This window comes from Mycobacterium sp. NGS24 (assembly GCF_059813065.1).
This window is the reverse complement of sequence record NZ_JCALDW010000001.1, coordinates 631,963-676,920: the sequence shown is the minus strand read 5'-3', so window position 1 is coordinate 676,920 and position 44,958 is coordinate 631,963. Positions and strand designations below refer to the sequence as shown.

47 protein-coding genes (1 of these 47 only partly in view) are annotated in these 44,958 nt (G+C 65.8%); 22 read left to right on the top strand and 25 right to left on the bottom strand.

Annotation, left to right across the window (positions count from 1 at the left end; all coding sequences use genetic code 11):
- Positions 1–1,757, bottom strand: a 1,757-nt coding sequence (locus AC5Y6Y_RS03095; RefSeq protein WP_499929306.1) for a PPE domain-containing protein, incomplete at its 3' end; no start/stop codon positions are given.
- 676 nt (positions 1,758–2,433) lie between these two features.
- Between AC5Y6Y_RS03095 and AC5Y6Y_RS03090 the strand changes: the two genes are divergently transcribed.
- Both AC5Y6Y_RS03090 and AC5Y6Y_RS03085 read left to right on the top strand, forming a co-directional pair.
- On the top strand, positions 2,434–2,877 hold the full coding sequence (locus tag AC5Y6Y_RS03090; RefSeq protein ID WP_463824252.1) for a hypothetical protein: 444 nt from the start codon (positions 2,434–2,436) through the stop codon (positions 2,875–2,877).
- Positions 2,878–3,145: 268 nt separating this feature from the next.
- Positions 3,146–4,303, top strand: a complete 1,158-nt coding sequence (locus AC5Y6Y_RS03085; protein WP_499918785.1) for an LLM class flavin-dependent oxidoreductase — start codon at positions 3,146–3,148, stop codon at positions 4,301–4,303.
- Positions 4,304–4,380: 77 nt separating this feature from the next.
- On the opposite strand, the gene AC5Y6Y_RS03080 is transcribed toward AC5Y6Y_RS03085, so the two are convergent.
- Positions 4,381–4,845 carry an SRPBCC family protein gene (locus AC5Y6Y_RS03080; RefSeq protein WP_499918786.1) on the bottom strand — a complete coding sequence of 155 codons (465 nt, stop codon included), beginning with the start codon at positions 4,843–4,845 and terminating at the stop codon, positions 4,381–4,383.
- Positions 4,846–5,266: 421 nt separating this feature from the next.
- Between AC5Y6Y_RS03080 and AC5Y6Y_RS03075 the strand changes: the two genes are divergently transcribed.
- From AC5Y6Y_RS03075 to AC5Y6Y_RS03060, 4 genes are all read left to right on the top strand, one after another.
- Positions 5,267–6,388: a serine hydrolase domain-containing protein gene (locus AC5Y6Y_RS03075; RefSeq protein WP_499918787.1), complete on the top strand. Its 1,122-nt coding sequence runs from the start codon at positions 5,267–5,269 to the stop codon at positions 6,386–6,388.
- Positions 6,389–6,450: 62 nt separating this feature from the next.
- Complete coding sequence (lipD, locus tag AC5Y6Y_RS03070; RefSeq protein ID WP_499918789.1) at positions 6,451–7,728, top strand: lipase LipD; 1,278 nt, start codon at positions 6,451–6,453, stop codon at positions 7,726–7,728.
- A 47-nt stretch (positions 7,729–7,775) separates the two neighbouring features.
- Positions 7,776–9,629, top strand: coding sequence for a fatty acyl-AMP ligase (locus AC5Y6Y_RS03065; RefSeq protein WP_499918790.1), 1,854 nt, complete (start codon positions 7,776–7,778; stop codon positions 9,627–9,629).
- 4 nt (positions 9,630–9,633) lie between these two features.
- Positions 9,634–10,401, top strand: a complete 768-nt coding sequence (locus AC5Y6Y_RS03060; protein ID WP_499918791.1) for a YqjF family protein — start codon at positions 9,634–9,636, stop codon at positions 10,399–10,401.
- A gap of 9 nt (positions 10,402–10,410) precedes the next feature.
- On the opposite strand, the gene AC5Y6Y_RS03055 is transcribed toward AC5Y6Y_RS03060, so the two are convergent.
- Positions 10,411–11,178 (bottom strand): SDR family oxidoreductase, encoded by a 768-nt coding sequence (locus tag AC5Y6Y_RS03055; RefSeq protein WP_463824259.1) that lies wholly within the window; start codon positions 11,176–11,178, stop codon positions 10,411–10,413.
- Between the two features lie 19 nt (positions 11,179–11,197).
- Between AC5Y6Y_RS03055 and AC5Y6Y_RS03050 the strand changes: the two genes are divergently transcribed.
- Positions 11,198–11,674: a nuclear transport factor 2 family protein gene (locus AC5Y6Y_RS03050; protein ID WP_463824260.1), complete on the top strand. Its 477-nt coding sequence runs from the start codon at positions 11,198–11,200 to the stop codon at positions 11,672–11,674.
- Here AC5Y6Y_RS03050 and AC5Y6Y_RS03045 read toward each other — a convergent pair.
- Both AC5Y6Y_RS03045 and AC5Y6Y_RS03040 read right to left on the bottom strand, forming a co-directional pair.
- On the bottom strand, positions 11,671–12,408 hold the full coding sequence (locus AC5Y6Y_RS03045; RefSeq protein WP_499918793.1) for a DJ-1/PfpI family protein: 738 nt from the start codon (positions 12,406–12,408) through the stop codon (positions 11,671–11,673). The two genes, AC5Y6Y_RS03050 and AC5Y6Y_RS03045, sit on opposite strands and share 4 nt — an antisense overlap.
- Before the next feature lie 28 nt (positions 12,409–12,436).
- A complete protein-coding gene (locus AC5Y6Y_RS03040; protein WP_499918795.1) occupies positions 12,437–13,387 on the bottom strand; it encodes a GlxA family transcriptional regulator in 951 nt (316 codons plus the stop codon).
- A 109-nt stretch (positions 13,388–13,496) separates the two neighbouring features.
- Between AC5Y6Y_RS03040 and tpx the strand changes: the two genes are divergently transcribed.
- Positions 13,497–13,994, top strand: a complete 498-nt coding sequence (gene tpx / locus AC5Y6Y_RS03035; protein WP_463824263.1) for a thiol peroxidase — start codon at positions 13,497–13,499, stop codon at positions 13,992–13,994.
- Positions 13,995–14,000: 6 nt separating this feature from the next.
- Here the strand turns inward: tpx and AC5Y6Y_RS03030 are convergent, their stop codons facing one another.
- The 4 genes from AC5Y6Y_RS03030 to AC5Y6Y_RS03015 are packed head-to-tail and all read right to left on the bottom strand — an operon-like array spanning position 14,001 to position 16,331.
- Entirely contained in the window at positions 14,001–14,957 is a 957-nt protein-coding gene (locus AC5Y6Y_RS03030; protein WP_499918798.1) for an NAD(P)H-dependent flavin oxidoreductase, read from the bottom strand.
- On the bottom strand, positions 14,950–15,351 hold the full coding sequence (locus AC5Y6Y_RS03025) for an NYN domain-containing protein (protein WP_499918799.1): 402 nt from the start codon (positions 15,349–15,351) through the stop codon (positions 14,950–14,952). The genes AC5Y6Y_RS03030 and AC5Y6Y_RS03025 overlap by 8 nt, the downstream gene beginning before the upstream one ends.
- Before the next feature lie 19 nt (positions 15,352–15,370).
- Positions 15,371–15,631 carry a hypothetical protein gene (locus tag AC5Y6Y_RS03020; RefSeq protein ID WP_463824265.1) on the bottom strand — a complete coding sequence of 87 codons (261 nt, stop codon included), beginning with the start codon at positions 15,629–15,631 and terminating at the stop codon, positions 15,371–15,373.
- Between the two features lie 58 nt (positions 15,632–15,689).
- A complete protein-coding gene (locus AC5Y6Y_RS03015; RefSeq protein WP_499918801.1) occupies positions 15,690–16,331 on the bottom strand; it encodes a PE family protein in 642 nt (213 codons plus the stop codon).
- A 342-nt stretch (positions 16,332–16,673) separates the two neighbouring features.
- Here AC5Y6Y_RS03015 and AC5Y6Y_RS03010 point away from each other — a divergent pair, with 342 nt between their 5' ends.
- Positions 16,674–17,000: a PE family protein gene (locus tag AC5Y6Y_RS03010; protein WP_499918802.1), complete on the top strand. Its 327-nt coding sequence runs from the start codon at positions 16,674–16,676 to the stop codon at positions 16,998–17,000.
- 31 nt (positions 17,001–17,031) lie between these two features.
- Here AC5Y6Y_RS03010 and AC5Y6Y_RS03005 read toward each other — a convergent pair whose 3' ends face one another.
- Both AC5Y6Y_RS03005 and AC5Y6Y_RS03000 read right to left on the bottom strand, forming a co-directional pair.
- Positions 17,032–17,715: a response regulator gene (locus tag AC5Y6Y_RS03005; protein WP_499918804.1), complete on the bottom strand. Its 684-nt coding sequence runs from the start codon at positions 17,713–17,715 to the stop codon at positions 17,032–17,034.
- Positions 17,697–19,400 carry a sensor histidine kinase gene (locus tag AC5Y6Y_RS03000; protein ID WP_499918806.1) on the bottom strand — a complete coding sequence of 568 codons (1,704 nt, stop codon included), beginning with the start codon at positions 19,398–19,400 and terminating at the stop codon, positions 17,697–17,699. Before AC5Y6Y_RS03000 ends, AC5Y6Y_RS03005 begins: the two co-directional genes overlap by 19 nt.
- A gap of 137 nt (positions 19,401–19,537) precedes the next feature.
- Between AC5Y6Y_RS03000 and AC5Y6Y_RS02995 the strand changes: the two genes are divergently transcribed.
- Positions 19,538–20,443: an NAD-dependent epimerase/dehydratase family protein gene (locus AC5Y6Y_RS02995; protein WP_499918807.1), complete on the top strand. Its 906-nt coding sequence runs from the start codon at positions 19,538–19,540 to the stop codon at positions 20,441–20,443.
- 155 nt (positions 20,444–20,598) lie between these two features.
- Here the strand turns inward: AC5Y6Y_RS02995 and AC5Y6Y_RS02990 are convergent, their stop codons facing one another.
- The 3 genes from AC5Y6Y_RS02990 to AC5Y6Y_RS02980 are packed head-to-tail and all read right to left on the bottom strand — an operon-like array spanning position 20,599 to position 22,945.
- Entirely contained in the window at positions 20,599–21,018 is a 420-nt protein-coding gene (locus tag AC5Y6Y_RS02990; protein ID WP_463824271.1) for a nitroreductase family deazaflavin-dependent oxidoreductase, read from the bottom strand.
- A 14-nt stretch (positions 21,019–21,032) separates the two neighbouring features.
- On the bottom strand, positions 21,033–21,929 hold the full coding sequence (locus AC5Y6Y_RS02985) for a haloalkane dehalogenase (protein WP_499918808.1): 897 nt from the start codon (positions 21,927–21,929) through the stop codon (positions 21,033–21,035).
- Positions 21,930–21,940: 11 nt separating this feature from the next.
- Positions 21,941–22,945, bottom strand: a complete 1,005-nt coding sequence (locus AC5Y6Y_RS02980) for an NADP-dependent oxidoreductase (RefSeq protein WP_463824273.1) — start codon at positions 22,943–22,945, stop codon at positions 21,941–21,943.
- A 257-nt stretch (positions 22,946–23,202) separates the two neighbouring features.
- On the opposite strand from AC5Y6Y_RS02980, the gene AC5Y6Y_RS02975 reads away from it, so the two are divergent.
- Both AC5Y6Y_RS02975 and AC5Y6Y_RS02970 read left to right on the top strand, forming a co-directional pair.
- Positions 23,203–23,409 carry a hypothetical protein gene (locus AC5Y6Y_RS02975; protein ID WP_463824274.1) on the top strand — a complete coding sequence of 69 codons (207 nt, stop codon included), beginning with the start codon at positions 23,203–23,205 and terminating at the stop codon, positions 23,407–23,409.
- A gap of 154 nt (positions 23,410–23,563) precedes the next feature.
- The gene (locus tag AC5Y6Y_RS02970; RefSeq protein WP_499918810.1) at positions 23,564–24,613 is read left to right on the top strand and encodes a M48 family metallopeptidase; all 1,050 of its coding nucleotides are present in this window, start codon (positions 23,564–23,566) and stop codon (positions 24,611–24,613) included.
- A gap of 11 nt (positions 24,614–24,624) precedes the next feature.
- Here the strand turns inward: AC5Y6Y_RS02970 and AC5Y6Y_RS02965 are convergent, their stop codons facing one another.
- From AC5Y6Y_RS02965 to AC5Y6Y_RS02945, 5 genes are all read right to left on the bottom strand, one after another.
- Positions 24,625–25,428 carry a glycoside hydrolase family 16 protein gene (locus AC5Y6Y_RS02965; protein WP_499918811.1) on the bottom strand — a complete coding sequence of 268 codons (804 nt, stop codon included), beginning with the start codon at positions 25,426–25,428 and terminating at the stop codon, positions 24,625–24,627.
- A 63-nt stretch (positions 25,429–25,491) separates the two neighbouring features.
- The gene (locus tag AC5Y6Y_RS02960; protein ID WP_499918812.1) at positions 25,492–26,676 is read right to left on the bottom strand and encodes a PPE family protein; all 1,185 of its coding nucleotides are present in this window, start codon (positions 26,674–26,676) and stop codon (positions 25,492–25,494) included.
- Positions 26,677–26,700: 24 nt separating this feature from the next.
- Positions 26,701–27,891 carry a PPE family protein gene (locus AC5Y6Y_RS02955; protein WP_499918813.1) on the bottom strand — a complete coding sequence of 397 codons (1,191 nt, stop codon included), beginning with the start codon at positions 27,889–27,891 and terminating at the stop codon, positions 26,701–26,703.
- Positions 27,892–27,921: 30 nt separating this feature from the next.
- Positions 27,922–28,221 carry a PE family protein gene (locus AC5Y6Y_RS02950; RefSeq protein WP_463824279.1) on the bottom strand — a complete coding sequence of 100 codons (300 nt, stop codon included), beginning with the start codon at positions 28,219–28,221 and terminating at the stop codon, positions 27,922–27,924.
- A gap of 1,020 nt (positions 28,222–29,241) precedes the next feature.
- Positions 29,242–29,937 (bottom strand): cutinase family protein, encoded by a 696-nt coding sequence (locus AC5Y6Y_RS02945; RefSeq protein WP_499918815.1) that lies wholly within the window; start codon positions 29,935–29,937, stop codon positions 29,242–29,244.
- A gap of 222 nt (positions 29,938–30,159) precedes the next feature.
- On the opposite strand from AC5Y6Y_RS02945, the gene AC5Y6Y_RS02940 reads away from it, so the two are divergent.
- Positions 30,160–30,963 (top strand): enoyl-CoA hydratase-related protein, encoded by an 804-nt coding sequence (locus tag AC5Y6Y_RS02940; protein WP_499918817.1) that lies wholly within the window; start codon positions 30,160–30,162, stop codon positions 30,961–30,963.
- A 37-nt stretch (positions 30,964–31,000) separates the two neighbouring features.
- On the top strand, positions 31,001–31,783 hold the full coding sequence (locus tag AC5Y6Y_RS02935) for a DUF1906 domain-containing protein (RefSeq protein ID WP_463824282.1): 783 nt from the start codon (positions 31,001–31,003) through the stop codon (positions 31,781–31,783).
- 63 nt (positions 31,784–31,846) lie between these two features.
- Here the strand turns inward: AC5Y6Y_RS02935 and katG are convergent, their stop codons facing one another.
- Both katG and AC5Y6Y_RS02925 read right to left on the bottom strand, forming a co-directional pair.
- On the bottom strand, positions 31,847–34,084 hold the full coding sequence (gene katG, locus AC5Y6Y_RS02930; RefSeq protein WP_463824283.1) for a catalase/peroxidase HPI: 2,238 nt from the start codon (positions 34,082–34,084) through the stop codon (positions 31,847–31,849).
- A gap of 35 nt (positions 34,085–34,119) precedes the next feature.
- Entirely contained in the window at positions 34,120–34,554 is a 435-nt protein-coding gene (locus AC5Y6Y_RS02925; RefSeq protein ID WP_463824903.1) for a Fur family transcriptional regulator, read from the bottom strand.
- A 233-nt stretch (positions 34,555–34,787) separates the two neighbouring features.
- Between AC5Y6Y_RS02925 and AC5Y6Y_RS02920 the strand changes: the two genes are divergently transcribed.
- The 3 genes from AC5Y6Y_RS02920 (at position 34,788) to AC5Y6Y_RS02910 (ending at position 36,787) form a co-directional block, all read left to right on the top strand.
- Positions 34,788–35,651 carry a cyclopropane mycolic acid synthase family methyltransferase gene (locus tag AC5Y6Y_RS02920; protein ID WP_463824284.1) on the top strand — a complete coding sequence of 288 codons (864 nt, stop codon included), beginning with the start codon at positions 34,788–34,790 and terminating at the stop codon, positions 35,649–35,651.
- Between the two features lie 106 nt (positions 35,652–35,757).
- Complete coding sequence (locus AC5Y6Y_RS02915; protein WP_463824285.1) at positions 35,758–36,036, top strand: hypothetical protein; 279 nt, start codon at positions 35,758–35,760, stop codon at positions 36,034–36,036.
- A 94-nt stretch (positions 36,037–36,130) separates the two neighbouring features.
- Positions 36,131–36,787 (top strand): class I SAM-dependent methyltransferase, encoded by a 657-nt coding sequence (locus AC5Y6Y_RS02910; RefSeq protein ID WP_499918819.1) that lies wholly within the window; start codon positions 36,131–36,133, stop codon positions 36,785–36,787.
- Here AC5Y6Y_RS02910 and mmpH read toward each other — a convergent pair whose 3' ends face one another.
- From mmpH to manT, 3 genes are read right to left on the bottom strand one after another with little or no spacing between them, the layout of a single operon-like run.
- Entirely contained in the window at positions 36,788–37,858 is a 1,071-nt protein-coding gene (gene mmpH, locus AC5Y6Y_RS02905) for an MMP endo-(1,4)-3-O-methyl-alpha-D-mannosidase (protein ID WP_463824287.1), read from the bottom strand.
- Positions 37,845–38,603 (bottom strand): class I SAM-dependent methyltransferase, encoded by a 759-nt coding sequence (locus AC5Y6Y_RS02900; protein ID WP_499918820.1) that lies wholly within the window; start codon positions 38,601–38,603, stop codon positions 37,845–37,847. Before AC5Y6Y_RS02900 ends, mmpH begins: the two co-directional genes overlap by 14 nt.
- On the bottom strand, positions 38,597–39,853 hold the full coding sequence (gene manT / locus AC5Y6Y_RS02895) for an MMP alpha-(1->4)-mannosyltransferase (RefSeq protein WP_463824289.1): 1,257 nt from the start codon (positions 39,851–39,853) through the stop codon (positions 38,597–38,599). Before manT ends, AC5Y6Y_RS02900 begins: the two co-directional genes overlap by 7 nt.
- A 310-nt stretch (positions 39,854–40,163) precedes the next feature.
- Here manT and AC5Y6Y_RS02890 point away from each other — a divergent pair, with 310 nt between their 5' ends.
- The 3 genes from AC5Y6Y_RS02890 to AC5Y6Y_RS02880 all read left to right on the top strand — a co-directional run bounded on the left by AC5Y6Y_RS02890 (position 40,164) and on the right by AC5Y6Y_RS02880 (position 42,968).
- Positions 40,164–40,973 (top strand): 1-acyl-sn-glycerol-3-phosphate acyltransferase, encoded by an 810-nt coding sequence (locus tag AC5Y6Y_RS02890; protein WP_463824290.1) that lies wholly within the window; start codon positions 40,164–40,166, stop codon positions 40,971–40,973.
- A gap of 1 nt (position 40,974) precedes the next feature.
- The gene (locus tag AC5Y6Y_RS02885; RefSeq protein WP_463824291.1) at positions 40,975–41,409 is read left to right on the top strand and encodes a hypothetical protein; all 435 of its coding nucleotides are present in this window, start codon (positions 40,975–40,977) and stop codon (positions 41,407–41,409) included.
- Between the two features lie 206 nt (positions 41,410–41,615).
- Positions 41,616–42,968, top strand: a complete 1,353-nt coding sequence (locus AC5Y6Y_RS02880; RefSeq protein ID WP_499918859.1) for a PPE family protein, SVP subgroup — start codon at positions 41,616–41,618, stop codon at positions 42,966–42,968.
- Between the two features lie 7 nt (positions 42,969–42,975).
- On the opposite strand, the gene AC5Y6Y_RS02875 is transcribed toward AC5Y6Y_RS02880, so the two are convergent.
- The gene (locus AC5Y6Y_RS02875) at positions 42,976–43,617 is read right to left on the bottom strand and encodes a cutinase family protein (protein ID WP_463824293.1); all 642 of its coding nucleotides are present in this window, start codon (positions 43,615–43,617) and stop codon (positions 42,976–42,978) included.
- Positions 43,618–43,734: 117 nt separating this feature from the next.
- On the opposite strand from AC5Y6Y_RS02875, the gene AC5Y6Y_RS02870 reads away from it, so the two are divergent.
- The gene (locus tag AC5Y6Y_RS02870) at positions 43,735–44,049 is read left to right on the top strand and encodes a hypothetical protein (RefSeq protein ID WP_463824294.1); all 315 of its coding nucleotides are present in this window, start codon (positions 43,735–43,737) and stop codon (positions 44,047–44,049) included.
- 28 nt (positions 44,050–44,077) lie between these two features.
- On the top strand, positions 44,078–44,958 hold the 5' portion of the coding sequence (gene hrpA / locus AC5Y6Y_RS02865; RefSeq protein WP_499929296.1) for an ATP-dependent RNA helicase HrpA. It continues 3,034 nt past the right edge of the window; only the first 881 of its 3,915 coding nucleotides appear in the window; the start codon lies at positions 44,078–44,080; its stop codon lies off the right edge, out of view.

The window sequence follows — 44,958 nt, the reverse complement described above, 5'->3', positions numbered from 1 at the left end:
GTACCCGCCGCAATCGAAATCGGCGGAATAGTCAAATCCGGAATCGTCAAACTCGGCAGATTGAAGGCGCCCAACGTCGTACCCGCCGCAATTGAAATCGGCGGAATCGTCAAGTCCGGAATCGTCAAACTCGGCAGATTGAAGGCGGCCAACGTCGTACCCGGCGCAATCGAAATCGGCGGAATAGTCAAATCCGGAATCGTCAAACTAGGCAGATTGAAGGCGGCCAACGTCGTACCCGCCGCAATCGAAATCGGCGGAATAGTCAAATCCGGAATCGTCAACCGCGGGAGATTAAAAGCGGCCAACGTCGTGCCGGCGGGGATGACAAAGGGCGGAACGTAGATTCCCGGAATGTGCAATGCCGGCAGCTCAAAGGCGGGGACGGTGATCGCCTGTATCTCCAACGGCGGCAACGTGATGTCGGGAGTTGCGATCGAGAAGAACAGGTTGCCCTGGCCGGTGCCCTGGTAGAAGACGCCGTTGTTCAATTGGCCGGTGTTGAACAGGCCGTTGTTCATGTCTCCGAGGTTCAGGAACCCGGTGTTCAGGTTTCCTTGGTTGAAGAAGCCGGTGTTAGACGCACCGTTGTTGAAGGAACCTGTGTTCGAGGAGGCGGTGTTGAAGTCCCCCATGTTGAAGTTGCCGACGTTGTAGGTGCCGGTATTCGCGTTGCCGACGTCCAGGAACCCGGTGTTGAACGATCCCGCATTCAAAAAGCCGGTGTTGGCCCGGCCGGAGTTCCACAAACCGGTGTTGAAGTCGCCAGAGTTGCCGATGCCGAAGTTGCCGCTTCCGGAGTTGAAGAAGCCGATATTGCCGTTCCCCGAGTTGAACAACCCGAAGTTGCCAGAGCCGGAGTTGAGACCGCCGATGCCGATCTGACCGTTGCCGGCCAGCCCGATACCGATGTTGCCGTTACCCGTGTTTCCGAAGCCGAAGTTACCGACGCCGATGTTGCCGAAGCCGATATTGCCGCTACCGAGGTTGCCGAGCCCGAAGTTATTGCCGCCCAGGTTTCCCCAGCCGAAGTTCGAGCTACCGAGGTTTCCGGAACCGAGGTTGAAGTCGCCGAAGTTTGCGTTGCCGAAATTAGTCAGGCCGACATTCCCGAAACCGAGATTTCCAATGCCTGCGATGGGCGGGATCAGGCTCAGATTGAGGGATCGCTCCGGTACCGCGGCGGCTGCCAGTGGACCTACCTTTGCCGCTCCAGCGCTCATGCCTCCGACCAGACTCTGTAGCGGTTGCACGAACGGCGTCAGCGCGGATACCGCAGCGGAGGCGCCGACGTGGTAGGCGGACATCACCGAGACGTCCAGCGCCCACATCTCCTCGTAGAGCGCTTCCGCGGACGCGATCGCGGGAGCGTTCTGTCCGAAGATGTTGGACAACACCAGTGACACAAAGGCGTTGCGATTAGCTGCAATCAGCTCCGGATGCACGATCGCCGACGCGACGGCCTCGAACTCGGCCGCCATGGCACCTGCCTGCGCCGCGGCTTGTCCGGCATGCGATGCCGTGGCACTGAGCCAGCCGGCATAGGGGGCTGCGGCAGCCATCATCGCCGCGGCCGCCGATCCCTGCCAAGCTCCATCGACCAATCCGGCCGTTACTGATTCGAAGGTCGCTGCGGCAGAGGACAATTCATCTGCAAGACCCTCCCAGGCTGCCGCAGCCGCCAGCATCGGCTCGGTTCCCGCGCCGGCGAATATCAGTGCCGAGTTGACCTCGGGCGGCAGCACTGAATAGTTCATCGTCTCAACCTCTCTCAGGGGACAAGCGCCAATCGCAGTTTGTGACAACCGGATACGGGCCCCCCGACCCACAGTCGCCAGCAAGCTGTGTCGTAGCCGACAAGCTACGGGCGACCCCCAGGCCGAGGAGTCTTATTTATCAAATCGCTATTCAACCGTTATCTAAATGTGATTATCTTACGGTCTCAGTGACAATCTGCTTTACAAATCGACATTGGAGCAGAAGTTCCACCCCCTGATGTCAACGGCGAGAGCTGCCGCGTGCGGTGGGCCTTCAAGCACCCCAACGGAACTCAGCCACCAGCAGTCACCCTGCGTGTGCCGCGAAGTGGGCAGGGCTGCGCAACATAGCGCCACATATGTGACTCAAATACACTGCAAATTGACACAATGGAAAAATGCGATTAATTGCGCTTAATGGACACCGCGCCGGTGTGAACCGAATTGACTTGCGTCGAGCCACGTGAGCGCCGAATTTCCCGCAGAAACCCGTGGCAACGAACCTGCGCACGCGCAGCTCACGACCCGCGCCGAAACCCAAGTCCAGACAATGTGACTCATACGACCACGGCAGGCAGGCCGGAAACCGAGGGCGCCGCCCCCGAGTTTCCGGCGTCAGATTAGGGGGTATGCGACCCCGGCACATGCGCGACAAGAGTGAAGATTGGTGAGTCTGATGAGATCTCAAGTCAAGACGGCGTTTGCCGCCTTCGGCGGTGGCGCCATGCTTCTTATGGCAGTGGCCTGCGGTGGCGGCGACAACAAGTCCCCGAGTAGCAGCACTACGCCGACGACAACCCCGGCCACCAGCACCACAGCCCCGTCCGGCGCACCGACCGAAACTTCGCCCGGTGGTACCGGTGGTCCCGGCGGTGGCGGCGGCAGCGTCCCGGGCGGCCCCACCGGTGGCGGCGGGCCCGGCGGTGGCGGCGGCACGGTACCCGGCGGCCCCGGCGGCGGTGGTGGACCCGACGGCGGCGGCGGCAGCGTGCCTGGCGGGCCGACCGGTGGCGGCGGGCCGGGCGGCGGTAGCGGCACCATTCCCGGGGTCGGCGGTGGCGGCGGCGGACCGGGTGGCGGCGGCGGTTGCGTCGGCAACCTCTGCGGGGGCTTCCCGTGATCATCCGACGTCGTTGACGGAGACGAACGAGGACCGGTAACTACCGGTCCTCGTTTGCGTTGTCGGCCCAACCCGACTGCCCGACTCCTCAACCCGCCATCCCGGCGGGCATCGTCGTCGGCCCGACCCGACTGCCCGACTCCTCAACCCGCCATCTCGGCGGGCATCGTCGTCGGCCCGACCCGACTGCCCGACTCCTCAACCCGCCATCCCGGCGGGCATTGTCGTCGGGCTAAAGTTCGTCCAGGCCGATCGCAAGGGAGCCCCGATGGAGAAGCTCAGGTTCGGATACTTCATCGCGCCATTCCACCGCGCCGGCACCAATCCCACGCTTGCGCTGCAACGTGACTTGGAGTTCGTCGAGCACCTCGACTCCCTCGGTTTCGATGAGGCGTGGATCGGCGAACACCACTCGGCAGGCAGCGAGATCATCAGCTCGCCAGAGGTTTTCATCGGAGCAGCGGCTCAGCGCGCCAAGCGGATACGATTCGGCACCGGAGTGATTTCGCTGTCCTATCACAACCCGCTGTGGGTCGCGGACCGGCTGATGCTGCTCGACCATCTCACCCACGGACGCATCATCGGCGGAGTTGGCCCCGGATCACTGCCGACCGACTCCGCCATGATCGGGCTGACCCCGACAGACACACGCGAGCTACTCGAGTCCAATCTCGACATCGTGGTGCGTCTGCTGGCGGGGGAGACGGTGACCGCCAAGACCGCCACCCACCAATTGTTCGACGCCAAATTGCAGCTCGCTCCCTACTCGGCCAGCGGGATTCCCTTGGCGGTGGCCGCGGTCGCGTCGCCGACGGGAGCGCGGTTGGCCGGCAAGCACGGCATCGGGCTGTTGTCGATCGGAGCGACCCTGACCATCGAAGGGTTCGACGCGCTGGCCTACCACTGGGGCATTGTCGAGGAGCGCGCCGCCAAATTCGGTGCCCACGTCGACCGCAGCAACTGGAGCCTGGTCGGACCGATGCACATAGCCGAGACCGACGAACAGGCCCGTGCCGACGTAAAATTCGGCATCGAGCCCTGGTTCCGCTACTTCCAGAAGGTCGCCGCATTCCCGCAGATGACGATGCCGGGCGACCGGCTCGACGAGATGATCGACATGATCAACGGCAACGGCGCCGGCGTGATCGGCACGCCCGAACGCGCCCGCGAACAGATCCAGCGGTTATGGGACCAATCGGGCGGATTCGGCTGCATGCTGCAGACGGGTCATGAGTGGGCCAACCCGGCAGCGACCAGGCGGTCAGCCGAGTTGTTCGCCGCCGAAGTGATGCCGCACTTCCAGGGACAGGCCCAACCCACCTTAGACGCCGCCGCGCGAGCCGGACAGATGCGCGACAGCCTGGCTCAGACGCAGTTGCAGGCCATCGAGCACATGACCAAGAAGTACCAGGACGAGGTCGGATAGCCGCCGGACGGATTTCGCCGCCACCCGCTACCTTGGCCAACCCGTCCAGGAACGGCGAAAAGTGTTGCGCGGCGGGACTACTGAGCGCCAGATTGCCGCTCGGCAGCCTTTACCAGCTGGCCTGCGAAGAATTTGACTGCGCCGCCCATCGCCGCGCGGGCGGCTGGTCCGGTACCCCGGGCCTTCTCGATGAACGAGCCACTCCAACGGATGTCGGTGCCACCCGACGAGTTCGGTGTGAGGACCACTTCGGCGACATAGTCGGTGACCGGCTGCCGCGGACCCACCAGCTTGTAGGCGTGCCGCCGATCCTGCTCATAGGCAGTGGTTTCCTCCTGCACGAACACCGGCCACATCCCCAGCTTGCGGACCGCCCCTACGCCCCCGGGAGCCGGGTCGCCCTGGCGGACCCAGCTCGACGACACGACGATCGGTTTCGCCCAGCTGGACCAGTTGCCACCGTCGGCCACCAGCTGGAATACCGTCGCGGGGGGCGCGCTGGTGGTCCTGTTGACCTCGAACGTGAACTTCCGACCCGACATGGCTGACTCCTGAGGTATCCGACCTGGAATGGTGCTGCCGCGTACCCTATCGCGCACCCGCGCACCACCGATCCGGGCGGGTCACGTACCACAGGTCGCGGAATCGTCCACGCGGCGCCGGTGCCGGGGCATACTCACGGTGTGCCGAACGCCGATGCCGTCGAGATAGCACCCACACCAGGCCGACATCGCTGCGATGCTCACGTTGCTGAAGCCGCTGCGCAGGCTGAACGTTCAAGGGCCGGGAAGCCGACGGCCACGCAGCGCGCAAGGTCCGTGAACGCACCGCGGCGGCGATTGAAACCGGCATCGAATTGATGATCGCCGAGCGCGAAGCCGACCCGACCCGATCGGTTGTCGGACGGCTCTCCAAAACCGACACCTGACCGGGAATATGGCCAATGAGATTGCGGGACAACATATGAGATCCTCACTACCTTATCGCCGCAGCGGCGCGTTGCTGGTGGCAGCGCTGCTTCTCGGCGGGTGCAGCAGCCCAGCCCGCACGCCAGCCACTCAATCCAGCACCGGCAGCACCGCGGCAGCCTCCGTCGCCCAGGCGGGTGATAGCCAGAATGTGCTGGACTCTGCGGTCAAGGCCGACGGGCCAGGCTGCTCGGCGGCCGTCGGGGTCGAGGGCCGGGTGGCGTGGACCGGGGTTGCCGGACTTGCCAACCTGAGCAACAAAGCCAAGATCACCGCGGACACGGTTTTCGATATCGCTTCGGTCTCAAAGCAATTCACCGCCACCGCAATCCTGCTCCTGGTTCAGGCAGGCAAGCTGACCTTGGACGATCCGCTGTCCAAGTACATCACTGAAATGCCGCCGTGGGCCGCAAACGTCAGCCTCGCGCAACTGATGCATCACACCAGTGGGATCCCCGAATACACCAGCCTGCTTCAAGAGCAGGGGTTGAACTTCAGCGACCGCACCACCGAGGCCCAGGCCCTGCAGGCCCTGGTCGCGGTACCGGAGTTGACCTCTAAGCCCGGCGCGCGCTACGAGTACGTCAATTCCAACTACCTGTTGCTCGGCGAGATTGTGCACCGCGTCTCCGGCCGGTCCCTCGCGGACTTCCTCAGCACGGAGATCTTCCGTCCGCTCGGCCTGACCATGGTGCTCGAACCGGTGGCGGGCGTTCCCAATAAAGCAGTGGCATACAGCAAGGGCGACAACGACTTTCAGGCCACAGATTTCAAGTGGGAACAAGTAGGCGACCGCGGCATCCAGACCACCATGAGCCAGTTGGTCCGGTGGGCCGACAACTACCGCACCGGTAAGGTCGGCGGCCCGACTCTACTCGAGGCACAGCTGGCCGGAGCCGTGGAAACCGACCCCGGCGGCGGCGACCGCTACGGCGCCGGAATCCAGTCGCTCGCCAACGGCATGCTCGACCACCCGGGCACCTGGGCCGGTTTCCTCACGGCATTCCGGGTCAGCAGCGACCGTCGCACTGCGATCGCCGTCAGCTGCAACGTCGACAGTCAGGATCCGGGCGCCATGGTCGAGTCGCTGGGAAGCATCTGGATGCCGGGGTCATAAGTCCGTTCGCGACAGCGCGCAATTCCTATACGGCGCGCGGCGCGGCTGCCATGATTCACGGTATGGCGCAACCGTCGATTCTCACCACCGACAACGGCTTACCGTCGAGCGTGCAGGGTGCCTGCGACTCACGCTTTCTCAATGTCATCCGGGCATTCGCCGGGTTGTATCCCGGGCGCATATTCGGCGGCGGTGCGCTCTCGGTCTTCATCGACGGCCGGCAGGTGGTCGATGTCTGGACAGGCTACTCGGACCGCAAGGGCAACGAACCGTGGACCGCCGACACCGGGGCCATGGTGTTCTCCGCGACAAAAGGGTTAGCCGCCACCATTATTCATCTCCTCGTCGACCGCGGCCTGTTGTGCTATGACGCACCGGTCGCCGACTACTGGCCCGAGTTCGGCGCGAACGGCAAATCCGAGATCACCGTGAGCGACATGCTGCGACACCGCGCCGGACTGTCACACCTGAAGGGTGTGGACAAGGACACGATCATGGATCACCTGTTGATGGAGGAGCGGCTGGCCGCCGCGCCGGTGGACCGTGCGCACGGCAAGATGGCCTACCACGCGATCACCTACGGCTGGCTGTTGTCGGGCCTGGCCCGTGCGGTGACCGGCAAGGGCATGCGGGAACTGTTCCGCGAGGAACTCGCCCGACCGCTGGACACCGACGGCCTGCACCTCGGCCGGCCACCCGCGGACTGCCCGACCAAAGCGGCGCAGACGTTGTTGCCCCAGGCCAAGATCCCGACGCCGCTGCTGGACTTCATCGCACCCAAGGTTGCCGGACTGTCCTTTTCCGGGTTGCTGGGCTCAATCTACTTCCCGGGCATCATGTCGATGCTGCAGGACGACATGCCGTTCCTGGACGGCGAGCTGCCCGCGGTCAACGGTGTGGTGACCGCGCGTGCCCTGGCAAAAACGTACGCGGTGCTGGCCAACGACGGTGTCATCGACGGCACGCGACTGTTGTCGTCCGAGGCGGTATCAGGCATGAAAGGCAAAGCCGAGTTGTGGCCGGACCTGAATCTGGGACTGCCCTTCACCTATCACCAGGGTTATCAATCATCGCCTGTCCCAGGCTTTTTGGAAGGTTACGGCCACATCGGTCTGGGCGGCACCGTGGGATGGGCCGATCCGGAGACGGGCAGCTCGTTCGGATACGTGCACAACCGTCTGCTGACGCTGCTGCTGTTCGACGTGGGTTCGTTCGCGGGGTTGGCCCCGCTGCTCACCAACGCCGTCGATGCGGCGCGCAAAGACGGACCGTTGGAGGTGCCGCGTCTCGGTGCGACGTATCACGATCCCGGCGAGCACGAGCCGGCCGCGGGGGAGTAGCGCCCGCACCGCCCGAGGGCGCCAAGGACGATTTATAGACTTCGGTTATGGATGGCGGTGTCCGACCGGAGCCTGCAGTGCGTGATGGGCTACTGCAGATCGAGGATTGCCTGGCCACGGACGGCAACATCGCCCTGCCTCCGGACACCACGCTGATCTCGTTGATCGACCGCAACATCAGGTACGTCGGCGACGAGATCGCATACCGCTACCTCGACCACAGCGGCCTGGGCGCCGGGCGCGCGCTGGAAGTGACCTGGACCCAGTTCGGGGTGCGCCTGCGCGCCATCAGCGCGCACATCCAGCAGCACGCGGGACCCGGTGACCGGGTCGCGATCCTGGCACCCCAGAGCATCGACTGGGTCGCCGGCTACTACGCCGCAATCAAAGCGGGAACCATCGCGGTGCCGCTGTTCGCACCGGAACTGCCGGGCCACGCCGAGCGGCTGGAAACAGCCCTACTGGATTCGACCCCGAAAGTCGTGCTCACCACGACCGCGGCGCGCGACGGGGTGCAGCAGTTTCTGGCAAACGTCAGCCGGTTGCAGGCACCGCGCGTGCTGGTCATCGACGAAATTCCCGACTCGGACCAGGACCGGTTTGCTCCGGTCGCGCTGGACATGGACGCGGTCTCATACCTGCAATACACCTCAGGTGCCACCCGGGCCCCTGTCGGCGTGGAGATCACCCACCGCGCGGTGGCCACCAACCTGGTGCAGATGATCCTGTCGATCGACCTGCTCAACCGCAACACCCACGGCGTGAGCTGGCTGCCGCTATATCACGACATGGGCCTGTCGATGATCGGCTTCCCCACCGTCTACGGAGGCCACACCACCCTGATGTCCCCGACGGCGTTCGTGCGCCGGCCGCAGCGCTGGATCCAGGCTCTCTCGGCGGGATCACGCACCGGTCGCGTCGTCACCGCGGCGCCGAACTTCGCCTACGAATGGGCCGCGCAGCGCGGACTTCCCGCACCCGGTGAAGATATCGACCTCGCCAACGTCGTGCTGATCATCGGTTCCGAACCGGTCAGCATCGAGGCGGTGACCGCATTCAATAAGGCGTTCTCCTCATATGGGTTGCCGCGCAAGGCATTCAAACCGTCCTACGGTATCGCCGAGGCGACCCTGATGATCGCGACCATCGACCACGCCGCCGAGACGTCGGTGATCTATCTGGACCGCGAGCAGCTCGGTGCGGGCCGGGCGGTCCAGGTAGCTGCCGACGCTCCCACCGCCGTCGCACAGGTGTCCTGCGGGCAGGTGGCCCGCAGCCTGTGGGCGGTGATCGTGGATCCGGAGACCGGAGCAGAACTGCCGGATGGCCAGGTCGGCGAACCGTGGCTGCAAGGTGACAACGTCGGCCGCGGTTACTGGCGTCGGCCGGAACAGACGCGGCTGACCTTCGGAGCCAAACTGGGGGCCACCCTCCGAACGGGTAGCCACGCCGCCGGATCAGATATCGGCGGTGACTGGCTGCGGACCGGGGATCTGGCCGTGTACGTCGACGGCGAACTGTACGTCACCGGCCGGATCGCCGATCTGATCACCATCGACGACACACACCACTACCCGCAGGACATCGAGGCGACCGTCGCGGAAGCATCGCCGATGGTGCGCCGGGGCTACGCGACGGCGTTCACGGTGCCCCGCGAGGGCCGCCAGGCCCTGGTCATCATCGCCGAGCGCGCCACCGGCACCGGGCGGGCTGACCCGGCGCCTGCGCTCGACGCGATCCGCGCGGCCGTGGCGGCCCGCCACCGGTTGTCGGTCGCCGATGTGCGGTTCCTGCCGGCCGGGGCCATCCCGCGTACCACCAGCGGCAAGCTCGCCCGGGTGGCCTGCCGCGTCCAGTATCTGAGCGGCGCGTTCGGCGGGCACGACGCCGTGTCACCATGATTCGATGACCACCGACCCGTCGGCCGAGGGATCCGATCGGGTCCCGGAGCTGGCGGGGTTCCCGGTGAGACCGCCGCCCCTGATCCGTCCGGTCACCTTCGACCAGCACTGGGCCGATCTGACGTTCCTGCACTGGCCGGTGACGCCTGCCAGCATCGCGCATCTGTACCCGCCCGGCACCCGGCCCGACGTCTTCGCCGACGGCCTGACCTACGTCGGGCTGGTGCCGTTCACCATGACCAGCACCAAACTTGTTGCAGCGCTGCCACTTCCATACTTCGGTACGTTCCACGAGACCAATGTGCGGCTGTACTCGGTCGACGATGCCGGACGCCACGGAGTGCTGTTCCGGTCGCTGGAGACAGCGCGCCTGGCGGTGGTGCCGGTCACCCGGATCGGTCTGGGCGTCCCCTACACCTGGGCCAAGATGCGCATCGCCCGGTCCGGCAACCAGATCAGTTATCACAGCGTTCGGCGCTGGCCGCGGCGTGGGCTGCGCAGCCTGGTGACAGCCACCGTCGGCGAGCCGACCGCGCCGACACCGCTCGAGGTCTGGCTCACCGCCCGCTGGGGCGCGCACACCCGCAAGGCCGGACGCACCTGGTGGGTCCCGAACCAACACGCGGAATGGACGGTGCAGGCCGCCGAGATCGTGGAACTCCACGACGAGCTGGTGGCGGCTGCCGGAATCACGCCCAGCGGCGACCGGCTGCGCGCGCTGTTCTCCCCAGGGGTACGGACCCAGTTCGGCCGGCCCTGCCTGGTTGCGTAGCAATCCGGCTCACGGACAGGTGTATCCGCCGTCGATGATCAGGTCGGATCCGGTCATATAGCTGGAAGCCGCGCTGGCCAGGTAGAGGTAGAGGCCGGTGAGTTCTTCGGGCCGGCCGATCCGTCCCATCGGGATCTTCGGCTCCCACACGCGGTGATAGTCGGCGAGCGGCTCGACCAGCTCGGTACGGATGTACCCGGGACTGATGCTGTTGACCCGGATCTCGTATGGCGCGAATTCGACCGCCATCGCTTTGGTGAGGTGGATGACCGCCGCCTTGGTGGTGCAGTAGTGACCCACCTGCTGCGGGACGTTGATGATATGACCTGACATCGACGCGGTGGTGATGATGGACCCGCCGCGGCCCTGCCGCACCATTGCCTTGGCGGCGGCCTGGGCGGTGAGGAAGACCCCGGTCACGTTGGTGTCCTGGATCCGTTGAAACTCCTGTAGCGACATCTCCAGCATCGGGGTGTCCGAGACGATGCCGGCATTGCACACCGCGATGTCGATGCCGCCCAGGTGCTCAGTGAGCTGATCCACCATGGCGGTCACCTGATCTTGCCGGGTCACGTCGCACACGATGGGCACCGCCCGGCCTCCCATCGCGGCGATCTGCTCGGCTAACTCCGTCAGAGCATCCAAATGCCTTGCGGCAATCGCCACTTCGGCTCCGGCTTCCACGTAGGCCAGAGCCACCTGCTTACCGATACCGCTGGAGGCTCCGGTCACCAAAGCCGTCTTGCCGTGCAAGTCGAATAGATCCAACACCGTCATGGGATCTAGTCTGTCCGGTATGGGCAAGTTCGCCAAAGCAGAGATCGAGGAAGCCGTCCGCCACTACACGACCGTCGTCGAAGGATGCTCCGCGTCGGGCGATTGGCGCCCCTTCGCGGATCTGTTCACCGAGGACGTGGTCTACACCGAGCATCACTACGGGACCTTCCACGGTCGCGAGGAGGTGCGCGAATGGATCGTCTCCGTGATGGCGCCGTTCCCGCACATGCGGTTTCCCTCGGACTGGACCGCCTACGACGAAGACAACGATGCCGTGGTGATCATGATCAGGAACCTGCTCGATCACCCCACCGACCCCGACGGAGAGCCGTTCTGGTTCCCGAACTGGACCCGGCTGGTCTACGCCGGCGACGGTCTGTTCAGCAGCGAAGAGGACATCTACAACCCCAACCGTGACGCGCCCGGCGTCGTCGGCGCCTGGCTGGAGGCCGGCGGCCGGTTCGCGTCCACGAAGTTCCCCGAACCCAAGGCCTAGCTCGAGGCCGATGACCGCTTGCGCCGGCGCGAGCGGGCAGCGTTCAGCGCCTGCTGCCAGGCCAACGATGTCGCGGCCTTGAGCATGGCCGGCCGGGCGCTGTCCCTGGACAACAGCGCGGTGGCGGCGGCTTTGGTGGTGGCCGATGCCTTGGACAGATGGCCGCTGTCGAACGGTGGCTGCGGGTCGTACTCGAGGGCCAGCTGGATCGCCTTGGCGCGGCCTTCCCCGCCCATCTGACCGGCCAGCCACAGGCCGAGGTCGAGACCCGCGGAAACTCCCGCGCTGGTGATGATGTTGTCCTCGTGCACAATTCGTTCGTCGGTGACGGGAATCGCGCCAAACGCTTTCAGTGCCGGGATGGTCAGCCAGTGCGACGTCGCGCGCCGGCCCTTGAGCAGGCCGGCGGCCGCCAGAATCACCGATCCAGAGCACACCGACGTGGTCCAGCTCGCCGTCCGATGTGCTTGGCGCAGCCACTCGAGCAGCTTCTCATCGCGGGCGTGCACCGGTGTCCCGGGCCCGCCCGGCACCAGAATCACGTCGGGGGAGGGCGTTTCGGCCAGCGAGTGCGTGGCGCCGATCACCAGCACTCCGGAGTCGGCGGTGACCGGCCCGACGTCGTGCCAGACGAAGCGCACCTCGGTGTGCGGCAGCTGGCGCAGGATCTCGTAGGGCCCGATCATGTCGAGTGCGGTGAAATCCGGGTAGGCCACGAAGGCGATCTGGGTCATCGGGATTCTCCTAGCGTGTGGATATGGGTCAGACGAACGCTTTGCGGTACTGGTCGGGCGGGATGCCGATCCGGCGAATGAAGTTGCGCCGCATGGTTTCCGCCGTCCCGAAGCCGCAGCGCGAAGCGATTGCCACGACGGTGTCGTCGGTCTCCTCCAACTGACGACGCGCGGCCTCGGTGCGGATCCGCTCGACGTACTGCCCGGGCGCCTCACCGATCTCCTCGGTGAACACCCGGGTGAAATGCCGAGGGCTCATCGCCGCCCGCCGGGCCAGGTCCTCGACGCTGTGCGATGCGCCGGGCTCGGACTCGATGGCCTCCTGCACGTCGCGGATCGACGTCCGTTTCGCGCGCGGCATCCACACCGGTGCGGCGAACTGGGTCTGGCCCCCGGGCCGGCGCAGATAGAGCACCAGCCAGCGGGCCACCGTCTGCGCAATCTCGGTGCCGTGGTCGTCCTCGACCAGCGACAGCGCCAGGTCGATGCCTGCGGCGACACCGGCGGCTGTCCATATCCGTTCGCTGCTGCGCACGAAGATCGGGTCGGGATCGACCTCGATGTTCGGGAACTCTGTGGCCAACCGGTCGGCGAACGCCCAGTGCGTGGTGGCCCGATGCCCGTCCAACAATCCGGCTTCGGCGGCCAGGAATGCTCCCGTGCAGACGGTGACGACGCGTCGTGCGGTCCGGGCCACTGCTTTGATCCAGTCCACGAATCCGGCGTCGGCCCGTGCGGCGTCGACGCCGCCACCACCGGGCAGCACCACGGTGTCGATGCGTTCGCGCGGGGCGGGAAGGGGCGCGGCGGTGAAGCCCAGCCCGGTGGCCGTGGTGACCGGTTGTCCATTGGCCGCGGCCACCACGACGTCGTATCCGCCTTCGGTCAGCAACGAAGCGCCGGTGAACACTTCGTAGGGCCCGATCACATCGAGCGCCTGCACCCCCGGGAAGCCGACGATGACGATTTTTCGTGCCATGGCCTCAGTCTTGGCCAACAAAACCATGTCGTCTACGCCATGGTGCCAACAAAATAAGACATGCGGACCCGGGCACAGCCCCGGGCCGGCACCTTGGCAGACTGTGGGCATGGCACAGATAACCTTGCGCGGAAATGCGATCAACACCGTCGGCGAGCTTCCCGCCGTCGGGTCCCCGGCACCTGACTTCACCCTGACCGGTGGCGATCTGGGCCCGGTCAGCAGCGATCAGTTCAACGGTAAATCCGTGCTGCTCAACATCTTTCCCTCGGTCGATACACCGGTCTGCGCCAAGAGCGTGAAGACGTTCAATGAGCGCGCCGGCGCCACCGGGGCATCGGTGGTGTGCGTATCCAAGGACCTGCCGTTCGCGCAGAAGCGGTTCTGCGGTGCCGAGGGCACCGAGAACGTGACGACAGGATCGGCGTTCCGGGACAGTTTCGGCGAGGACTACGGCGTCACCATCGCCGATGGCCCGATGGCCGGACTGCTGGCCCGCGCCGTCGTGGTGATCGGTGCCGACGGCAAGGTCGCCTACACCGAGTTGGTGCCTGAGATCGCGCAGGAGCCCGACTACGACGCGGCGCTGGCCGCGTTGGGCGGGTAATCCGGCCTAACCCCGCGAGGACCTGTCCAGCCGGTCTGCGGTCGCGGTCAGCACCTCCTGGCAGCCGGCCCACATCGCGGTGATGATGTCGGCGGCCGACGGCAGATCCTCGATACGGCCGGCGACCTGACCGGTGTTGGCGACACTGGCGTCCATGTCGCCGTCGAAGTAAAGCCGTTGCACCCGCTGCAGGGCGGCACTGCCCTCGGCCAAAGACGCTGAAGCGTCCAGCTTTCCGGCAGCAGCGGTGCGGATGACCCGCATCATTCTTCTGCCGTCCAGGGGGAGCAGCACGGTGCCCGTCTCGTCGGCGCGCACCACCGCGTCCTTGAGGTTGCCGTGCACCGGCGAGTCCGCCGAGGCCAGTAACCGGGTGCCCATCTGCACGCCTTCCGCCCCGAGGACGAGCGCGGCGGCCATCGACCGCGCATCGCAGATGCCTCCCGCGGCCACGATCGGGATGTCGACGTGGGCCGCGACCAACGGCAACAGCACCATGGTCGAGGCGCCGAACCGGTTCTTGAAGCCACCGCCCTCGACACCTTCGACGATGAGGCCGTCCACGCCGGCGTCGACGGCTTTCCGGGCGGCAGCCAGGGTACCCACCACGTGAAAGACGGTGATACCCGCGTCGTGCAGGCGGGCAGTGAACAGCGCGGGGTCCCCGGCTGAAGTGGTCACGAAGCGAATTCCGTTGTCTACCAACAGATCTACCATGGCCGGGTCGCGGTTAAACAGCAGCGCGATGTTGGCCCCGACCGGCCGGTCGGTGAGGTCGCGCACCCGGCGCAGATCGGCCCGGCCCTGCTCGGAGGTGGTCTCGATGATGCCGAGACCACCGGCGTTGGACACCGCCGCGGCCAGTTGCGCACCGGCGATGTAGGTCATCGGCGCTTGCATGATCGGGATAGCGATCCGCGCGAGCGCCGCGACCCGGTTCGTAGTCCGGGCCCTGTCAATCACGATGTGAACCTCCGGATTCGGCGCCGCGTGGATCGATGAGGTCGCGAAAACTCTCCGCTCGGTGCACGGACGCACCGAGACTGCGGACGCGGTCGGCCAGCCCCTTGTCCGATGTCACGACACGAATCTCGCCGGGTCGGGCGGCTGCCTGCACCAGCCGGACGATCTCGTCGTCGGCTGAGTTCGCCGCCGCCCTGGGTGCATGCGCCACATCGATCACCGAGGACCCGATCGCGGTGGCCGGCGGGCGTTCGAAGACCACCGTCACCCGGTCTGCCGGCGGCGCCCACTTCTCGAGTCGCTGCACCAGCACGGTCATGGCGCGCTGGCGGTCTTTCCACCATCCGTCGGGGCGACAGCCGATCACATTCATCCCGTCGATGATCCAGCGCACACCTCACGGTACGAGACGCTTATAACCACCTGCGTTTGCGGGACCGCTGGGCGACTTGAGCCTGGACGTTCTCCTCCATGACGCCCAAGGCATTGATGACTTCCAGTTGAGACAGAATCATCAGTCCGTTGAGCTGTTTGAGTCGTTCCGGGTTGTTTTCGATCGACTCTTCGTCGTCGACGTAGACAAGCAGAAAGTTGCGCAACGCCTGGCTGCCGGTCATCCGCTCGGGGACCTTCATGTTCCGCAGGATGGAAACCATGTCAGGTTCGTCGGTCACAACATCGCTCCTTCGCGATCGAGTGTCAGCCCCCTAGCGTAGGAGACCGCCGTCACGCTCAGAGCAGGCGCTCACCGGCGTCGTCGGTAACCTCCCGACGGTCGTCGTCCTGATTCTCAGCCGGCCCGTTGGCGGACGCCAATCCCGCTTTCGAGGCGCCACCGGCGGGTGCGCCGGCACCCATTCCGCTTCCCAGGGGGGCACCCCCACCCATCGCCGACGAGCCCGCGCTGGCCACCGCCGATGTCATCGGCGACGACGCTGCTTCAGCGACGCCGGCAACCACCGGGCTCCCGGCGGCCGCGCTCAGCGGGCTCTGCAACGCCGCTGCGCTGGCCACTCCGCTGCCGCTCACACCGCTCATCGAGGCCAACCTGGACATCGGCGTCGAACTGAACGCCAGCGCGCCCGCAGCGACGTCGTCGGACTCGCCGTACATGCGCGCGATATCGGTCAGCGCAGTCCCGGTGCGCATCAACTCTTCCTGAGCGGCGGTGTTGGAGGCCAGCATGGTGGCAGCTTCCTGCGCGAAGGCGAGCACCGCTTGCGCTGACACCTCTTCACCGCCGGCGGGGATGAGCCCGCTCAGCACCGACATGGCTGCGGTCGAGGCGGCGCTGATGCCCTGGCTACCGATGTCGACCAGCTGCGAACCGATATCACCGGCGGCAGGATTGTGGGACAGGGAATCCATTGCCATTGCGTGCTGCTCCTGTGTTCTGTAGGCGACTCCGACATGGTGATCGCAAGCGCGGCGGGGCCGCGCGTGACGGGTCACCCTCATCAGGTCACCGCGCTATAACACATCAATTCTAAGGTGCTCCTGGCCACCCGGATGCACCTTTTCGAGACCATGAGCACAATGCGCAAAACCGCAGAATCGTCGCTTATTCCGACTATCGCCCACAAGCGGGACATGTCGGTATCGGCCCCCTAGTTTCGATCTCAGCACGCATCGCAATTGTCGCGGTGCCGAATGGCAGAGTCGCCGATTTCAACACGCGGAGGAAATTCTGCACTGCAGGAAATCAGGAGTACACACATGCAGACCATGACATTTCATCCGGTCGTCGGCGACATTGGCGGCCAGGTGGTCCAGATCGGCATCAGTTCCCTGCAGGCCGGGGACCGGGCGGGCATGTCGGTGACCGGGCTCGCCCCGGCCGGCGCCGACGAGGTGTCGGTGCAGGCAGTCATGGCATTTCACGCCGAGGCCGCTGCGATGTTGGACTTGCACCGGGCTGCCCAGCAAGAACTCATGCGGGCCGGTGCGGCATTGACCCAGATCGCGCAGACCTACAGCGCCGTCGACCAAATGGCCGCCAATTCTGTGGCCATTCCGATGTCGAATCCCTGGATCGGCGAATAATTGCCGAGCCGGTGGTGACTGCCCGCAATTCTCAGTGCGGAATCCGAGCCGCGCGGTTGGCATTCGCAGAGAATTCCTGCTCGGGACGACCGGTGGTTCCGTAGCGCAGCCCGACGGAGACCTCCCCGGTGGTGGCCAGCGAGGCCAGGTACCGCTGGGCGGTAGCCCTCGAGATGCCGATCGCCGCGGACACCTCGGCCGCCGACATCGGCGTGGACGCAGCTTGCAGCGCTTGCACCACCAGTTTCTTGGTGGGGGAGGCCACAGCGGTGGACGACTGGACCGCGGCAACCCTGGGCCGCAACGCCTCCAGCGCGGCATCGACGTCACTGGCACCCAGATTGGGGCTGGACAGGATTTTCCGGTAGCGGGCATAGCCGGCGAGCCGGGCGGCCAATTCAGTGGTAGGGAACGGCTTGACCAGATACGTCAGCGCGCCGGCGGCCAACGCGGCGCGGATCGTCTCTGCCTCGGTAGCCGCCGTCAACATCATTGCGTCGCTGCTCAATTCGCGCACGAAGTCGACGCCGGAGCCGTCAGGCAGGTACACATCGACCAGTGCCAGGTCCACGGCTGCCGTCTCGCGAGCCGCCGCGAGCGTGTTGGCACTGGCGACCACCGTGAAACCTGGCATGGCATCGACGATTCCGGCATGCATGTTGGCGACCCGGAAGTCGTCGTCGACCACCAACACGGTCAGGTCTGCGCTGCCCACTGCTCCTCCTCAGTCATCACACCCGGAAGCCGGGCGATGAACTCGGCCCCGGTGAGCCGTTGTCCGGCAACCGGATTCCCCGGACTCGCCAGCCACAGGTCGCCACCCAGCGCGCGGCTGATCTGACGCGACAACGCCAGTCCGATGCCGCGCCCACCCGGTATCCCGGAGTCCGGCTTCGTCGAGGTGCCCTCGGTGAAAAGCTGTTCGACGAAGTCGCCGGCCACCCCGTCACCGCTATCGGCGACCGTAATGTGCAGCGTCGAATCTTCCTGCAGCAGCTCGACTTCCACTTCCTTGCGGGCGTTGTTGCCGGCACGGGCAGCGTCGATGGCGTTGTCCACCAGGTTGCCCACCACGGTGGTCACGTCCACCGGCAGTTCCAGCCGGCCCGATACCCAGGTGTTCTCGCCGATCACCAGCGTGACACCGGCCTCGCGCGCGGTCGCCGCCTTCGCCGCCAGAAATGCCTGCAGATGCGTGTCGTGAATCGCTTCGAGGCCGGGGACCGCCGAACCGAGCGGACCAGAACCGAGCAGTTCCTCCAAATATTGCAGACCCTCCTGGACATGGCCGGTGTGCAACAGTCCGTTCAGCAGATGGAGCCGGTTGGCGAATTCGTGGCGCTGTGCCCGCAACGCGGTGCTCATCACCTGCACCGCGTCGAGTTGCCGGGTGAGCGACTCGACATCGGTGCGGTCGCGTACCACCAGCACGGTTCCCAACTCGCGGCCATCGCGCTGCACCTTCCGCGCCGAGACAACGACGATGCGCTGACCGACGGTGGCCAGAGTCGGCGCGGTCGCGGCCTGCTCCGAGGCAGCTTTGAACACGTCGAGAACACGTGGTGTCAAACCGATTTCGACGATATTCCTCCCGAGTTCGTTCCCGATCTGCAGCAGCCGGCAGGCCTCGTCATTGACGAACGTGATGCTGCCGCCCTGGTCGGTGGCCAGCACCCCCTCACCGATGCCGTGCAACACGGCCGCCTGGGTACGGACCAGCTCCGCCATTTCCGCCGGCCGCAGACCCAGGGTGAGCCCACGCCATCGCCGCGCCAGGGCCACCGAGCCGACGACGCCGATCAGCAGGGCCGCGCCGCCCAGCGGCGCGAGTACGCGCAGGTTCTTGGAAAACTGCTCGTCGAAAGCCTTGGTGGAGATACCGACGCTGACCATGCCCAGCACTCGAGTGCTGCCCGGTTCCACCACCGGCACTTTAGCGACGATGGAACGTCCGAGCGTGCCTGACTCATGAACAACCTGTTCGTGTCCCGCGAGCGCCTGGCCGGGATCGGTGCTGACCCGGCGGGCCAGTTCGTCGCGGTGGGGGTGCGCCAGCCGGATGCCGTCGGCGTTGCTGATGACGACGAACAAGACGTGGGTGCGCTGCTGGACCCGGGAAGCGACGGTCTGCAGCGGACCGGCTGCGAGTTCGTCGACGGTCGCAGGGTCGGCGGACACCGGGGTGGCGTCGTAGCGCGAGATCGTATTCAGCACGGTCGGGGATGACGCCACGACGCGGGCGATATCCATTGCGTGAACGCCGTATTGAAGGTCCAGGCGGTGCCGGTTGAACTGAGCGAACAACACGAACGCGACGATCAGGGTCAGGGTGACCAGGACCAGTTGCAGCAGCAGGATGCGGCTGGCGAGCCGCAGGTCGATGCGCCCCCGGGTGGGCATGAGGGGACGCTACCACGTTAGCTGAGCAGAATGCGCAAAAGTCGCTGGCTGCTAGAGATGTCAGGACCCTTCGGGATAGGTCTGGTCCCGGCGGGCGTCCATGAACTCGACACCGGCGGCTGCCCTACGATCGGCCCATGCGTGACTCGAAGATCCTGATCACCGGGGCCACCGGCCAGGTTGCCGCCCCGATCGCCCAGGCCCTGGCGGCCGACAACGAGGTGTGGGGCATCGCCCGGTTCACCGACCCGGTCGCGCGCACCCGCCTCGAGCAGGCCGGCGTGCGCTGCGAGACAGTCAATCTGGCCGCCGGAGATTTCACCGCGCTGCCCTCAGACTTCGACTATGTGCTCAATCTGGCGGTGGCCAAGAGCGGACGGTGGGATAAGGATCTGGCCGCCAACGCTGAATCCGTCGGCCTGTTGATGGCCCACTGCCGCACCGCAAAAGCGTTCCTGCACTGCTCTTCTGCGGCTGTCTACGACCCGCCCGACGACGAAGTGCGCACCGAGCGCGCGGCCCTGGGCGACAACCACAAACCTCTGTTCCCCACCTATTCGATCTCCAAGATCGCCGGTGAGACCGTCGCGCGCACCACCGCGCGCATCCTCGGAGTGCCGACCACGATCGCCCGCCTCAACGTTCCGTACGGCGACAACGGTGGCTGGCCGTTCTACCACATGGAGATGATGCTGGGCGGCATCCCGATCCCGGTCCCGCCCGGCGGCCCGGCACTCTACAACCCGATCCACCAGGATGACATCATCGCCACCATCCCGAAACTGCTTGCTGCGGCATCGGTTCCGGCCATCACGGTGAACTGGGCCGGCGACCAGATGGTCAGCATCCAGGACTGGTGCGGCTACCTCGGCACGCTCGTCGGTCGCGAGCCGACGTTCAACGAGAGCGACCAGGCACTCCGCGGCAACCCCGTCGACGTGACCTTCCTGCACGAGCTGACCGGCACCGGCAGCACGGTGGACTGGCACGACGGCTTGCGTCGCATGGCGGCCAAGTTCCATCCGGATCTCGTCGAGGCATAGGGGACTCGGTACCTGTACCGTGTGGGACTCCGACTCCGCTGCAGCCGAACGTATTCGGCTATTCGCGCGTCGCTCATCGGCAATGCAGGCCCGCTTTCGTCAGTAGATCGAAACAGCCCAGGGTTGGGTGCAGAATGAGCCGAATCCAAGGAGAGTCAGATCCGCTGCAATTCGATGACCGGGATGACGCGGTCGGTCTGGTGCTGGTACCCGCCGAAGCCCGGCGCCTGCTCGACGATGCGCGGGTAGATGTCGTCACGCTCGTCACGCGGCAATTCGCGGGCCTGCACGTCGTAGGCGTCGGTGCCGATTTCGATGTGCGCCTGCGGGTGTGCCCGCAGGTTGTGTAGCCAGGCGGGATCCACGTCGGCGCCGGCGTACGAGCCGACGATGAAGCGTTTGCCGTCGATGTCGAACGTCATCACCGGGTTGACGCGCTCCGCGCCGGATTTGGCCCCGGTGGTGTGCAGAAGTAGCAACGTGGCTCCTTCGAACGGCCCGCCGACCTTGCCCCCGTTTGCGCGGAACTCCTTGATGATGTCAGCGTTTCCTGACACCTCGGGCTTATCTGCCATCTCGACCTCCTTGCTCATCGGTTTTCAACGATGAAGCTCGACAGAACGTCGGCGAGTTGCTCCCCGCGGTCCTCCTGCAGGAAGTGCGCCGCACCCTCGATGCGTACCTGTTCGTCAACGCTCGGAATCAGATCGCAGAACAGTTGTCCCGACCTGGGGTAGGGGAAGACCGGGTCGGTATCCGAAAACGCTACCAGTGCAGGCTTATTCCAGCGCGACAGCTCGTCGGTGACCATCCGCATCTGCTCGACGCCGGGCGCATCGTCAGTAATTGGGACCAGCAGCGGGAACTGGGCGGCACCCGCTTTCGACTCGACGGTCGGAAACGGCGCGTCATATGCGGCAACCACATCGTCGGGCAACTCGGTTGTGGTGCCGGTCTGAATGACGAAGCCGACCGGCAGATCCGAGTTCTTCTCGGCAAAGTCGCGCCAGGCCATGAATCCTTTCGAGACCCGGCCGGTGAACAGGCCGGTGTTCATGATCATGAGCGCGCGGACCCTGGCCGCGTTCTGCACCGCCCACCGCAACCCGATCGGACCGCCCCAGTCCTGAACGACCACGGTGGCATCGTCGATATCAAGTGCGCCGAGCACTGTGGCGATGCACTCGCTGTGCCGGTCGTAGGTATACCAACGGCGGTCGGTGGGCTTGTCGGAGCGTCCGAATCCGACGAGATCGGGCACGATCACCCGGTGCCCGGCAGCGACCAGCGGCGGAAACATCGTGCGATACAGGAACGCCCAACTCGGCTCGCCGTGGAAGCACACGATCGGCGACCCGTCGCGCGGACCTTCGTCGAGATAGTGCAACCGCAGACCGTCGACATCGCAGTAGTTCGGCGCGAAGTCGTATCCGGGCAGGCCCTCAAACCTCGCGTCGGGGGTGCGGTACACCTCGGAAATGGGCATCGAGGACGCCTCTAGGTGATTTTCACCATAAGCTTGCCGACGTTCTTGCCATCGAAGAGCATGTTGATCGCTGTCGGCAACTGCTCGAAGCCTTCCACCACCGTCTCCAGCGGGGTGAGTTTGCCATCGGCGATCAATCCGGCGATCTCACTGATCGCCTCGGGTGCGCGGCCGAAGTGGTCCAGGACGATGAAACCCTGCACGGTCGCGCGCTGGATGAGCAGGTTGCCGAACGCACGCGGCCCGGGCGGTGGTGAGGCATCGTTATACCCCGATATCAGGCCGCACAACGCAACCCGCGCACCGATATTCAGGCGCGCGAAGATGGCGTCCATGATGTCGCCGCCGACATTCTCGAAGTCGATGTCGATGCCGTCGGGCGTCGCCGCGGCCAACTGGGCGTTCCAGTCGTCGGCCTTGTAGTCGACAGCGGCGTCGAAGCCCAGTTGGTCGGTCAACAGCGCGCACTTCTCCGGGCCGCCTGCAATCCCGACGACGCGAGCACCGTCCGCCTTGGCGAGTTGGCCGGCCACCGAACCCACCGCACCGGCGGCCGCCGATACCACCACCGTCTCACCGGGCTTCGGCTTGCCGATGTCCCGGATGCCGATCCAGGCGGTCAGCCCGGTCATCCCGAGCGCGCCCATGTAGGCGCTGGGGGAGACGCCGTCGGCAACCTCGACCGGCATCAACGGCGTGGTGTCGGACGCGACCACGTACTCCTGCCAGCCGACCAGCCCCTGCACGATCTGGCCGACCGAATAGTTGGGGTTGTTCGACGCGACGACCTCGCCGATCCCGCCGGCACGCATGACTTCGCCGATGCCGACCGGAGGAAGGTAGGTCGGAGTGTCAGTGATCCACATGCGGTTGGTCGGGTCGAGTGAAATCCAGTCGACCCGGACCAGCGCCTCCCCGTCGGTGATGTCGGGGACCGGTTGCTCGCTGAGCTCGAAGGTGTCCGGTCCGATGCGTCCGGTGGGGCGTTCGCGCAGCAGAAAACGTCGGTTGGCCATGAGCGAAACGGTACCCATCGCAGCTCGGGGACTTGTCACCGGTGAGTGCTACAACGTGAGCTATGTCAGAAACCGGCTCAAATCAGCGCACGGCAACGTGCCATGAGTGATGCAGATAACTGCCCGATTGCAAATTCACGGCAAATTCTCATCTTCTGACACGGTTAGGTCACAGCTTTGCTGGGCATGCTTGCGTAGCAGAGCAACAAAAGGCAAGTCAAATCATCGCTCGGGGAATCTAGAAGGAGTTGACAATCGTGGCGAATGCATCAGGTGCGACGGTGATCGACCTCCAATCGCACCCGCTCTGGACTGCAGCTCAGCGTCGGGAGCGCCAGCTCCAAGACGCGATGCGTCGCCACCCGGCTTATATCGGCAGGCAGCGCGCGCTCGCCGCGGGGCAGATTCCACAGGCCGACGGCCACGGCGCTCGGCGCTACCGCACCGCCAACGAGCCCGCTTAGTACCCGCGCTCGACATCGCGCGCACTTTTGCGCACCATCTGACGAACTGTATCTCCTTCGGCGGGACGGCTCACCGCCGCACATACGGATTTGCTGCGGAATTCGCAGCGCGTCACCCCCTCTATCCTGTTGCGGACAACCAGGGGAGACCAGCATGCCCGATACGCCGGCCACCACGCGCGCCGCATTTACCGGGATCAGTTCCCGGGCCTGGGAGCATCCCGCCGACCGAACTGCCTTGTCGGCGCTGCGACGGCTCAAGGGTTTCGACCAGATACTCAAGCTGCTGTCCAGCGCGCTGAGGGAACGACAACACCGGCTGTTGTACCTGGCCAGCGCCGCCCGAGTGGGATCCCGCCAGTTCGCCGACCTCGACGTATTGCTCGAACAGTGCACTGACGTCCTCGATGCGCCCGGCAAGCCGGAGCTATTCGTGATCCAGTCACCCGAGGCCAACGCCTACACGATCGGGATGGACGAGCCGTTCATCGTGCTCACCTCTGGGCTGTACGAGTTGATGACCCACGACGAGCTGCGCTTCGTCATCGGCCACGAACTCGGCCACGCTTTGTCCGGTCACGCGGTGTACCGCACGATGATGATGCATCTGATGCGGCTGACGCGGTCCTTCGGCTTCATGCCGATCGGCGGTTGGGCGCTGCGGGCGATCGTCGCGGCGCTACTGGAATGGCAGCGCAAGTCCGAGCTGTCCGGCGACCGTGCCGGGCTGTTGTGCAGCCAGGACCTGGACACCGCGATCCGCGTCCAGATGAAGCTCGCTGGCGGAAATCGACTGGACAAACTGGACTCGCAGGCTTTCCTGGCCCAGGCACGCGAGTACGAAAAGGCCGGCGAGATGCGCGACGGGGTGCTCAAACTGCTCAACTTGGAGTTGCAGACCCACCCGTTCTCGGTACTGCGCGCCGCCGCCTTGACTCAGTGGGTCGACACCGGCGGCTACGCCAAGATACTGGCCGGCGACTATCCCCGCAGGGTCGACGACGACAACGCTTCGTTCGCCGAGGACCTCGGCGAGGCGGCCCGCCAATACAAGGACGGTTTCGACCAGTCCGACGACCCGCTGATCAAAGGCATCCGCGACGGTCTCGGCGGCATCGTCGACGGCGTGGGCCGGGCTGCGACCAGCGCGGCTGATTCCTTGGGCCGCAAGATCAACGAGTGGCGGCAGAAACCAGGCACCTGAACCGCCGACAGCTACCAGACGCGCACGTAGTCGACGAGCATCTGCGCGGGGTAGGTGCCCGGCCCCGGATCGCCACCACCCGAACCGGCGACAGCCAGGTTCAGGATCGGGAACACCTGGTAGCCGGGGTTGTTGAACGGCCAGTCAGCCAGGGAGTTCGCCGGCACCGTGAAGTACGGCGCCGCACCATCGCTGTAGTCCTGCCAGAACCGCATTCCGGTGTCGTCCCACTGGACTCGCCAGGTGTGCCATGCGCTGTCCAGCGCGAGATTGTGCGTTTTCCACTCCGAGCCGTTCGCTTTCGCGTGCACGGTGGTAGCCGCCGGCCACTTGCCGTTGCCGTACCACTCGACGATGTCGATCTCACCCTGGGCGTCACTGGACAGCCAGAACGCGGGCCACGCACCAGGAGTCAGGCAGTCGAATTTAATCCGGGCTTCCCAGGTGTGCCCGATGCCGCCCTGCCAGGGGCTGAAGATCTTGCCGCCGTAGTAGGTATTGCCGTCCTTGGCCGCACGAATGACGAGATTGGAGTTGCCGTCGATGAATACGTTCTGTCGGTCATCGCGGTATTGCCCGACATGCTCGGGCAACTCCCAGTACGTCGGGTCCTTCATCGTCTCGCGAGCTTTGGACACCGTCCACTTGGCCGGATCGGGAGCTGAGCCGGCCGGACCGTCGAACTCGTCGTGGAAGAGGTAGGTCCCGGCACCGCTGGGCGCTGCCGCGACCTTCGGAGCGGGTACCGCGCTCAGCGCGGCACCGGTCAGCAGGCCCGCCATCTTGAGCATGTGGCGACGATCCATTCCAGGCATTAGCAAGGCACCCTAGCAGCCACGACGAGCGTGGTGAAAGTTCACGGGCAGCCCACCGAATCGTCAGCCGGCCGCCGGCGGCCGGGTCATGAACGTCAATCGGTGCCCGTATGTCGGCGTCTTGCGGCCGTTGCCGGCATTGAAGAACTGGCCGAACGGCGGCGCCATCGGACCGCTGCCGACGGCGGCACCCACGGGCGTCGTCTCCAAGGCGGCCGGGACTGCGTTCCCGGCAGCCGTCGCACCCGAAGCGCCGGTGGCGGTGGTCCAGCTCGCCGGCACCGACAACCCGCTGAGCGGAACCGACCTGCCCAGACTTGCCGTCACGCTGCTGACCTTCGTACCGATATTCGCAGCGGCTGCACTCGCGGCCTTGGCGGCACCTTCGGCTGCCTTGGCCGCGGGGCCCAGGAAATTGGTGATCGCGATAGAACCGCTGCTGGCCTGGCCGAGGGCCTGACCGGACTGGAAAACCGCGGTGATCGACGAGACGTACGGGGTGACGTACTTGGAATACAGCGGGACGATGTCGTCCAACGGCGTGTTGGCTATCAGCCACTGGTCGATGGTGGTGCCGTTGCCGTTCAGGGGCGCCGAAAGCGTCTTGAGCACGTCGGCGACCCGCGGGCTCAACTGCGATCCCAGGTTGTCGAGTTGAGTCTGAATCAGTTGTCCCTCGGACTTGACGACCGCGATGGCCTGGTCGACCAACCCCGTGGGGTCCACCACTTCAGCAGGTGCCGGTAGCTCCGCCAACTCGGTCGCCGCCGCCGAGCTGCCGGCGTAGGTGTACATCGCCGCCGCATCCTGCGCCCAGAATTCCAGGTAGAGCGCCTCGGTCGCCGCGATCGCCGGGGTGTTCTGCCCGAAGAAATTCGTCGCCACCAGCAGAGCGAGTAACGCGCGGTTGGCCGCGATGACCGGCGGCGGCACCGACGCGGTGAACGCCGCCTCGTATGCCGCTGCGGCGGCATAGGACTGGCTAGCGGCCAGCGCGGACTCGTCGGCGCTCAGATCCAGCCAGGCGATGAACGGCGTCACCGCCGCAACCAGCGCCTCGGAGGCCGGCCCCAACCACGGGCCGCTGGTCAGCCCGGTGATGACAGCCCGATGACCCGCCGCGGCGCTTTGCAGGTCAGCGGACAGACCACTCCACGCCGCCGCGGCGGCCAGCAACGGGCCGGAGCCCGGCCCGGTATAGATGCGCCCGGAATTGATTTCGGGCGGCAAAAGGCCAAAGTCGAACATGGCTTCGTCCGGTGAATCCGGGCGTCAGCCGGCGGCGGGGGGCTTGGCCATGACCGACGGCTTGAACCCGTAGGTCGGCTGGTTCCGGCCGTAGCCGCCGTTGACGAACTGCCCGAATGGCGGAGCCATCGGAAAGCTGTTGCCTTCGGCGGCAGCCGGGATCGCCGAGGCGACCCCCGGGTTGGTGGTGGCATGCCACGGCACCCAGTTGGCCGGCGCGGAGAGCCCCCCGATCGGAATCGCCTTGCCCAGACCCGCGGCCACCCCGGCGGCGTTGCCCGCGGCGCTGGCGGCGGCCTGACCGGCTCCGGATGCGGCGGCGCCGGCTGCGGAGGCTGCGCCTTCGGCTGCCTTGGCCGCCGATGCCGCGGGTTTGGCAAAGTTCGCCATCGCGGTCAGGCCGTTGCTGACCTGACCGAAGGACTGCGTCGACTGAATCATCGCGGCCAGCGAACTGACGTACGGCTGCAGATACTTGTTGAAAATCGTGAGTATGTCATCGAGAGGCGTATTGGCCACCAACCACTGATCGATCGCGGCGCCGTTGCCGTTCAGCGGTGCCGACAGTGTCTTCAGGATGTCGCCGACACGTGGACTCACATACGAGCCCACCTCGTTGAGCTGGGTTTGGACCGCTTGACCCTCGGCTTTCAACACCGCGATGGCCTGGTCGACGAGGCCGGTCGGGTCAGCGACTTCGGCCGGCGCAGCCAACTCGGTCAACTGCGTGGCCGCGGCCGCCCTGCTGGCATAGGAGTACATCGCCTGGGAATCCTGCGCCCAGAACTCGGCGTACTGGGCTTCGAGTTGCGAAATCGCGGCGCTGTTCTGACCCAGCAGGTTCGAGGTGATCAACTCCTGGACCAGGGTGCGATTTGCCGTGATCAATGGTGGCGGGACGCTGGCTGCGAATGCCGCCTCGTAGGAGGCCACGGCGGCGCTCGCCTGGCTTGCCGCCTCAGCCGCCTGATCAGCACTGTTGCTCAACCACGCGATGAACGGCGAGACGGCGGACGCGAGGTGCGCTGCGGCGGGCCCGAGCCACGGGCCGCTGGTCAGACTTTCGATCACCGAGCGATGCCCGGTAGCCGCAGCCTGCAGGTCGGCGGCCAAGTCGCTCCAGGCCACCGCGGCCGCGGCCAACGAACCCGCGCCCGGGCCTGCGTAGATGCGCCCGGAGTTGATCTCGGGCGGCAACAATCCGTAGTCGAACATCGTCAGTAACCCCCTGGTGCTTCGGCGCGCTCAGCCAGCCGCAGCGGCATTGGCCGCTTCGGTCTCGGCGTAGGAATTTCCGCTGGTGCCCAGCGTCGCAGCCAGTGCCGCCTGGATCCGGGCTGCTTGTGCACTGAGCTCCTGGAATCGCTGACCGTGGGTGGCGAATTGAGCTGCGGTCAAGATCGACACCTCGTCGGCGGCCGCGGGCACCACCCCCGTGGTGGGAGCGGCAGCCGCTGCGGTGCCCACGTTCAATGCCGCGCCGAGCGACTGCAGGTTGCTGGCCGCAGCGGTCAGGTGCTCTGGATAAGTGCGAACGAAAGACATACAATTCCTCCAACTGGCATTGGGAAAAATCGAACGCAAACACGCCTGTGTGTCGTCGCGTCGTTAAACGACACGCTATTGACTTGGTGCCGACCGGAGCTACGTATCCATTTCGAAATCGGACGCTGATCTTGTCGTTTAGCTAGCATTCATGTTGATTTTTAGTCACAGACACTTCATAGGATTCGTCCGGCCGATACTCGGTTTCGCATGGCAGAATCGCGGGGCGCAGCCCCAGCGGGCGCCCCAGCGGGTGCCGGGCTGCTCGGGCCGCTGCCGGGGCACTCGCAAACCCGCAGCCGACGCCCGCGCAACGGCTTGATCAGTCACCTTGTCCTACATCGGTTTTGGTGTCGTAACTAGGCCCGCGCAGGACAACTCGTCAGGCATGAAAGATTGTCGCGGTGCGCATGCTCGCGGCAGATTGGCGACATCGGCGCGGCGGAAAAGTGAACTGGGTTGCTCCCTGTCGCAGCCGCGCCAGGTTTTACCACAGCAATCGCGAAATGTTAATAGAAGTGCGCAGCGCGCGCATATGAAAAAGCATCCGCAAGGGATAAATTCAGTAGGAGTTTATGTATAGCGTGGTCGCCAGCGTAGTCGGCCGACCGGGATCTTTATCTCAGGCTGATTTTATTAAAAGCTCCCACGGGCGTGTGGCTTTGCGTTAGCTGGACGCCACGAATTGGTGGCCGAGGCGTGCCTGGTTTGAGATCAGGCCGCGATCGCAACCGTGGACGCTCTATCAACATGGCGGCGCTCCTGATTGGCTTCGCGCTGATGACGGCGCTGGGTACCGGGTACCGGTTCGGCCGGCGCGCCGGCACGCGAGGGAAACGGCCCTGGCACAAGCGCACCAGCCGATTGGCCCTGGGCAGGGCGGCGGCGGGTCTTGCGGTGCTGGTCCTGGCCCGCCGAGTCCAACAGAGCACTAGTCTCCGGCGGACAGTCATCGGTGGGTGGGACGCCTTGCCCCGACGACGCACCGCACGCCGGTAGCGCCGCAGACATCCCGCCGGGCTACAGCTTGCCGGCGACGAAATCGGCGGCCTGGTTGGCCATGCCGTCCGCCACGTACGCGCTTGCAAGGTGCGCGGGCCAGTTCTGTTGCCAGGTGTTGGGGTCGGCCGGGTTGCAGATGGGATCCGCTCCGTGGCACAACTCGATGGTGCGGTCGTTGTAGATCGGGTTGAAGTTCGTGATCGGCCCGGCCCACTGGCTGCCATTACCGAACAGGGCCACCGCCGCAATGTGCTCGTCGGCGCCGGGCGGCAGGGGACTGTCGAAGCCGAAGGCGCTCATCGGCACCGCGAGCACGATGTCGGTGACCGCAGCGCCCAGCGAGTAGCCGCCCAGCACCACCCGCGTGTTCGGACAAGTGCTGATCGTGTTCTGAATATGGCGACTCATGTCGTTGGCGCCGATGTCGATTTCGGTATCCGCCGGGTACCTGACGGCATAGGTGCCCATGCTGCGGCCTCCGATCTTGGAACGGAGCGAGTTGATGAAGGCGTTGCCAAGGACGCCGGGACCCGGCGATTCGAGTCGGCCGCGGGCGAAGACCACCTCCACCTGCGAACAATTCACGGCAAACGCGGATCGCGGCGCTCCCGGGGTACCGACCGGCAGAACGGCACCCGCCACCAGCAGCCCGACCGCGACCGCGACAACGGCCAAGGCCCTAGCAAAAGGTTCGCGAGCAAATAGACGGCGCACAGCAAGATGGTAGCGACTCACCCGCGGGTGGCGCGCGACTAGTCGACAAACCGGACGCACTGGTGTTTCCGGGACGGGGGACGATACTTGGCTGATGGTCGACAACGGCACACCCGATGCGGATGGCCTGGGTGCTGACGGGCGAAATCCAACCGCCACAACCGATTTCACATGTGTAGCGGGTCCGTCGGCCAACTCTGGCGACGGAAGAAAGGCATCGCGATGACCGAACCGCAGCTGATCTACGAACGCGACGGCGATGTCGTGATCCTGACCATGAACAATCCGCGGCGCAAGAACGCCCTCACGCCGTCGATGCTCACCTTGATGGCCCAGGCCTGGGACGAGATCGACGCTGACGACGGCGTGCGGGCGGCGATCCTCACCGGGGCCGGTGGCTCCTACTGTGTCGGCGGCGATTTGGCCGACGGGTGGATGGTCAACGCGGCCAAGCCGTCCGATCCGAACTCGGCGCCTCGCAAAGAGGCCGGAACAATCATCAGCGAAGGTCTGCTGCTGAGCCGATCGCTGGCCAAGCCGCTGATCGCCGCAGTCAACGGCCCCTGTCTGGGTGGCGGATGCGAGATGTTGCAGCAGACCGATATCCGAATCGCCGAACGGCACGCCGTGTTCGGGTTGCCCGAAGCCAAATTCGGGATGATCGCGGGCGCTGGTTCCACCGTCCGACTCAAGCGCCAGATCCCCTACACCAAGGCGATGGAAATGATCCTGACCGGCGACCCGCTCAGCGCCGACGAGGCCTACCATTTCGGCCTGGTGGGGCACGTCGTGCCGACTGGGCAGTCGCTGGCCAAAGCCCGCGCGATCGCCGCCCGGATTGCCGCCAACGGCCCGCTGGCGGTGCGCAACGCCAAAGCCTCCATCCTGGCCAGCGGATGGATCGACGACGCGGATGCCCGACGGATCGAACGACGCTTCGTCCGGGAGGTGATGCGTTCGCACGACGCGCAGGAGGGCTTGTCGGCCTTCGCCGCCAAGAGGCGGCCAAATTTCACCGGACAATGAAGGCCGCGCGCGCGGCGCGTTTTGTTACCATCGCGCGGTGCACGAGTCGGCTGAATCACCTGGTAGACACCTCACCCGCCGCGACGCCTTCAAGTACGCCGCCGCACCGGTCCTCGTCGGCCTGAGCACGTGGGCCGCCGCGCAAGGGATACCCGAAGCGTCGGCCGCGGGCGGTCAATTGATCGACTTCGCCGAGCGCCGGGTCCCGCCGGAGGAGATCAAAGCGGCCGGCTACGAGGGAGTGGTCAACTACGTCTCCATGGAGCGGCCGGGCGCGCACTTCGAGGCCAAACCGATCACCCGCCAATACGCCGACTCGCTGCGGGCGGCCGGCCTGCACATCGTCAGCAACTACCAATACGGCAAGCCGGGCTGGCCCGACTCGCCTTCGGACTACACCCGCGGGTACGACGGCGGCGTGGCGGACGCCAAGACGGCGCAGAGCCTGCATGCCGCCGCGGGCGGCCCGCCGTCGGCCCCGATCTTCTTCAGCGTGGACGAGGACATCGACCAGAACACCTGGAATACCGTTGCACTGCAGTGGTTCCGGGGGATCAACTCCGTTCTCGGCGTCGGCCGCAGCGGCATCTACGGCAGTTACCAGACCTGCGGATGGGCCATCGCCGACGGCGTCATCGGGAACTCGTCCACCCCGGGCCACAAATGGGCATGGCAGACGATCGGCTGGTCGCACGGACAACGCGAGCCCGCGGCGGTGCTGTATCAGCGGATCCTCGATGGACCGGTGATGGGCGGAATCAAGGTCGACGTGGACGACATCCTGGCGGCCGACTACGGGCAATGGGACATGAACCGCTGAGCGCAATACGGCACCCCGCGGACTGTTCCGCGGGGTGCCGCACTGCGTTGCCGAACGGGGACGCTACTTCACGTCGAACCGATCGTTGTTCATCACCTTGACCCAGGCCGCGACGAAGTCCTCGACGAACTTGCCCTCGTTGTCGTCCTGCGCGTAGACCTCGACGAGCGCACGCAATATCGAGTTCGAGCCGAACACCAGGTCGTTCGCGGTCGCCGTCCACTTCAGCTCCCCGGTCGACCGGTCGCGCCCCTCGTAGACGTTCTCGGTGGCTTCCGACGGCTTCCACACGGTGCCCATGTCGAGCAGGTTCACGAAGAAGTCGTTGGTCAACACGCCCGTTTTATCGGTGAACACGCCGTGCTTGTTGCCGCCGTGGTTGGCGCCGAGCGCACGCAGACCGCCGATGAGCACCGTCAGTTCCGGTGCGGTCACCCCCAACAGATAGGCGCGGTCCAAGAGGAGTTGCTCGAGCGGCACCTTCTCACCGGGACGTGCGTAGTTGCGGAACCCGTCGGCTCGCGGCTCCAGCACCGCGAAGGACTCCACGTCGGTGTCCTCCTGGGTGGCGTCGGTGCGGCCCGGGGTGAAGTGCACCGAGATCTCGTAGCCGCCGTCCTTGGCCGCCTTCTCCACCGCGGCGGAGCCGGCCAGCACGATCAGGTCGGCCAACGAGATCTTCTTGCCGCCGGTGGCGGAGGAGTTGAAGTCCTGCTGAATCTGTTCGAGGACGGACAATGTCCCGTTCAGCTCGGACGGCTCGTTGACCTGCCAACTCTTCTGCGGTTCCAGTCGGATCCGTGCGCCGTTGGCGCCCCCGCGCTTGTCGGTGTTGCGGTAACTGCCCGCCGCCGACCAGGCCGCCTTCACCAGTTGCGGGACCGACAGTCCAGATCCGAGCACCTTGCTCTTCAACGCAGCGATGTCATCCTCGTCGACCAGTTCATGGTCGACGGCTGGGACGGGATCCTGCCAGAGCTGCGGTTCGGCGACCCATGGACCGAGATAGCGCGAGATCGGTCCCAGGTCACGGTGTAGCAGCTTGTACCACGCCTTGGCGAATGCCTCAGACAGCTGGTCTGGGTTCTTCAGCCACCGTTGGGTGATCTCCCGGTAGATCGGGTCCTCGCGCAGCGAAACGTCGGTGACCAGCATCGTCGGGTTGCGCCCGGGACCGCCGAACGGGTCGGGGATGGTGCCCGCGCCGGCGCCGTCCTTGGCGGTGAACTGCCATGCGCCGGCCGGGCTCTTGGTCAGCTCCCACTCGAAGCCGTACAGCGTCTCGAGGAAACTGTTGTCCCATTTGGTCGGGGTGGGGGTCCAGACCACCTCCAGGCCGCTGGTGATCGCGTCCTTACCGACGCCGCTACCGTAGGAGCTGGCCCAGCCCAAGCCCTGTTGCTCGATCGGGGCGGCTTCGGGCTCGGGGCCGACCAGCGCTGCGTCGCCGGCACCGTGCGTCTTGCCGAAACTGTGCCCACCGACGATGAGTGCCGCGGTCTCTTCGTCGTTCATCGCCATGCGGCCGAACGTTTCGCGGATGTCGTGCGCCGCGGCGATCGGATCCGGCTTGCCCTCCGGGCCTTCCGGGTTGACGTAGATCAGACCCATGGTCGTCGCGCCGTAGGGCTCTGCGAGCTTGCGCTCACCCGAGTAGCGCTTGTTGGTTCCCAACCATTCGTCCTCTTCGCCGAAGAGCACTTCTTCGGGCTCCCACACGTCCGGACGACCGAACCCGAAGCCGAAGGTCTGGAATCCCATCGACTCCAGCGCCACATTGCCGGCGAAGACCAGCAGGTCGGCCCAGGAGATCTTGTTGCCGTGCTTCTTCTTGACCGGCCACAGCAGCCTGCGCGCCTTGTCCAGGCTGGCATTGTCGGGCCAGCTGTTCAGCGGAGCGAACCGCTGCAGTCCCTGACCGCCGCCGCCGCGGCCGTCATAGATGCGGTAGGTGCCCGCCGCGTGCCAACTCATCCGGATGAAGAAGCCGCCGTAGTGGCCGTAGTCGGCGGGCCACCAGTCCTGCGAGGTGGTCATCACCGAGATCAGGTCCGCCTTGAGCTGCTCGACGTCGAGCTTGGCGAACTCCGCGGCGTAGTCGAAATCCTCACCCAGCGGGTTGGCCTGCGGCGAGTGCGGGTGCAGCCGCGACACGTCTATCTGGTTGGGCCACCAGTCCTGATTGGTGCGGGGCGCGTCCGACTTGGGCGTGGGCGAGGGGATCGCCGGGTTTTCGCTCTCGCTGTTGCTGGCGCTGTCGCTGGCGTGGGGTGGACGGCTATCGGACGTATCGGATGACACAACATTCCTTCCGTGTTAGATAAATCGGGCTGCGATCAGGAATTACTCGAACAGTCGGGGCACAGGCCCCAATAGATGACTTCGGCCTCGTCGAGAACGAAACCATCCAAGACTTTGTCCTCAGCCGGTGTCAGACACGGGGCTTGACCCACCGCGCAGTCGATGTCGGCAATCACCCCGCAGGACCGGCAGACCACGTGGTGGTGGTTGTCGCCGACGCGGGACTCGTATCGGGCCACCAAACCCGACGGCTGAATCTTGCGCACCAAACCCGCGTCGGTCAGCGCACCAAGGACGTCGTACACCGCTTGCCGGGAAACATCGGGCAGACCCCGCCGCACCGCCGCGAAAATGGTTTCGGTGTCGGCATGCGGACGGTCACGCACCGCCTCGAGTACCGCGATACGGGGTCGTGTCACGCGCAGATCCGCCCGCCGCAACTGCTCGGCGTAATCCTGGGCTGAGGACACAGCGCCCATATTTCGCGCTCATCTGGATTGAGTCAAGAGTTTGTCGGCTGCTGTCGCGACGGGTCGGGCCAGCGCGTCAAGTCCGGTGGCCGACGATGCGCGGTAGGGTGACTGATTGAAACGAGGCAGGGAGTCCGGTTTGACCAGATGGCGAGTGGGAACACGTTGCCAGCCGGCGGTGGGCTCTGCCGGCCTCACGAGCGATGCACAGGCCTGAAAGGCATCCCGATTCCATGACCGATCGATTGACGCCCCACTTCGACGACGTGCAGGCACACTACGACCTGTCCGACGAGTTCTTCCAGCTGTTCCTCGATTCGACGCGGACCTACAGCTGCGCGTATTTCGAACGCGACGACATGACGCTGGAAGAAGCACAGATCGCCAAGATCGACCTTTCGCTGGGCAAGCTGGGCCTGCAACCCGGCATGACGCTGCTGGACGTCGGGTGCGGCTGGGGTGCCACCATGCGCCGCGCCATCGAGAAGTACGACGTCGACGTCGTCGGACTCACGCTGTCCAAGAATCAGGCCGCGTACGTGCAGCAGAAATTCGACGAGATGGATTCGCCGCGCACCCGGCGGGTGTTGCTGCAGGGCTGGGAAGAATTCACCGAGCCCATCGACCGCATCGTATCCATCGGCGCGTTCGAGCATTTCGGCTACGACCGCTACGACGACTTCTTCAGCACCGCGTACAAACTGCTGCCCAGCGACGGGGTGATGCTGCTGCACACGATCACCGCGCTGAACAAAGAGCAGTTCGACAGCACCGGCCTGCCCGTCACGATGGACATCGTCCGGTTCGCCAAGTTCATCGTGACCGAGATATTTCCCGGCGGGCGGTTGCCGTCCACCGACAAGGTGGCCGATCATTCGGCCAAGGCGGGATTCCAGCTGACCCGCCAGCAGTCCCTGCAACAGCACTACGCCAAGACTCTCGACGTCTGGGCACAGGCACTGCAGGCACGCCGGGACGAGGCAATCGCCATCCAGTCCCAAGAGGTCTACGACCGGTACATGAAGTACCTGACCGGCTGCGCCGACAACTTCCGCACCGGCTACATCGACGTCAACCAGTTCACGCTGGAGAAGTAGCGCCCGGCGCGGCCGCTGCCGCGCGGACGCGACCACCGGGCGGCGTTTGGAAATGGATGCGCCGGTGTAATAGGTAGCTACGACCCCGACTCCGGAGAGGCCAGAGATGAAGCGCTTCGCACCTGCTGTGTTCGTCATCGCCGCGCTTATGTTCAGCGGTTGTTCGCCCTCGCAAGTGATCAACACCGGTGGCGACACCAAGTGCAAGGACTTCGTCTCCCAGGACGAGAAGAAGCAGAGCGAAGAGGTCAGCAAGATGCTGAAGGACAAGAACGGCACCGAGCCGGCCTCCATCGAGATCACCGCCACCCGCACCGCGGCGCAGGCCTGGTGCCAGACGCTGGGCAAGCCGGACAGCAAGATCTCCGAGGCCCCGCACGGCTGATCGCCGGACTGCTGTCCAGGCGATGCGCCGATAGCGGCACGCCAGCAAGCGACCACGACGTCAGCACTCGGCCGGCGACCGATAGGTTCAGCTGATGAGTGATGACGACGCACGCCAGCGGTTGTTCGCCCTTGCCGACCAGGTGCCGGGCTTCATGCCCGCCGACGAGGGCCGCGCCCTGTACGACGCCGCTCTGTGTTACCTCGACGGCGGTGTGGGCGTGGAGATCGGCACCTACTGCGGCAAGTCCGCGCTGCTGCTGGGCGCAGCGGCCCTACAGACGGACAGCGTGCTCTACACGATCGACCATCACCACGGATCGGAAGAGCACCAAGCCGGCTGGGATTACCACGACGCCTCGCTGGTCGACGAGGTCACCGGACTGTTCGACACCCTGCCCACCTTCCGCCGCACCCTGGACGCGGCCGGGCTCGACGACCACGTGGTTGCCGTAGTCGGCAAATCCCCGGTGGTCGCGCGCGGGTGGCGCGCCCCGGTGCAGTTGCTGTTCATCGACGGCGGGCACACCGAAGCCGCCGCGGCCCGCGACTTCGACGGTTGGGCCAGGTGGGTGGCTCCCGGTGGGGCCCTGGTCATCCACGACGTATTTCCCGACCCCAACGACGGTGGTCGCGCTCCTTACCAGATCTATTGCCGTGCTTTGGATTCCGGCCAGTTCAAGGAGATCAGTGCGCTGGGCTCGCTGCGGGTGCTCGAGCGGATCGGCGGTCGAGCCGGCGAGCAGGTCTGACTACCGTCCGGTCGCGACGCACTCGCAGTCGAAATCGGTCTGCAAACCCATCGGCAGGGCATCGCCGCGGAAGATCCCGCTGCCCGGTGTGGTGTCGGAAAGCGCATCGGCGGCAAGGATCATCGCCGCACCCGTCCAGGTGGTCCGCTCCTCGGGCCACCGCTTGCCGTCGGCGAAAACCAGGCCGGTCCAGTAGGAGCCGTCTGCTTCGCGCAGGTGTTGCATCGCGCCGAATTGGCGGTGCGCCGCCGACCGGTGGCCGATGGCATCCAGGGCCATGACCAGTTCGCACGTCTCGGCGCCGGTGACCCACGGGCGATCCAGCACGCAGCGGATTCCCAGGCCCCCCACCACGAAGTCGTCCCAGCGTTGTCTGATTCGAAGGGCGGCTGCCGGACCTCGCAACGCACCACCGAGGATGGGGTAGTACCAGTCCATCGAGTAGCGGTCTTTCTCAGTGAACGCCTCGGGATGCGCGGTGATCGCGTGTCCCAGCCGGCCGACCGCGAGTTCCCATTCCGGTTGCGGGTCGCCGATGAAACCCGCAAGTGCCAGCGCGCAGCGGATGCTGTGGTAGATACTTGCGCAACCGGTCAGCAGAGCTTCCGGGATGGGACCGTTTTCACTTCGGGCCCAACAGATTTCGCCGTACCCGATTTGAAGGTCGATGACGAAGTCAATCGCTTTCCGCACGACCGGCCACATCGTCGCGGCGAACTTCTCGTCGCCGGTGACCAGCACGTGGTGCCAGACACCCGTGGCGACATAGGCACAGAAATTGCTGTCGCTGTTGGCATCTTCGATGTGACCCGATCGAATCTGAATAGGCCACGACCCGTCCGGGCGCTGCATGCGACCACACCAGTCGAACGCCGCGCGGGCCGGTTCCAGCAGTCCGGCCACGGTGAGCGCCATAGCGTTCTCCACGTGGTCCCACGGATCGGTGTGGCCGCCGGCGAACCACGGGATGGCGCCTGAGGGTTCCTGCGCGGCCGCGATCGAGGCAGCCGTCTGCAGGCACTGCTCGGCGGTGAGGATTCCGGCGACGGCCGGCGGATTATCCCGACGCAATTGAATACCTCGGCGCTGCTTCGCTTTCCGCTTCCGGCGGCTTGCTGAAATACATGGCGACACTCTTGCCGACCAGCGGGTTGAGCACCGTTTCGGCCAGCTGGGTGACCTTGGGCCGTTGCATCAAGTCCCACACCAGCAGTTTGTGGTACGCCGACACCGCGGGGTGATCGGTATTCGATACGCCGACAGCACATTTGAGCCACCAGAACGGCGCGTGTAAGGCGTGCGCGTGGTGTGCATGTGTCAACTTCAGTCCGCGGCCAATGATCTTGTCGCGCAGCGCACTTGCCCGGTAGATCCGAACATGGCCGCCTTCGTTGCTGTGGTATTCCGTCGACAACCACCAGCAGACCTGCTCGGGGAGCCACCGCGGCACGCTGACCGCCAACGTGCCGCCGACTTTGAGCACCCGGACCAGTTCGGAGATCGCACCGTCGTCCTCGGGAATGTGTTCCAGGATCTCTGAGGCGATGACGCAGTCGAACGTGCCGTCGGCGTACGGCAGGTGCAGCGCGTCGCCGCGCACCACCGTGGCTGAGGCGCCTTCGGGCACTTCGCCGTTCGCCTCCATCGCACGCAGGATGGTGTCCACATCGCGAAGGTCGTTCTCGTTCTGGTCGAAGGCCACCACGTCAGCGCCCCGCCGGTACGCCTCGAACGCGTGCCGTCCGGCACCGCAACCCACGTCGATGACCTTCGTCGCGGGCCCGATGCCCAGGCGGTCGAAATCCACCGTCAGCATTGCGGGCTGCCTCCGGCGACCGCTGAGCGCGCGATCGCCCGCTCGTAGATCCGCACGGTCTGGGCGGCGACGGCCTCCCAGCTGAACACGCTGACCGCGCGCGCCCGTCCCGCTCGTCCGAGTTCGCGGCGCCGCTCCGGTGAATCGAGCAGCCTACCCAGTGCGTGAGTCAGCGCATCGACGTCGGCCGGAGCCACCAACTCCGCGCACGCGCCGTCGGTCCCGAGCACCTCAGGCAACGCCCCGACCCGGCTGGCCACGATCGGAGTGCCGCTTGCCATCGCTTCCACGGCTGGCAGCGAAAACCCTTCGTAGAGCGAGGGAATACACGCCACCTCAGCCGAGGCGAACAACGCCGCGAGGTCGGCGTCGGACAGCCCACTGGCGATGTGGACGATATCGGAGATCCCCAACTCGGCGATCAGTTTGTGGGTCGGGCCGTTGGTTTCCACCTTGGCGACCAGCCGCAACTCGAGGTCGCGACTCGTCCGCAACTTCGCGACCGCGTGCAGCAGCGTGCTGACACCTTTCAGCGGGGTGTCAGCACTTGCGATCGCCATCACCCGGCCAGGTTGGCGTGGTAGCGAAACCGGTTTGAACAGGTCGGTATTCACGCCCAGCGGCACCACGTGCAGTTGATCCGGGGAGACACCGAAATCGGTGACGATGTCCTGCGCCGACGACGACGACACGGTCAGCAGGTCCGGGATCTGGGCCGCTACCTGCTTCTGCATGCTTGAAAAGCCATACCACCTGTGCACCAACGGTTTTCGCCACCATTTGGCGGCGTTGAGATCCAGTACCCGATCGCGGGTGATGGGATGGTGCACGGTCGCCACCACCGGCATCCCCGTCTCGGCGATGGTGAGCAGACCGGTGCCCAGGCTCTGATTGTCGTGGACGACGTCGAATTCGCCGGCCCGCTCGGCCAGTAACCGGGCCACCCGCAGCGTGAACGTCCGGGGTTCGGGGAAGCCCGCGGTCCACATGGTGGCCAGTTCCAGCAGGTCGATCGAGTCGCGAATCTCGCTGGGCCGCGGCACCCGGAACGGATCGGGTTCGCGATACAGATCTAGGCTCGGCACCTTGGTCAACCGCACCCGGGGATCCAGCAGTTCCGGATAGGGCTGGCCGGAGAACACCTCGACCTGATGGCCGAGGTCTACCAGGCCGCGGCTGAGGTGCCGCACATAGACGCCTTGTCCGCCGCAGTGATCCTTACTGCGGTAGGACAATAGAGCAATTCGCATACTCAACCCTTCACCGTCAACGACCAGCCACGGAAGGGCACCAGTCCCATTGCAGTCAACGAACCCGCGGCCGGCACGACAGCAAACTGGACATGTGTCCAGATGATAGTTCGGTCAGCTAAACGACGCAAACGCACCTGCCCACCTTCCGGAATCCGCCGTCCCGTACGCATGTCATCACATGGCGGGGTGGCCACAGGGCGGCCATGCCACGCGTCGCTTCCAGCATTCCACGTCGACGTGCGAACATCGCACCGGGAACTGGTGACCACCGGGCGTGGAATCCGTCGCCGCGGTTAATCTCATCGAGATGAGCCGGCCACGCCTTCCCGAGGAACTCCGCCACCGCGACCCGGAGTTCATCCGTGCCGTGCTACCGCCGCTGTGGCTGGCCGCGACGGTGTGGTTCCGCGCCGAGGTGCATGGCTTCGACAAGGTCCCCGACGAGCCGGTGTTGTTCGTCGGCAATCACAGCGGCGGCGGCGCGACGCCGGACACCTTCGTCTTCCTGCTCGCCTACAACACCTACTTCACCATCGAGGGCCGCCCGCTCTATGCGCTGGCGCACGACACGGTCGCCGGCGCCCCCGGCATCGGGGGACTGACCCGCAAGCTCGGCGTGGTTCCGGCGGCCAACTCGTTCGCCGAGCAGGTCTTCACCAGCGGCGGCTCCGCGCTGGTCTATCCCGGCGGCGACGTCGAGGCGCTGCGCCCCTGGCGTGATCGCAACAAGATTGTCTTTTCCGGACGCAAGGGCTTTCTGCGGTTGGCGCACAAGTGCAACGTCAAAATCGTGCCGGTGATCGCGACGGGCGGCCACGACACGTTGTTCGTACTCAATGACGGACGCCGCACCGCTCAGCTGCTGCGGCTGGACAAGTTGGCCCGCGTGAAGAGCTTGCCACTAACGCTGAGCATCCCATGGGGTTTGTCGCCGCTGCCGCTGCCGCACTTCCCGCTGCCGGCAAAAATCCGGATGCAGGCGCTGGACCCGATCGACCTTCGCAAGCGGTTCGGGGAGGAGCCGGATTGGGACCGCGCCTACGACTACGTCACCAGCGTCATGCAGGTGGGTCTGTCCAAATTGGCCAGCAAGACCATCGTGCCGTTAGTCCGCTGACATGACGCAGACGATCACGGTTGCCCGCCATGTCCGGTGCCCGCTGGAGGAAAGCGGAGCTTTCGTCACCGACCCGCGCCGCCTGTTCCCGGAAGTGTCTACGTTCAGCCGTTGCAGCTTCATCAAGTCCCGCGACGACGGCGAACTGTGGGACGTCTTCATGGACGGCGGCACCATCCAGCTCGGCGGGCGGGTGCTCATCACCCCGCCCCAGGGCAGTCTGCTCAAGTGGCGATCGGTGCAGGGGACGCGGCATACCTTCGCAGCGCTGGTCGAGCCGGAAGACGACGGGAGCCGCCTGACTCTGACCCTGACCTTCTCCGCCACCGGACTGGGCGTGGCCCGGATCAGCGAGTGGCTGGGCCGGGGACTGGTCAACCGGAATCTGGAGGCCGCGGCCGAGGAGATTCGGCACCATCTCGAATTCGACAGATAGCTGAGGGGCCCTGAGCAGCGGCCCAGGTGAGAATAAACACTTTCCGCTGGCAATAGTAGCTGGCGGACAATTGTGTGGTTTATTGGTAAAGCCTGTGCGACCAACAGGCGACCTGCTGGGTGTTCGGACCTCACGCTGAGTGGTTGCATTTTTGCGCCGGCTCAAGCACTCAGCGGGCACCCGACGGCACCGACCGGGAGGACGCCATGTATTTCGCCTTGCTGCCGCCGGAGATCAACTCCGCGCTGATGTACGCCGGTCCAGGTTCGGGATCGCTGCTGGGAGCCGCCGCGGCCTGGGACGATTTGGCGGCCGGTCTGCAGTCGACGGCGAGCGCCTACCAGTCGGTGCTCACCAGCCTGACTGCCGGACCCTGGGTGGGGCCGGCGTCGGCGTCGATGACGGCCGCGGCCGCCCCCTACCTGGCCTGGCTACAGGTCACCGCGCGGCAGGCGGAGCAAACGGCCAACCAGGCCACGGCAGCAGCCGTCGCCTACGAAACGGCATTTGCCGAGACGGTGCCACCACCGGTGGTCACCGCCAACCGCACCCAGCTGACGTCGCTGATCGCGACCAACTTCTTCGGACAGAACCTGCCCGCCATCGCCGCCACCGAAATCGCGTACGCCGAGATGTGGGCGCAGGACACCGGCGCCATGCTCGGGTATGCGGCAGCCGCCGCGGCAGCGACCATGCTGGAGCCCTTCAGCGGGCCGGAGTCCAGCACCAGTCCCGGCGGGTTACCGGCCCAGGCCGCCGCGGTCACCCAGGCCGGCGGAATCTCGGCCGGCAACGTACAGAACACGGTGTCCAACGCGGCCCAGGCACTCTCCGCCGTACCCAATGCGTTGACCGGCCTGGCCAGTCCCGCCGCGGCCGCCGACCCGACGTCGCTGCTCGATGTGCTCGACCTCCTCGGTGATCTCAGTGGCATCTTCGTGGACCCCGAAATCGGTCTGTCGGGTCTGACCCTGGACGGAATCCTGGGGGGCGCTGCGTTGCCGTACGACATCGACGGCTACTACGTCGGTTTGCACACCGACGACGTGGTCAGCAGCGCGGCGCGGATACCGAGCTACTCGGGCCCGGTGCCGCTGCCGCCCGTCGCAGGTTCGACCATCGCGGCGGGGATCGGCGAGGCATCGACAGTCGGAGCGTTGACGGTGCCGGCTGGCTGGACCACGGCCGCGCCGGCAATCCGCCTGGCCACGCTGTCGATACCGGCGACCGCCGCGGCGGCCGAGGGGGCGGCCGGCGGCGCCGGAAGTTTGTTCAGCCAGATGGCCCTGGCCGGGATGGCCGGGCGAGCGATGGCCGCCACCACCGGATCCGGGGGCGGGGCGGGAACGCGCGTCCGGGAGCGGGTCGGCGGCGTGACCAAGCGGGTCGGGGCGGCGTCAGCCCAGGACGCGACGGAGGGGACCGCGGCGCCGGTGCCGGCGGGCGGCCCGATCACCAGCATCGCCGCCGAGCTGCGCGAGCTGGCGTCGCTGCGTGACGCGGGAATTCTGACCGACGACGAATTCACCGACCAGAAGCGGCGCCTGCTGGCGCACTGAGGACCGGTTACTTCACCCGGTTGGCGGCGAACGTGGCGGCCTGGTTGGTCATGCCGTTCTCGATGTAGGAGACATGGGCGATGATGTTGCCGCCCCCGGTGCAGATCGGATCGTCGGCGGCGCACAGGCTGATCAACTTGCCGCTGTAGGCGGGGTTGAGGGTGGGCAACGGGCCGCCCCACAACGCCGACGAGAATCCGCTGGACGGCTCGCCGAAGTAGGCGATCGCCGCCACCCGATTCGCCGCCGCGGGCGGCAGTTGGTTGCTGGCCAGATTGATCACGGTGGCGCCCTGGGAGTAACCCCCCAGCACGATTTTGGTATTCGGGCAGCTGTCGACGGTGCCCTGGATGTGGGCGCTCGCGTCGTCGGCGCCGGCCGGTGCGCTGGTGTGGTAGTCGTCATTGGCCGGGTAGTTCACCGGGTAGACCTCGACCGAACGTCCGGCGATCTGCGTGGTCAGCGAGTCGGTGAAGGCCTGTCCGATGTTGCCCAGGCCGGGCTCCTGGTGCGTTCCGCGGGCGAAGACGATCGAGACGTCGGCGCAAGGGTCGGCGGTGGCGGTCGGGTCGGCGATCGGCACGCTCAGCAACGCCCACGTCGCCATGACGAAGACACCGAGGATGCGGGCGAGGCTGCGTGCAGTCATGCCACGATCCTGGCATACCGCCGACGCAGGAGTTGTCAGCGGCTGCAGAGTTTGGAATTCGGCAGCGACGGGAAAAATCCCGTCATTCACCCTGAACAGCGCGATGTGAGGTGCGCAATGTGGACAAATCTCGGTCGTCTGGTCGCCGTCGCCGCCATGGTGGCAGCGCCGTGGGCGGTGGTAACTGTCGTGTCACCGGCGGTCAGCTCGGCGCAGTGCGCCGACGGTGAATGGTTCGATCCCACCGGCAAGGTGTGCCGACCCCTGGGCGTGGGACCACAGCCCCTGGCCTGCGCGGACGGCGAGTGGTGGGACCCCACGGCCAATGTGTGTCGGCCTTTGGGCGTGGGACCGCAGCCGCTCGCGTGCGCCAGCGGGGAGTGGTGGGATCCGGGCATGAATATGTGCCGGCCGGTGCTGCCGGAGGGCTAGGGGAGCCGGACGGCCTATCCTCTGCGGAGTGGCCGACCCGACGTCCGCGGAGTTACGCCGCCGAATCGACGAGTTGACCATCCGCGACGCGGCGCGCCTGGGCAGACGGCTACGGAACTCGCGCGGCGCGAAGCCCGCGGCGCTGCGAGCGCTGGCCAGTCAGGTGGTCGCGGCGGAAGCGCTGGTGGCGGCCCGTCGGGATGCGGTCCCCGCGATCACCTATCCCGACCTGCCGGTCAGTGACCGGCGCCAGGAAATCTCCGAGGCAATTCGGCAGCATCAGGTGGTGGTCGTCGCCGGCGAGACCGGCTCCGGCAAGACCACTCAGCTACCCAAGATCTGCCTGGAACTCGGCCGCGGCGTCCGCGGCACGGTCGGACACACCCAGCCCCGACGGTTGGCCGCGCGCACTGTCGCACAGCGCATCGCCGATGAACTGCACAGCCCGCTCGGCGATGTGGTCGGCTATACCGTCCGGTTCACCGATCAGGTCAGCGACCGCACTCTGGTGAAGGTGATGACCGACGGCATCCTGCTGGCGGAGATCCAGCGCGACCGGCGCCTACTGCGCTACGACACCCTGATCCTCGACGAAGCCCACGAGCGCAGCCTCAACATCGACTTCCTGCTGGGATACCTGCGTGAGCTGCTGCCGCGCCGGCCTGATCTGAAAGTGATCGTCACCTCGGCGACCATCGAACCGCAGCGCTTCGCCGAACATTTCAGCGTGGCCGGCGATGCCCCGATTGTCGAGGTGTCCGGGCGGACCTATCCGGTGCAGATCCGCTACCGCCCGTTGGAGATCGCCGCAGCGCCCGCCGAAGATGCCGCTGATCCGGATGATCCTGACCAGGAGATCGTGCGGACCGAGACCCGCGACGAGGTCGAGGCGATCCTCGATGCGATCGA

Bases quoted from the DNA above. Each gene is read 5' to 3' on its own strand.
- AC5Y6Y_RS02870 (WP_463824294.1), top strand. From the start codon at position 43,735: ATGTGGACAAATCTCGGTCGTCTGGTCGCCGTCGCCGCCATGGTGGCA.
- AC5Y6Y_RS02965 (WP_499918811.1), bottom strand. From the start codon at position 25,428: ATGCCTGGAATGGATCGTCGCCACATGCTCAAGATGGCGGGCCTGCTG.
- AC5Y6Y_RS02985 (WP_499918808.1), bottom strand. From the start codon at position 21,929: ATGCCCATTTCCGAGGTGTACCGCACCCCCGACGCGAGGTTTGAGGGC.
- AC5Y6Y_RS03040 (WP_499918795.1), bottom strand. From the start codon at position 13,387: ATGGCACGAAAAATCGTCATCGTCGGCTTCCCGGGGGTGCAGGCGCTC.
- AC5Y6Y_RS02950 (WP_463824279.1), bottom strand. From the start codon at position 28,221: ATGTCTTTCGTTCGCACTTATCCAGAGCACCTGACCGCTGCGGCCAGC.
- AC5Y6Y_RS02970 (WP_499918810.1), top strand. From the start codon at position 23,564: ATGCCCGATACGCCGGCCACCACGCGCGCCGCATTTACCGGGATCAGT.
- AC5Y6Y_RS03075 (WP_499918787.1), top strand. From the start codon at position 5,267: ATGAGATCCTCACTACCTTATCGCCGCAGCGGCGCGTTGCTGGTGGCA.
- AC5Y6Y_RS03085 (WP_499918785.1), top strand. From the start codon at position 3,146: ATGGAGAAGCTCAGGTTCGGATACTTCATCGCGCCATTCCACCGCGCC.
- AC5Y6Y_RS02885 (WP_463824291.1), top strand. From the start codon at position 40,975: ATGACGCAGACGATCACGGTTGCCCGCCATGTCCGGTGCCCGCTGGAG.
- AC5Y6Y_RS03045 (WP_499918793.1), bottom strand. From the start codon at position 12,408: ATGACCCAGATCGCCTTCGTGGCCTACCCGGATTTCACCGCACTCGAC.
- AC5Y6Y_RS02875 (WP_463824293.1), bottom strand. From the start codon at position 43,617: ATGACTGCACGCAGCCTCGCCCGCATCCTCGGTGTCTTCGTCATGGCG.
- AC5Y6Y_RS03000 (WP_499918806.1), bottom strand. From the start codon at position 19,400: ATGCCCACCCGGGGGCGCATCGACCTGCGGCTCGCCAGCCGCATCCTG.
- AC5Y6Y_RS03090 (WP_463824252.1), top strand. From the start codon at position 2,434: ATGAGATCTCAAGTCAAGACGGCGTTTGCCGCCTTCGGCGGTGGCGCC.
- AC5Y6Y_RS03010 (WP_499918802.1), top strand. From the start codon at position 16,674: ATGCAGACCATGACATTTCATCCGGTCGTCGGCGACATTGGCGGCCAG.
- tpx (WP_463824263.1), top strand. From the start codon at position 13,497: ATGGCACAGATAACCTTGCGCGGAAATGCGATCAACACCGTCGGCGAG.
- AC5Y6Y_RS02980 (WP_463824273.1), bottom strand. From the start codon at position 22,945: ATGGCCAACCGACGTTTTCTGCTGCGCGAACGCCCCACCGGACGCATC.
- AC5Y6Y_RS03065 (WP_499918790.1), top strand. From the start codon at position 7,776: ATGGATGGCGGTGTCCGACCGGAGCCTGCAGTGCGTGATGGGCTACTG.
- AC5Y6Y_RS02955 (WP_499918813.1), bottom strand. From the start codon at position 27,891: ATGTTCGACTACGGATTGTTGCCGCCCGAGATCAACTCCGGGCGCATC.
- AC5Y6Y_RS03060 (WP_499918791.1), top strand. From the start codon at position 9,634: ATGACCACCGACCCGTCGGCCGAGGGATCCGATCGGGTCCCGGAGCTG.
- AC5Y6Y_RS03015 (WP_499918801.1), bottom strand. From the start codon at position 16,331: ATGGCAATGGATTCCCTGTCCCACAATCCTGCCGCCGGTGATATCGGT.
- AC5Y6Y_RS02880 (WP_499918859.1), top strand. From the start codon at position 41,616: ATGTATTTCGCCTTGCTGCCGCCGGAGATCAACTCCGCGCTGATGTAC.
- AC5Y6Y_RS02900 (WP_499918820.1), bottom strand. From the start codon at position 38,603: ATGCTGACGGTGGATTTCGACCGCCTGGGCATCGGGCCCGCGACGAAG.
- AC5Y6Y_RS03080 (WP_499918786.1), bottom strand. From the start codon at position 4,845: ATGTCGGGTCGGAAGTTCACGTTCGAGGTCAACAGGACCACCAGCGCG.
- AC5Y6Y_RS02960 (WP_499918812.1), bottom strand. From the start codon at position 26,676: ATGTTCGACTTTGGCCTTTTGCCGCCCGAAATCAATTCCGGGCGCATC.
- AC5Y6Y_RS02990 (WP_463824271.1), bottom strand. From the start codon at position 21,018: ATGGCAGATAAGCCCGAGGTGTCAGGAAACGCTGACATCATCAAGGAG.
- AC5Y6Y_RS02915 (WP_463824285.1), top strand. From the start codon at position 35,758: ATGAAGCGCTTCGCACCTGCTGTGTTCGTCATCGCCGCGCTTATGTTC.
- AC5Y6Y_RS02940 (WP_499918817.1), top strand. From the start codon at position 30,160: ATGACCGAACCGCAGCTGATCTACGAACGCGACGGCGATGTCGTGATC.
- AC5Y6Y_RS02910 (WP_499918819.1), top strand. From the start codon at position 36,131: ATGAGTGATGACGACGCACGCCAGCGGTTGTTCGCCCTTGCCGACCAG.
- AC5Y6Y_RS03050 (WP_463824260.1), top strand. From the start codon at position 11,198: ATGGGCAAGTTCGCCAAAGCAGAGATCGAGGAAGCCGTCCGCCACTAC.
- AC5Y6Y_RS02890 (WP_463824290.1), top strand. From the start codon at position 40,164: ATGAGCCGGCCACGCCTTCCCGAGGAACTCCGCCACCGCGACCCGGAG.
- AC5Y6Y_RS02920 (WP_463824284.1), top strand. From the start codon at position 34,788: ATGACCGATCGATTGACGCCCCACTTCGACGACGTGCAGGCACACTAC.
- manT (WP_463824289.1), bottom strand. From the start codon at position 39,853: ATGCGAATTGCTCTATTGTCCTACCGCAGTAAGGATCACTGCGGCGGA.
- lipD (WP_499918789.1), top strand. From the start codon at position 6,451: ATGGCGCAACCGTCGATTCTCACCACCGACAACGGCTTACCGTCGAGC.
- AC5Y6Y_RS02995 (WP_499918807.1), top strand. From the start codon at position 19,538: ATGCGTGACTCGAAGATCCTGATCACCGGGGCCACCGGCCAGGTTGCC.
- AC5Y6Y_RS03055 (WP_463824259.1), bottom strand. From the start codon at position 11,178: ATGACGGTGTTGGATCTATTCGACTTGCACGGCAAGACGGCTTTGGTG.